53 protein-coding genes and 1 pseudogene (3 of these 54 running past the window's edge) are annotated in these 57,291 nt (G+C 55.9%); 39 read left to right on the plus strand and 15 right to left on the minus strand.

The genetic code is table 11. The annotated features are described in order from the left end of the window. From ydcS to P349_RS15590, 7 genes are all read left to right on the plus strand, one after another. Positions 1 to 14, plus strand: partial view of a putative ABC transporter substrate-binding protein YdcS gene (gene ydcS / locus P349_RS15615; RefSeq protein ID WP_024907240.1) — the 3' end only. The gene continues 1,132 nt to the left of window position 1, outside the view; the window shows 14 of its 1,146 coding nt (coding positions 1,133-1,146); its start codon lies beyond the left edge, outside the window; its stop codon occupies positions 12 to 14. Positions 15 to 31: 17 nt separating this feature from the next. After that, positions 32 to 1,045, plus strand: a complete 1,014-nt coding sequence (locus P349_RS15610; protein WP_032647484.1) for an ABC transporter ATP-binding protein — start codon at positions 32 to 34, stop codon at positions 1,043 to 1,045. A gap of 7 nt (positions 1,046 to 1,052) precedes the next feature. Further along, positions 1,053 to 1,991, plus strand: a complete 939-nt coding sequence (locus P349_RS15605; RefSeq protein ID WP_443112195.1) for an ABC transporter permease — start codon at positions 1,053 to 1,055, stop codon at positions 1,989 to 1,991. After that, complete coding sequence (locus P349_RS15600) at positions 1,981 to 2,787, plus strand: ABC transporter permease (protein ID WP_024907243.1); 807 nt, start codon at positions 1,981 to 1,983, stop codon at positions 2,785 to 2,787. The genes P349_RS15605 and P349_RS15600 overlap by 11 nt, the downstream gene beginning before the upstream one ends. 24 nt (positions 2,788 to 2,811) lie before the next feature. Beyond that, positions 2,812 to 4,236 (plus strand): aminobutyraldehyde dehydrogenase, encoded by a 1,425-nt coding sequence (gene patD / locus P349_RS15595; protein WP_032647482.1) that lies wholly within the window; start codon positions 2,812 to 2,814, stop codon positions 4,234 to 4,236. Between the two features lie 182 nt (positions 4,237 to 4,418). Continuing rightward, entirely contained in the window at positions 4,419 to 4,592 is a 174-nt protein-coding gene (locus tag P349_RS0124300; RefSeq protein WP_013096478.1) for a GhoT/OrtT family toxin, read from the plus strand. 86 nt (positions 4,593 to 4,678) lie between these two features. Further along, complete coding sequence (locus P349_RS15590; RefSeq protein ID WP_032647480.1) at positions 4,679 to 5,434, plus strand: alpha/beta fold hydrolase; 756 nt, start codon at positions 4,679 to 4,681, stop codon at positions 5,432 to 5,434. Positions 5,435 to 5,505: 71 nt separating this feature from the next. Here the strand turns inward: P349_RS15590 and P349_RS15585 are convergent, their stop codons facing one another. Genes P349_RS15585 through P349_RS15575 form a run of 3 tightly spaced genes read right to left on the minus strand, consistent with a single transcriptional unit; the run spans position 5,506 to position 12,012 of the window. After that, a complete protein-coding gene (locus P349_RS15585) occupies positions 5,506 to 7,683 on the minus strand; it encodes a virulence factor SrfC family protein (protein WP_032647479.1) in 2,178 nt (725 codons plus the stop codon). Beyond that, entirely contained in the window at positions 7,680 to 10,661 is a 2,982-nt protein-coding gene (locus P349_RS15580; RefSeq protein WP_032647478.1) for a virulence factor SrfB, read from the minus strand. The genes P349_RS15585 and P349_RS15580 overlap by 4 nt, the downstream gene beginning before the upstream one ends. Before the next feature lie 4 nt (positions 10,662 to 10,665). Next, on the minus strand, positions 10,666 to 12,012 hold the full coding sequence (locus P349_RS15575; RefSeq protein WP_032647476.1) for an SrfA family protein: 1,347 nt from the start codon (positions 12,010 to 12,012) through the stop codon (positions 10,666 to 10,668). Between the two features lie 283 nt (positions 12,013 to 12,295). On the opposite strand from P349_RS15575, the gene P349_RS15570 reads away from it, so the two are divergent. Both P349_RS15570 and P349_RS15565 read left to right on the plus strand, forming a co-directional pair. Continuing rightward, positions 12,296 to 13,894: an ABC transporter substrate-binding protein gene (locus P349_RS15570; RefSeq protein ID WP_032647474.1), complete on the plus strand. Its 1,599-nt coding sequence runs from the start codon at positions 12,296 to 12,298 to the stop codon at positions 13,892 to 13,894. Between the two features lie 96 nt (positions 13,895 to 13,990). Then, positions 13,991 to 14,224, plus strand: coding sequence for a YdcY family protein (locus P349_RS15565; RefSeq protein ID WP_032647472.1), 234 nt, complete (start codon positions 13,991 to 13,993; stop codon positions 14,222 to 14,224). A gap of 3 nt (positions 14,225 to 14,227) precedes the next feature. On the opposite strand, the gene P349_RS15560 is transcribed toward P349_RS15565, so the two are convergent. Beyond that, entirely contained in the window at positions 14,228 to 14,677 is a 450-nt protein-coding gene (locus P349_RS15560) for a DMT family transporter (RefSeq protein WP_008501299.1), read from the minus strand. Continuing rightward, complete coding sequence (locus P349_RS15555; protein WP_032647470.1) at positions 14,674 to 15,192, minus strand: GNAT family N-acetyltransferase; 519 nt, start codon at positions 15,190 to 15,192, stop codon at positions 14,674 to 14,676. The genes P349_RS15560 and P349_RS15555 overlap by 4 nt, the downstream gene beginning before the upstream one ends. 148 nt (positions 15,193 to 15,340) lie before the next feature. Between P349_RS15555 and P349_RS15550 the strand changes: the two genes are divergently transcribed. The 3 genes from P349_RS15550 (at position 15,341) to P349_RS15540 (ending at position 17,946) form a co-directional block, all read left to right on the plus strand. Further along, positions 15,341 to 15,916, plus strand: a complete 576-nt coding sequence (locus P349_RS15550) for a helix-turn-helix domain-containing protein (protein ID WP_008501301.1) — start codon at positions 15,341 to 15,343, stop codon at positions 15,914 to 15,916. Positions 15,917 to 15,981: 65 nt separating this feature from the next. Further along, positions 15,982 to 17,022: an NADP-dependent oxidoreductase gene (locus P349_RS15545; RefSeq protein WP_032647469.1), complete on the plus strand. Its 1,041-nt coding sequence runs from the start codon at positions 15,982 to 15,984 to the stop codon at positions 17,020 to 17,022. A 255-nt stretch (positions 17,023 to 17,277) separates the two neighbouring features. Beyond that, positions 17,278 to 17,946 carry a GntR family transcriptional regulator gene (locus P349_RS15540; protein ID WP_032647467.1) on the plus strand — a complete coding sequence of 223 codons (669 nt, stop codon included), beginning with the start codon at positions 17,278 to 17,280 and terminating at the stop codon, positions 17,944 to 17,946. 118 nt (positions 17,947 to 18,064) lie between these two features. Here P349_RS15540 and pqqU read toward each other — a convergent pair whose 3' ends face one another. Next, positions 18,065 to 20,179, minus strand: a complete 2,115-nt coding sequence (pqqU, locus tag P349_RS15535) for a TonB-dependent receptor PqqU (RefSeq protein WP_032647465.1) — start codon at positions 20,177 to 20,179, stop codon at positions 18,065 to 18,067. Between the two features lie 242 nt (positions 20,180 to 20,421). Between pqqU and yncE the strand changes: the two genes are divergently transcribed. Beyond that, the gene (yncE, locus tag P349_RS15530; protein WP_032647464.1) at positions 20,422 to 21,483 is read left to right on the plus strand and encodes a 7-bladed beta-propeller protein YncE; all 1,062 of its coding nucleotides are present in this window, start codon (positions 20,422 to 20,424) and stop codon (positions 21,481 to 21,483) included. A 92-nt stretch (positions 21,484 to 21,575) separates the two neighbouring features. On the opposite strand, the gene ansP is transcribed toward yncE, so the two are convergent. Next, positions 21,576 to 23,072, minus strand: a complete 1,497-nt coding sequence (ansP, locus tag P349_RS15525; protein ID WP_032647462.1) for an L-asparagine permease — start codon at positions 23,070 to 23,072, stop codon at positions 21,576 to 21,578. 304 nt (positions 23,073 to 23,376) lie between these two features. Next, positions 23,377 to 24,291, minus strand: a complete 915-nt coding sequence (locus tag P349_RS15520) for a LysR family transcriptional regulator (RefSeq protein WP_032647460.1) — start codon at positions 24,289 to 24,291, stop codon at positions 23,377 to 23,379. Positions 24,292 to 24,399: 108 nt separating this feature from the next. Between P349_RS15520 and P349_RS15515 the strand changes: the two genes are divergently transcribed. Further along, positions 24,400 to 24,798, plus strand: a complete 399-nt coding sequence (locus P349_RS15515) for a (R)-mandelonitrile lyase (RefSeq protein ID WP_024909649.1) — start codon at positions 24,400 to 24,402, stop codon at positions 24,796 to 24,798. On the opposite strand, the gene P349_RS15510 is transcribed toward P349_RS15515, so the two are convergent. Then, a complete protein-coding gene (locus tag P349_RS15510) occupies positions 24,795 to 26,330 on the minus strand; it encodes a methyl-accepting chemotaxis protein (RefSeq protein WP_032647458.1) in 1,536 nt (511 codons plus the stop codon). The two genes, P349_RS15515 and P349_RS15510, sit on opposite strands and share 4 nt — an antisense overlap. A gap of 345 nt (positions 26,331 to 26,675) precedes the next feature. On the opposite strand from P349_RS15510, the gene P349_RS15505 reads away from it, so the two are divergent. From P349_RS15505 to P349_RS15450, 11 genes and pseudogenes are all read left to right on the plus strand, one after another. Next, positions 26,676 to 27,215 carry an AAA family ATPase gene (locus P349_RS15505; RefSeq protein ID WP_032647846.1) on the plus strand — a complete coding sequence of 180 codons (540 nt, stop codon included), beginning with the start codon at positions 26,676 to 26,678 and terminating at the stop codon, positions 27,213 to 27,215. A gap of 110 nt (positions 27,216 to 27,325) precedes the next feature. Continuing rightward, on the plus strand, positions 27,326 to 28,327 hold the full coding sequence (locus P349_RS15500; RefSeq protein WP_032647456.1) for an LLM class flavin-dependent oxidoreductase: 1,002 nt from the start codon (positions 27,326 to 27,328) through the stop codon (positions 28,325 to 28,327). Then, entirely contained in the window at positions 28,324 to 29,445 is a 1,122-nt protein-coding gene (locus P349_RS15495; protein ID WP_032647454.1) for a M20 peptidase aminoacylase family protein, read from the plus strand. Before P349_RS15500 ends, P349_RS15495 begins: the two co-directional genes overlap by 4 nt. A 16-nt stretch (positions 29,446 to 29,461) precedes the next feature. Further along, a pseudogene (locus P349_RS26790) lies at positions 29,462 to 31,725 on the plus strand (NtaA/DmoA family FMN-dependent monooxygenase). Positions 31,726 to 31,734: 9 nt separating this feature from the next. Then, a complete protein-coding gene (locus tag P349_RS15480; protein ID WP_024909604.1) occupies positions 31,735 to 32,244 on the plus strand; it encodes a GNAT family N-acetyltransferase in 510 nt (169 codons plus the stop codon). Between the two features lie 9 nt (positions 32,245 to 32,253). Further along, the gene (locus tag P349_RS15475) at positions 32,254 to 33,180 is read left to right on the plus strand and encodes an amino acid ABC transporter permease (RefSeq protein ID WP_024909603.1); all 927 of its coding nucleotides are present in this window, start codon (positions 32,254 to 32,256) and stop codon (positions 33,178 to 33,180) included. Continuing rightward, a complete protein-coding gene (locus P349_RS15470; protein WP_024909602.1) occupies positions 33,164 to 33,937 on the plus strand; it encodes an amino acid ABC transporter ATP-binding protein in 774 nt (257 codons plus the stop codon). The genes P349_RS15475 and P349_RS15470 overlap by 17 nt, the downstream gene beginning before the upstream one ends. 9 nt (positions 33,938 to 33,946) lie before the next feature. After that, positions 33,947 to 34,834 carry an ABC transporter substrate-binding protein gene (locus P349_RS15465; RefSeq protein WP_032647448.1) on the plus strand — a complete coding sequence of 296 codons (888 nt, stop codon included), beginning with the start codon at positions 33,947 to 33,949 and terminating at the stop codon, positions 34,832 to 34,834. 41 nt (positions 34,835 to 34,875) lie between these two features. After that, positions 34,876 to 35,493, plus strand: coding sequence for a glutathione S-transferase family protein (locus P349_RS15460; RefSeq protein ID WP_032647446.1), 618 nt, complete (start codon positions 34,876 to 34,878; stop codon positions 35,491 to 35,493). A 37-nt stretch (positions 35,494 to 35,530) separates the two neighbouring features. Then, on the plus strand, positions 35,531 to 35,761 hold the full coding sequence (gene pptA, locus P349_RS15455) for a tautomerase PptA (RefSeq protein WP_024909599.1): 231 nt from the start codon (positions 35,531 to 35,533) through the stop codon (positions 35,759 to 35,761). 182 nt (positions 35,762 to 35,943) lie between these two features. Next, positions 35,944 to 36,945: a Kdo(2)-lipid IV(A) acyltransferase gene (locus P349_RS15450; protein WP_032647444.1), complete on the plus strand. Its 1,002-nt coding sequence runs from the start codon at positions 35,944 to 35,946 to the stop codon at positions 36,943 to 36,945. Between the two features lie 44 nt (positions 36,946 to 36,989). Here the strand turns inward: P349_RS15450 and P349_RS15445 are convergent, their stop codons facing one another. Next, complete coding sequence (locus tag P349_RS15445; RefSeq protein WP_032647442.1) at positions 36,990 to 38,675, minus strand: NAD-dependent malic enzyme; 1,686 nt, start codon at positions 38,673 to 38,675, stop codon at positions 36,990 to 36,992. Between the two features lie 32 nt (positions 38,676 to 38,707). Beyond that, positions 38,708 to 39,655: an AEC family transporter gene (locus tag P349_RS15440; protein WP_032647440.1), complete on the minus strand. Its 948-nt coding sequence runs from the start codon at positions 39,653 to 39,655 to the stop codon at positions 38,708 to 38,710. Positions 39,656 to 40,060: 405 nt separating this feature from the next. Here P349_RS15440 and P349_RS15435 point away from each other — a divergent pair, with 405 nt between their 5' ends. Together P349_RS15435 and P349_RS15430 are read left to right on the plus strand one after the other, a co-directional pair. Beyond that, positions 40,061 to 41,392, plus strand: a complete 1,332-nt coding sequence (locus P349_RS15435; RefSeq protein ID WP_032647438.1) for a 2-hydroxycarboxylate transporter family protein — start codon at positions 40,061 to 40,063, stop codon at positions 41,390 to 41,392. 121 nt (positions 41,393 to 41,513) lie between these two features. Beyond that, positions 41,514 to 42,149 (plus strand): helix-turn-helix domain-containing protein, encoded by a 636-nt coding sequence (locus P349_RS15430; protein ID WP_032647437.1) that lies wholly within the window; start codon positions 41,514 to 41,516, stop codon positions 42,147 to 42,149. A 26-nt stretch (positions 42,150 to 42,175) separates the two neighbouring features. On the opposite strand, the gene pdxR is transcribed toward P349_RS15430, so the two are convergent. Continuing rightward, positions 42,176 to 43,654: a MocR-like pyridoxine biosynthesis transcription factor PdxR gene (gene pdxR / locus P349_RS15425; protein WP_032647435.1), complete on the minus strand. Its 1,479-nt coding sequence runs from the start codon at positions 43,652 to 43,654 to the stop codon at positions 42,176 to 42,178. Between the two features lie 165 nt (positions 43,655 to 43,819). Here pdxR and P349_RS15420 point away from each other — a divergent pair, with 165 nt between their 5' ends. Then, the gene (locus tag P349_RS15420) at positions 43,820 to 44,275 is read left to right on the plus strand and encodes a GNAT family N-acetyltransferase (protein ID WP_032647433.1); all 456 of its coding nucleotides are present in this window, start codon (positions 43,820 to 43,822) and stop codon (positions 44,273 to 44,275) included. A gap of 58 nt (positions 44,276 to 44,333) precedes the next feature. Here P349_RS15420 and P349_RS15415 read toward each other — a convergent pair whose 3' ends face one another. After that, positions 44,334 to 44,636: an ArsR/SmtB family transcription factor gene (locus P349_RS15415; protein WP_024909591.1), complete on the minus strand. Its 303-nt coding sequence runs from the start codon at positions 44,634 to 44,636 to the stop codon at positions 44,334 to 44,336. A gap of 160 nt (positions 44,637 to 44,796) precedes the next feature. Here P349_RS15415 and fusA point away from each other — a divergent pair, with 160 nt between their 5' ends. Beyond that, positions 44,797 to 46,896, plus strand: a complete 2,100-nt coding sequence (gene fusA, locus P349_RS15410; protein ID WP_032647431.1) for an elongation factor G — start codon at positions 44,797 to 44,799, stop codon at positions 46,894 to 46,896. 45 nt (positions 46,897 to 46,941) lie between these two features. On the opposite strand, the gene P349_RS15405 is transcribed toward fusA, so the two are convergent. After that, positions 46,942 to 47,514, minus strand: a complete 573-nt coding sequence (locus P349_RS15405) for a flavin reductase family protein (RefSeq protein WP_032647430.1) — start codon at positions 47,512 to 47,514, stop codon at positions 46,942 to 46,944. A 108-nt stretch (positions 47,515 to 47,622) separates the two neighbouring features. On the opposite strand from P349_RS15405, the gene nhoA reads away from it, so the two are divergent. Then, the gene (gene nhoA, locus P349_RS15400) at positions 47,623 to 48,468 is read left to right on the plus strand and encodes an N-hydroxyarylamine O-acetyltransferase (RefSeq protein ID WP_032647428.1); all 846 of its coding nucleotides are present in this window, start codon (positions 47,623 to 47,625) and stop codon (positions 48,466 to 48,468) included. Between the two features lie 38 nt (positions 48,469 to 48,506). Here nhoA and P349_RS15395 read toward each other — a convergent pair whose 3' ends face one another. Continuing rightward, a complete protein-coding gene (locus P349_RS15395; RefSeq protein WP_050597486.1) occupies positions 48,507 to 49,436 on the minus strand; it encodes a LysR family transcriptional regulator in 930 nt (309 codons plus the stop codon). Positions 49,437 to 49,590: 154 nt separating this feature from the next. On the opposite strand from P349_RS15395, the gene P349_RS15390 reads away from it, so the two are divergent. After that, complete coding sequence (locus P349_RS15390; RefSeq protein WP_032647426.1) at positions 49,591 to 50,679, plus strand: 4-oxalomesaconate tautomerase; 1,089 nt, start codon at positions 49,591 to 49,593, stop codon at positions 50,677 to 50,679. Between the two features lie 73 nt (positions 50,680 to 50,752). After that, entirely contained in the window at positions 50,753 to 51,997 is a 1,245-nt protein-coding gene (locus tag P349_RS15385) for an MFS transporter (protein WP_032647424.1), read from the plus strand. A gap of 71 nt (positions 51,998 to 52,068) precedes the next feature. Further along, positions 52,069 to 52,932, plus strand: coding sequence for a fumarylacetoacetate hydrolase family protein (locus P349_RS15380; RefSeq protein WP_032647422.1), 864 nt, complete (start codon positions 52,069 to 52,071; stop codon positions 52,930 to 52,932). Positions 52,933 to 52,950: 18 nt separating this feature from the next. Next, positions 52,951 to 54,018: a [citrate (pro-3S)-lyase] ligase gene (citC, locus tag P349_RS15375; protein ID WP_032647421.1), complete on the plus strand. Its 1,068-nt coding sequence runs from the start codon at positions 52,951 to 52,953 to the stop codon at positions 54,016 to 54,018. Between the two features lie 24 nt (positions 54,019 to 54,042). Further along, complete coding sequence (gene citD, locus P349_RS15370; RefSeq protein ID WP_032647419.1) at positions 54,043 to 54,333, plus strand: citrate lyase acyl carrier protein; 291 nt, start codon at positions 54,043 to 54,045, stop codon at positions 54,331 to 54,333. Next, complete coding sequence (citE, locus tag P349_RS15365) at positions 54,333 to 55,208, plus strand: citrate (pro-3S)-lyase subunit beta (protein WP_032647417.1); 876 nt, start codon at positions 54,333 to 54,335, stop codon at positions 55,206 to 55,208. The genes citD and citE overlap by 1 nt, the downstream gene beginning before the upstream one ends. 28 nt (positions 55,209 to 55,236) lie before the next feature. Next, positions 55,237 to 56,757, plus strand: a complete 1,521-nt coding sequence (gene citF, locus P349_RS15360) for a citrate lyase subunit alpha (protein ID WP_032647415.1) — start codon at positions 55,237 to 55,239, stop codon at positions 56,755 to 56,757. A gap of 5 nt (positions 56,758 to 56,762) precedes the next feature. Continuing rightward, positions 56,763 to 57,291: the 5' portion of a citrate lyase holo-[acyl-carrier protein] synthase gene (citX, locus tag P349_RS15355; protein ID WP_032647413.1), read on the plus strand. 11 nt of this gene lie beyond the right edge of the window; 529 of the gene's 540 nt are visible here — the first part of the coding sequence; it begins with the start codon at positions 56,763 to 56,765; the stop codon falls past the right edge of the window. Continuing rightward, positions 57,277 to 57,291, plus strand: partial view of a triphosphoribosyl-dephospho-CoA synthase CitG gene (gene citG, locus P349_RS15350; RefSeq protein WP_032647411.1) — the 5' portion only. 861 nt of this gene lie beyond the right edge of the window; the window shows 15 of its 876 coding nt (coding positions 1-15); the start codon lies at positions 57,277 to 57,279; the stop codon falls past the right edge of the window. Before citX ends, citG begins: the two co-directional genes overlap by 26 nt.

Genomic DNA, 57,291 nt, shown 5'->3' on the forward strand with positions numbered 1-57,291 from the left:
TGGGCGGTCGTTAATTGCCCGGGAGCAGAACATGACGTACGCGGTCGAGTTTAATAATGTTTCCCGCCTGTACGGCGACATACGGGCGGTGGATGGGGTCACCATTGCGATTCGTGACGGAGAGTTTTTCTCCATGCTGGGGCCTTCGGGCTCCGGCAAAACCACCTGCCTGCGCCTGATAGCCGGTTTTGAACAGCTGTCAGGCGGCACGATCTCTATCTTCGGCAAAGAGGCGAGCGAGCTGCCCCCCTGGGAGCGGGATGTGAACACCGTGTTTCAGGACTACGCGCTGTTCCCGCATATGTCGATCCTCGACAATGTCGCCTACGGGCTAATGGTCAAAGGCGTCGACAAGAAAAAACGCCATGCACAGGCCCGCGATGCCCTGGAAAAAGTGGGCCTGAGCTTTGCCGTTGCCCGCAAACCTTCGCAACTTTCCGGCGGCCAGCGTCAGCGTGTCGCCATTGCCCGCGCGCTGGTGAATGAACCGCGCGTCCTGCTGCTGGACGAGCCTTTAGGGGCGCTCGATCTCAAGCTGCGGGAACAGATGCAGTTTGAGCTGAAGAAGCTTCAGCAGGAACTTGGTATCACCTTTATTTTTGTTACCCACGATCAGGGCGAAGCCCTTTCCATGTCAGATCGGGTGGCGGTGTTCAATAACGGGCGCATCGAGCAGGTGGATACCCCGCGCGATCTCTACATGCGTCCGCGCACGCCGTTTGTTGCCGGTTTTGTCGGCACCTCTAACGTCTTCGATGCGGGCCTTGCGCAGAAAATATGCGGCATGGAAGGCAGCTATTCCCTGCGCCCGGAACATATTCGCCTTAATGAGGGCGGAGACGTTCAGGTTCAGGGCGTCGTGCAGGCCGTTCAGTATCAGGGGGCGGCCACGCGTCTGGAGCTAAAGCTCGCCGATGGTGCCAAACTGCTGGTGAGCCAGGCTAATCTTAGTGAAACCTCGCCGCTGAGCGGCATTGCGCCGGGGCAGGCGGTCATGGCGTCATGGTCACGCGACGCGATGATCCGCCTGCATGAGGAGAGGTGAAATAGATATGAGTGTCGCGCATCCTCCCGCCCCGCGCGGCCGCTTAAGCCGCATGACCGCACTGTTCTGGCGCAAGCCGTCGCTCGGCCTGTTCCTGCTTCTGCTCGCGCCGCTGATGTGGTTTGGCATCGTCTATTTAGGATCGCTGCTGACGCTGCTGTGGCAGGGGTTTTACACCTTTGACGATTTCACCATGGCCGTCACGCCGGACCTGACCCTGGCGAACATTCTGGCGCTCTTCAACCCGGCAAACTACGACATCATCCTGCGCACGTTAACGATGGCGATTGCGGTGACCATTGCCAGCGCCATCCTGGCATTCCCGATGGCGTGGTACATGGCGCGATACACCCGCGGCAAGTGGAAAGCGTTTTTCTATATCGCCGTGATGCTGCCAATGTGGGCGAGCTACATCGTCAAGGCTTACGCCTGGACGCTGCTGCTGGCGAAGGACGGGGTGGCGCAGTGGTTTCTTAGTCATATGGGGCTGGAGTCGATCCTGACTTCACTCCTTACGCTCCCGGCGATTGGCGGCAACACCTTGTCCACCTCCGGGCTGGGACGGTTTCTGGTGTTCGTCTATATCTGGCTGCCGTTTATGATCCTGCCCGTCCAGGCGGCGCTGGAGCGCCTGCCGGCCTCGCTGCTGCAGGCCTCAGCCGACCTCGGCGCGCGTCCCCGTCAGACGTTCCGCTATGTCGTTCTGCCGCTGGCCATACCGGGCATTGCGGCGGGGTCCATTTTCACGTTTTCCCTGACATTGGGGGACTTCATCGTTCCTCAGCTGGTCGGCCCGCCGGGCTATTTCATCGGTAACATGGTCTACTCGCAGCAGGGCGCTATCGGCAATATGCCAATGGCCGCCGCGTTTACGCTGGTTCCCATCGTGCTGATTTCTCTTTATCTGGCGTTCGTGAAACGTCTGGGAGCATTCGATGCACTCTGAACGCGCACCGCTGTTCCTGAAAGTGGCAGCGTGGGGAGGCGTCATCTTCCTGCACTTCCCGCTGCTGATTATCGCGACCTATGCCTTCAACACCGAAGACGCCGCCTTCAGCTTTCCGCCACAGGGGCTGACGCTGAAGTGGTTTAGCGTGGCGGCGGGGCGCGGCGATATCATCGAATCCGTGACGTTGTCACTTCAAATTGCCGCGCTATCTACCGCAATTGCCCTTGTGCTTGGCACGCTTGCTGCAGCGGCGCTGTGGCGAAGCGAGTTTTTTGGCAAGAATGCGATCTCTCTGCTGCTGCTGTTACCGATTGCGTTACCGGGGATCATCACCGGCCTGGCGCTGCTGACGGCTTTCAAAACGATCAATCTTGAGCCGGGTTTTTTCACTATCGTCGTCGGACACGCCACCTTCTGCGTGGTGGTGGTGTTTAACAACGTGATTGCCCGGTTCAGACGCACCTCCTGGAGCCTGGTGGAAGCGTCGATGGATCTCGGGGCTGATGGGTGGCAAACCTTTCGCTACGTGGTGCTGCCCAATCTGGGTTCCGCGCTGCTGGCCGGGGGAATGCTGGCGTTTGCCCTGTCGTTTGACGAGATCATCGTCACGACGTTTACCGCGGGACACGAGCGCACGTTACCGCTGTGGTTGCTCAATCAGCTCGGGCGTCCACGCGACGTGCCGGTCACCAACGTCGTTGCTCTGCTGGTGATGCTGGTGACAACTCTCCCCATTCTGGGAGCCTGGTGGCTCACCCGCGACGGCGAGAACATCGCTGGTGGCGGGAAATAACTTCGATTTAAACAGGACAACGCTATGCAAAACCAACTGCTGATTAATGGTGAACTGATTACTGGCGAAGGGGAAAAGCAGCCGGTTTACAATCCCGCCACCGGAGAGGTGCTGCTGGACATCGCTGAAGCCTCTGCCGCGCAGGTTGATGCTGCCGTTCGGGCTGCCGATCGTGCCTTTATCGAGTGGGGGCAAACCACCCCGAAAGCCCGTGCAGAGTGCTTACTGAAACTGGCCGACGCCATCGAAGAACATGCCGACACTTTCGCGAAGCTGGAATCCCTCAACTGCGGCAAGCCGCTGCATTGCGCTCTGGGTGATGAAATTCCGGCGGTGGTGGACGTTTTCCGCTTCTTTGCCGGGGCGGCCCGCTGCCTGAACGGCCTGGCTGCGGGGGAATACCTCGAAGGACACACCTCGATGATTCGCCGTGACCCGGTGGGCGTGGTTGCCTCTATTGCACCATGGAACTATCCGCTGATGATGGCGGCGTGGAAGCTCGCGCCCGCGCTGGCGGCAGGAAACTGCGTGGTGATTAAGCCCTCAGAGATCACCCCGCTGACCGCTCTGAAGCTTGGAGAACTGGCAAAAGATATCTTCCCGGCAGGCGTTCTGAACGTGCTGTTTGGGCGGGGGAAAACGGTCGGCGATCCGCTGACCGGGCATGAAAAAGTCCGCATGGTTTCGCTGACCGGTTCGATTGCGACCGGGGAACATATCATCGGCCATACGGCGTCCTCCATTAAACGCACCCACATGGAGCTGGGCGGTAAAGCGCCGGTTATTGTCTTTGATGATGCCGACCTGGATGCGGTTGTCGAAGGGGTGCGGACGTTTGGTTTCTACAATGCCGGACAGGACTGTACGGCGGCCTGTCGTATTTATGCCCAGAAAGGCATTTATGCCGCGCTGGTGGAAAAGCTGGGCGCAGCGGTCGCCAGCCTTAAAATGGGTGCACCGGAGGATGCCTCTACCGAACTGGGACCGCTCAGCTCGGCCGCCCATCTTTCTCGCGTCTGTCAGGCTGTCGATGATGCGAAAGCGCTCGGCCATATCCGGGTTGTCACCGGTGGGAGCAAAAAAGAGGGGGCGGGCTACTACTTCCAGCCAACCCTGCTGGCGGGGGCAAAACAGGACGACGCCATCGTTCAGCGCGAGGTGTTTGGCCCGGTGGTGAGCGTCACCGAGTTTGACGACGAGGCGCAGGTGCTAGCCTGGGCGAACGATTCGCAATACGGCCTGGCGTCATCGGTCTGGACGAAAGACGTGGGCCGCGCTCATCGCCTGAGCGCGCGCCTGCAGTACGGCTGCACCTGGGTGAATACCCATTTTATGCTGGTGAGCGAAATGCCGCACGGCGGCATGAAATTATCCGGCTACGGCAAAGATATGTCGGTCTACGGGCTTGAGGATTATACGGTCGTGCGGCATGTGATGATCAAACACTAATCCGCTCAGCCTGGTCGCATTTGCGGCCAGGCGCTCTCCTTGCCCGCCACCCGTGTTACGTAAGATACTCAATTGTTATTAGCCATAGTTTTTAAGTGGTTATTCTGTAACGAAAAAACTTGATCTGTGTCAACATATGACGCATATTGCGTGCGGTTATTTTTTCGGCTCCGGTATACAGAATGACGTTGTATCAAAAGATGTTGGTTTTTTACGCAATCATGGCTTCCATCTGCGCATTAATTACCTGGTTCCTCTCCAAAGACCGCAAACGTATCCGCCTGCTCAGCGCTTTCCTGGTGGGGTCAACCTGGCCAATGAGCTTTCCCGTTGCGCTGCTGGTCTCGCTTTTCTGAAGCACGCTTCCAGTTTTAAAAGATGAACATAGCATTCCTGATGTAATGACTGTATAAATACACAGTGCGTCATAAAAGGAGTGCTTATGAACAGTTTTTACTCGCAGCAGGCCGGTTGCACCGTGCGCTGGCACGACTTGCCCGGTACCGGCGATCCCGTGGTGTTCATTCACGGGCTGGGCTGCGCCTCTTCCTATGAATATCCTCGCGTCGTTTGTGACCCGCTGTTTGGCTCGCGCAGAGCGATTCTCATCGACTTGCCCGGCAGCGGCTACAGCGATAAGCCTCTGCACTACAGCTATAAAACCACTGACCAGGCCCACGTCGTCGCGGAGCTGATTAATCATCTTGAGCTGGATGCCTTCTGGTTATACGGCCACAGCATGGGCGGCAGTATTGCTATCGAAACGGCAGGGCTGCTGGCAATGCGCGTGAAGGGACTGATGGTGTCAGAGCCCAATTTTCACGCGGGTGGGGGCATGTTCAGCCGGTCTATAGCAGCGCAAACCGAGCAACAGTTTCTGGAGCAAGGTTATGACGCCGTGCTCAGCGCAGAAAAAACAGCGTGGGCAGGGTGCCTGCAGAGCAATGCCGCTTATGCCGTCTGGCGCGGTGCATCCAGCCTGGTGGCGGGCGTTGAACCGGAATGGGAAGCGCAGTTCCTGTCACTCCCTTGCCCGGTAACGTTGATTTTCGGCGAGCTCTCTCTGCCGGATGACGATGTGGAAAATCTAGAGCAGAAGGGCGTTGAGGTGAAAATTATCCCTGCGGCGGGGCATTCACTGTCGTGGGAAAACCCGTCTGCGCTGGCACAGACGTTAGCTGAGTGTATGACGGTGTGATCGTTGTGCAATTTATTATCGTTGCAAAATGTAGGCCGGGTAAGCGCAGCGCCACCCGGCAAGAAGGGCGGCTACTTTATTAAATCCTGTAGTGCCTGACGTGCGTCAGGCTGAACATCATGCGGATGCTGGTAATCAATGTTCTCTATCGCGCGGCTATAGAGGGCGACCAGCCAGTCGTAAACGTACGCGGTGGCCGCATGCACAGGCTGTTCTCCCAGGCGCGTCAGACGAGGCTCGGCGCTACTGACCACTGGCGTGACGAAGATGGCCTGGCCCTTGCGGATGCGGCTTGCCGGACGTACCGCCACGGGCGTCTGGTCGTAACCCAGCCAGCCAATGAAATTGCCCATCACGGCATGCAGTTGCGCAGCGCTACTTTTATCCGCTTCGACGATACGCTGAAGCTGTTGAGGCAGATCAAGCCGGTAGCTGGTGGTCACCAGCACATCCGCGATTTGCTGTAACACCGCAGGTTCCAGCCCCAGACGGACGGCCGCGGCCTCATTGCGGCTCCACTGGCGCAGATGATTTATCCACACTCTGTGCGCCAGTCGCGCTTTGTCTTTTGTCTGGAACAGGCCGTTGCTTTCCTGTGCATTCTCGGCAAACAGGTCAATGGTGTCCGTAAAGAGCCCGTTCACCTGCTCCTCGCGAGGCTGCTGAACGGCGAGCAGCGTTTCAAAGGCTTTCAGCGGCGGCAGCAGGCCTTCAAGCAGTTCGCCGTGGCGGGCAGCGCTACTTTGCAGCGTGCGCACCATGTTTTCGGCCTGAGCACGTCTTGTCCCCGGCTCCTCAACCAGCGGCGTCAGATAGCTTTGCATCAGCGATGAGAGCTCCTGTCGCAGCAGGCCTTTCAGCGTGCTGAGGCGCTTCTGTCGCTGCGCGGGCAGCGTGGCCTGAGACAGCCACTCGATGACGCGCTGCATGCTGTGGCTGTCCAGGGCCTGCAGCGTGCCCCAGCGTAAGCCCGGCTTTCCGAGCAGATGCTGTACGGCTTCGTCGAGGTTCTGCCGGGTAGTAAAGCGGGCGTCATGCGGGGTGATCGCCCACACCAGACCTGGAAGGGCTGACTCTTCAGCAGGCTGCGTCTCCTTCACCCAGTTCATTAACACTTTTGCTTTTTTAGCCGTCTGTTCGTGCTGCGCCGTCGCGTTACAAATCACCAGCACATCAGGCTGAAGCTGTTGACGGTAATGCTCGAGCAGCCACTGGGATTTCGCCTGGCGTAGCGGGTCGGCACGGTTATCTTCAAAAACCGGAATATCAATAATATCGACGTTATCCAGCGCGCCGTTCTCAACCGGCAACACCAGCTCGCGGGTCAGGAAGGCCAGCACATCGACGGGGATACTGATGGCGTTAAGCATTTCACCGCTATTCAGCGGATGAAGCAGCGTCTCCTGCGCGTCCTGAAGGTCTAACGTGCCGTCGTGCGTCAGGAATCCTTCACCCGGCAACCCAAAGCTGTCCACCAGCAGGCTAAGCGGGGCAGCAAGATCGCTGACATGGCTGGTCTGGTGCAGCACGTGGGCCAGTTTTAACCACTGCTGGGTCAACTCCTGCTGCTCGCCCCACAGCAGGGACCAGACGCTGGCCCGCGTGCTGAGATCGAGCGATGGCACCAGCTGGGCAAACTCATACCAAAGGGCATCATCAATTTGCTGTTTCGCGGCGGGTACGGTGCTTTGCCAGAAGCGGGCAATCGCTCCCACCTCCTGAGCAGTGATACCGGGCACGCCCTGCGGCTGGCGCAGCCCGCGCCATTTCTCCAGACGTGTCTCAATGACCGCCTTATCCACCGCGCGCATCTGCGGGTGCAGGGTCGTGCGGGCAATAAACAGCTGTACCAGCTCGGCCTCGGTGACCAGACGCAGACGCAGCGGGAACGCCTCATCAGCCACCTCCGGGGTTTCCCGGGTGAAGCGGACGGCCATGTTGGTCAGGGCATGTCCCGGATTGATATGCGAAAAATAGTCAAAGGTGCGCTGGCCTGGCGTCACGTTAAGGCGTCCATTGCCGCTGCCGCACAGAGACAGCAGCAGGTGTGCTTTCGCGCTCTGCGAATGACCGTAAAGCCCAATGCTGCTCTGGCGAGTCATGGCGCGCGCAATGGCCTGCTCCCGCGCCTGCGCCGCGTTGATGCGAGCAAGCAGGGCGTCAGCATCGTTATCCAGCACTGGGGCGTTCAGGCGCGTCTCATTAATCCACCCGATTAAGGCCTGAGTGGTGGTCGTGGTCGCTGTCATTTCAGGTATACGCTCCCGCTGTCGATCCAGTAGTGGCTGCCGCTGTGTCGGCGGTCGGCCAAAGTATTCAGTTTGAAGGTTAACGCGTCAGGCGCAACCGGCGTGCCGTCCTGCAGCCAGGCATCGCTCAGCTCGAAGGCCTCCGGGCCTTCCTGCTTGCTGCCGCCGCAGAGTTTCAGCCGCACGTTCAGCACGCCGTCACCGGCAATGGCTTTGGCCAGTTCAGCCGAGTTAATGCTTAGCGTGTAGAGCGGAGTGGCAGGCCAGCGCGCGTTCGCCAGCTGGCGGAAGCCGAGGGTGACGTTACCGCGCAGCGGGAAGTGCAGACGCGCGTCAAGCTTCGCGCCGGGCTTATCGAGATCGATATCCTGATACCAGACGTTTTCCTCGCGCAGGGTATTGACGGTGTTATCCAGCACGCCGAGATAGCGCACGGTGGAATACGCGCCAATGTCCGCGGCTTTAAAGTTGAAGCGCGGCAGACGCAGATCGAGCGCCAGGCTGCAGAGCATGGCACCCACCGCGGCGGTGGATTTCGGGTTGCCAATGCGCCCCTGCTGGCTGAACGGATACCACTCGTGCACCTGGTATTTATCCAGCCAGACGATGCGGTTGACCGGCACCGGCTGCAGGTGGCGAATGAGCGCCTGAACCCCAGGCAGGCAGCCGGGGCGTCCGGTGATCAGCAGAATATCGCAGCTGTAATGGGAAATCGCCTCACACACCGCGTGGAGCGGGGAGGCCAGCGTAAACTGCCCGGCCAGCATCGCATCCTGCATTTCGCGGAAGTTCACATGCAGCGGCACCGCGAACAGATCGAAAGCGTCTGAACCCGCAGGCAGGGCATGATCGATCGCCTGCTGGAGGTAATTCATCACGTTGCGGGTCGGCTTTTGCGGCAGGAGATCGCCAAAGGTGGCATGCAGACCGGCCAGCGGATCGTCAACGTCGCTGGATTCCCATCCGGCAAGAATGGCATGGCCAATTGGCATAAAGAGCTGCAGCGCCGTTTGCTGGCGCAGCACGGCCTGGGTATCAATGCGCCCGGAGTCACCGAACAGCGAGGCCATCAGCAGCGAGGCATCCGCGATACCGGATTTCTGCAGCTGCGTTTGCAGAGCGGGCAACACGTAGCGCTGAATCACGTCCAGAAGCGTATCGTCACCCGCGACCTTAAACCCTTCACGGAACAGCAGCTGCGGGGTGATTTTGACGTTATTGCCGGAACCGTCATCCAGCTGATAATGGGTGATCGCCATATCCGTTGTGCCACCGCCGATGTCGATGGACGCGACGCGCAGCGCGCGTCCCGGCTGGCTACCCGGCTCAGGCTCACTGTCCGGGCGGGCCAGGGAGGCGAAGAAGGCTTCGGTCTGACCGCCAAAGCGGGAGATGGCTTCGTTATACAGCCAGACCAGCTGACCGCAGCTGGCTTCATCCCACTCCATCTGGATTTCAGGTACCGGCACCACGCTTTTTTCCTGCTGTTTGCGGGTGACAAAATCCTCATCCTGCGGGTGCCAGCCCATCGCTTTCCAGACAATGGCGATGGCTTCAAACATGCGGCGACGGAAAATCTCGCGCTCCTGCTTTGGCATGGCCGAGGGCAGAGTCAGGATCAGGGTGCGCAGCTGGCGCGGCGACGCCGGGAAGCCCAGACGCAGGCGCGTGGCGACGCTGTTGATCTGTCCCAGCGCCTGCGCCAGCAGCTCGCACAGCATGTGCGTCATCAGGGTGCTGCGGCTGTACTGCGGTGAGAAGACCGGCAGGCGCTCGTCCTGCGGCAGCGTGAAGAGCGGCTCGCCGTCATCGTTCATCAGGTTCATCAGCGGGAATGCGGTGGCAAGCGGTTCACGCTGGGTTTTGCTGTTCATCTGGCTAAAGCGCCAGTCCTGCACGACCGGCGTTTCATCCCACAGGTAGCGACGCGGGCTGGAGATACCGCTGTTGCCTTCGGTTCCCAGACGCTGCATCGCCAGCTTGCGGGCTTCATCACCGACGCGCACAATCGACGGCCAGACAAAGGCATCTTCGCGACCGCTTTCAACCGAGAAGTGCTGCTTGCCAAAACGCGCTTCCGAAAACTCGAGACGGCTGGTGAACAGCGGCTCGTTCAGGAATTGCGGCTCGCTGAGCGAGCGAACCTGCAGCTCGGCGGTCTGGCGCAGCCCATCGTTCGCATCGCCGTGGTCTTCAATAATGACGCCGCAGGTGTGGGTATTACCCACGTCGAGGATCAGGTCAACCGGAATGGCTGGCGTGCTGAGCGTATGGGTAACAAATTTCACTTCCGGCACGGTGAGCTGTTCACCGAGCATGGTCAGCACGTTGAGCCAGTGGGCCTGATACTCAAATCCGCGCATCGCCTGCTGGAGATCGCGTTCTGAGCGGTTTTCAACGCCGTCGGCATACTGGGTAAAGGCCTCGCGCAGCCAGCCGTCAATCCAGGTCTGATCGAGGAAACTTTCTACCTCGTTATCGCGCCAGGCCAGCGCGAAACGGGTCCCGTTGAGAATATCGTTTTCAACCGGGGACAGGGCAGACGTGGCGTGTTCAGCAATCTGGCTGTCAAGGGCGAGAGTGACGCGGTGCGTATTGCCTGCCGTATCGGGCGTATCAAGCCTGCGCACCTGAACGCGTGCCCAGTTATCCGGCCCCTCAACAAAGGTTCGCGGTGGGTTAAAGCGCAGGAACGGAACCGGAAGCCAGACGCCGTCCAGCACCGTCAGAGACTGATGCAGCGTGATGGTGGTTTCCGGTTTGACCACTTCAGGCTGTCCGCCGTTCGTTCCCGGCAGGGTATAGCGACCGTTGACCAGATCGAAATCGAGGCGCAACAGCGGGCCGTTCGCGGTTTTACGTACGAAGCGCCCGTTGCTGGCGGTGTCCTGCGGTGTCAGACCGAAATCAAGGAACTGCACGCCGCTGTTGGCAATAAGCGTGACGCTTTGTTTATAGTCGCAAAGATTAACCAGCATAGGATCAGGCACCTGCTTTCTTGAACGTCAGTGGGACGACGGTGTTGGCATCATAACGGGCGCGACATTCCGCGATATCGCTGGTGCCGGCTTTACAGGCAACCTCCGGCATCGGGTAGCGGGAACCGTCGGTGCAGCGGGCGGTACCGCGACTTTTAATCATCAGCTCGCCATTGCTGTGCAGCCCGGAGAAGACCTCCGCACGGCAGACCACGTTATCGCCATGAACAACCCGGGCGAAGCCTTTATTGTTCTGGATTTGATAGCGCATTGATGGCGGCTTGCCGGTGACCGGATCTTTCACGTCGAGAACCGCACGCCAGGTGCCGTTCAGGAAACGCGTCGATCCCGCTTTTACCTGATTCGCTTCCATCACCATGGCATCTTTCGGGATGGCGACAATCACCACCGGAGCGGCTGTTTGTGCAGGCGCCGGAACTGCTTCTTTTTCTTTGCTGGCCACGACCTCTGCCTGATGCAGCGGTAATTTCATCGCCAGTGGCTCAACCGCTTTAATCGGTTTTGGCGCAATCTCGACGGGCTCTGGTGCAGGCGCTGGAGCGGGCTCAGCGGAAGGCGACTGTTTTGGCCACAGCAGTGGAGCGGCAATGGCGGCGACGATCACGGCGGCAACCGGCAGCGTCCACAGGGGGACGCGGCGCTTTTTCGCGACAATCGCCGGGGGCGTTTCCTGAACGGCTTGCGTCACGACCGGGGCCGGTTCTGGCTCATACAGATCTTCCGGCGTAATGCGCACCACCGTGGAAGGGGCGATCAGCGGCTCGTCAGCCTGTTCAAAGGTCACCAGCGGTTCTGGCTCAGGTTCCGGTTCAGGATCTTCAATGACAACGGGAGCAGGCTCAGGGACCAGCGATTCACGCAGGCAGTCGAGGACGTCGTCGCGCGCACTCTCGTTCAGGTTTACAAACCCCCAGAAGCTGATGACCGGCTTCCCGTCTACCAGGAAGAGGAAGTTTTCACCCGGGAACTGAAACGCCTTAGACAGCAGAGAACCAAAAAGCTGCTGCGCGGTTTTGGGTGACAGCAGGCATTTCTTGCTTAACGACTCGACGCTGGCGAGCGTGTTTTCCAGATAGCGCAGGGCGCGATAGCGGTCATCTTCATCGGCCGCTTTCCAGCTGGTTACGCTCCCTTCAACCGGGGAATACCAGTCCACACGGTCACCGCTGTCGTTGACCTGAGGAATTGCCAGACAGTCGACGATGGCCTGTTGTTTGCGCAACCGGAGCGCTTCCCGGATTTGTAACGCTGATTCGAAAACGGCTTGTCCGCCGCCGCCAACGGCCTGAAAGTCATCCAGATTACCGCTGCGTAAAAGAGTTTTTGCCACGATTTGATCCCATATACTTCTTCACACCGTTACTTTAACGAAACGAGGAAGCAAACAAACGGAGGAAGAGACGCTAAAAGCGCCGATTTCTTGCGGCATAGAAAGTGACGGTTGTGCTTGACGAATAATGGCCCTTAAGGCAAATCACCTTTTTGGACGCTGGCGGTTAAAACAGCAAAAAACGCGGCTTTAGAATAACCTGATAGTGTTTCGTTATTTGCCAGGTCAAAACGCCTGTGCTGTTATTACTGTCCTATATAATAAAACTGTCAGGGTTATAACCATGTCTACAGGGAAAACACTGCTCGCCCTTGCGCTGAGCGCGCTGTTACCAGCCGGTGCCGCATGGTCGGCAAACAACGACACGCTTATTTACTGTTCTGAAGCGTCTCCCGAGTCCTTCAACCCGCAAATCGCCAGCTCTGGCCCATCTTTTGTGGCCAGCTCCCAGGTGCTGTATAACCGTCTGATCAATTTTGACCCGGTGAAAAACACTCCGGTGCCGTCGCTGGCGGAGTCCTGGACGATTTCACCGGACGGCAAGACCTATACCTTTACCCTACGTAAAGGGGTGAAGTTCAACAGCAACAAGTTCTTCAAACCGACGCGCGACTTTAATGCCGATGACGTTATTTTCTCGGTCATGCGTCAGAAAGACCCTAAACACCCGTACCACAACGTGTCGCAGGGCAACTACGAATACTTTAACGATGTGGGTCTCGATAAGCTTATCCAGGACGTTAAAAAGGTCGATGATTACCACGTTCAGTTCACCCTGAGCGAGCCCAACGCCGCGTTCCTGGCCGACTGGGGGATGGATTTCGCCTCGATTCTCTCCGCTGAATACGCCGACGCAATGCTGAAAAAAGGCACGCCTGAGAACGTGGACACCTGGCCGATTGGTACCGGGCCTTACGTGCTGCAGCAGTACAAAGTGGATTCGCTGATCCGCTACGTCGCGAACCCGAACTACTGGGAAGGTGAAGTGCCGACGAAGCATCTCATCTTCTCCATTACGCCAAACGTGGAAACCCGCCTGGCGAAGCTGCAGACCAACGAATGCCAGATTATTCCTGCGCCGTCCCCGGTTCAGTTTGACGCCATCAAGAACAACAAAGACCTGACGCTGCACTCGGTCGATGCGCTGAACGTCGGTTATCTGGCGTTTAACACCGAGAAAAAGCCGTTTGATAACGTGCTGGTGCGTCAGGCGCTTAACTATGCGACCGACAAGAAGGCCATCGTTAATGCGGTCTTTATGGGATCGGGCACGGTGGCAAAATCGCCGATCCCGCCAAATATGCTGGGCTTCAATAAAGACCTGAAGGACTACAGCTACGATCCTGAAAAAGCGAAAGCCCTGCTGAAGCAGGCGGGTCTGGAGAAGGGAGCGGAAGTCACGCTGTGGTCAATGCCGGTTCAGCGTCCGTATAACCCGAACTCGCGTCGTATTGCGGAGATGATCCAGAGCGACTGGGCCAAAGTTGGCGTGAAGGCCAAAATTGTCTCCTACGAGTGGGGCGAATATCTCTCCGGAATGCGTAAAGGCGAACATGACTCCGCGCTGTTTGGCTGGATGTCCGACAACGGCGACCCGGACAACTTTGCCGACGTGCTGCTCGGCTGCAACAGCATTAAAACCGGCTCAAACGCCGCGCGCTGGTGCGATAAGGGGTATGATGCCCTGGTGCAAAAAGCGAAGCTGACCAGCAGCCCGGCTGAGCGCGCGAAGCTCTATAGCCAGGCGCAGGAGATCTTCTACCAGCAGGCACCGTGGATCGCGCTGGCCAACGGGAAAACGTTCTACGCGACCCGCAGCAACGTGACCGGATACAGCGTAAGCCTGATGGGCAGCGATTTCTCGAAAGCGAAGCTGAACTGATCGTGTGCCCGGTGGCGCTGCGCTTACCGGGCCTACGGTTCCCCCTGTAGGCCGGGTAAGGCGTAGCCGCCACCCGGCAATTCACAAGGAGTGACAATGTCACATTTAAACGAAGTTACTGCCCGCGTCGATGCCGCCATCGAAGAGAGCGTCATCACCCACATGAACGAACTGCTGATTGAATTAAGCGATGATGCAGAGCTGAGCCGTGAAGATCGCTACACCCAGCAGCAGCGTCTGCGCACCGCGATTTCGCATCACGGTAAGCAGCATAAAGAAGAGATGGACGCGCGTGAGGAACAGCTGACGAAAGGCGGCACCATACTGTAACGATCAAAACTGGCGTCGCGCCACCAGCCAGGCCCCCACGACTAGCATCACCGCGCCGCACACCGGGCCAATCAGGGCGCGAAGCGGAATGCCATGGCTCCTCAGCACGTCCAGCACCAGCCCGCCAATCAGCTGGCTTGCGACCAGCACGGCGATGGTCGTCGCCGCGCCAACGTTCTGATACCCGCTAATGCTGGCAAACACGAAAAACGACCCCAGCAGCCCCGGGATAAGCGTCCACCAGCGCACCGTCGCGGCCAGCTCGCTGAATCCCGCGACGCCCTGTTTCAGCAGCAGAATGCTGACAAACAGCACAATGCCGACCAGCGAATTCAGCAGCATCGCGATGAGAATGGTGGAAGAGGACTGGGTAATACGCACCATCAGGGTGTTTTGCACCACCAGACCGATGCCCGCCGCCACCAGAAACGCCAGCGTCAGTGACTGATTCATGGGATAGCGTCCGGATCGCTGCGCTCGTCCAGCTGCAGCTGCATAAAGGTTAAGTCCAGCCAGCGGCCAAACTTGGTTCCCACCTGCGGCATTTGTCCGGTCGTCACAAAGCCGAGCGTCTCATGGAGATGAATCGAGGCATGGTTTTGCGCTTCAATGCCGGCCACCATCACGTGTTTACCGATGGCGCGGGCCTCGTTAATCAGCGCCTTCATCAGCGTGCGGCCAATCCCTTTACCCTGATGGGCCGGATGGACGTAGACCGAATGCTCAACCGTATGACGAAAACCGTCGAAGGCGCGCCAGTCGCCGAAAGAGGCGTAACCGGTGATGACACCGTCTTCCTCGCTCACCAGAACCGGATAACCCGCCAGCGTGCGCGCCTCAAACCACGCGATTCGGTTATCGGTATCGACGGTTTTATCGTTCCAGATCGCGGCAGTATGCAGCACCGCGTGGTTGTAAATCTCGCCTATCGCAGCGCAGTCTTCTTTGCAGGCATGACGAACGATCATGATGAAGCCTCTGTGTGTTGTTCACTATAGTATTACGTTATCGCTACGATATTACACAACTGTATCCCCCGATCGCTACGGCATAAGCCATATTTTTTTGTTATCAAAAGCCCATTGAAATGCCGTTCATACACTATAGTATGACGTCATGAACACCATAACAGACACGATGAATCAACGGATTAGCGCAAGAATTCGCCTTGAACGCGAGTCTCGCGGGTGGTCCCTGAGCGAGCTGGCGGACCGGGCAGGGGTCTCACGCGCGATGATCCACAAGATAGAGCGCGGGGACAGTAGCCCGACGGCCACCTTGCTTGCCCGCCTGTCTGGCGCGTTTGGCATCAGCATGTCAACGCTGATTGCCCGGGCCGAAATGCAGGAAGGCAAGCTGCTGCGCCTGGCAAACCAGCCCGTCTGGCGCGATCCGCAGACGCACTACCTCCGCCGCCATGTTTCTCCCCGTACCGATCTGCCCATCGACCTGGTTCAGGTTGAACTGCCTGCGGGCAGCGATGTTCCTATGCCTGCCTCTTCTTACGCGCTGGCACGTCAGCTTATCTGGCTGCAGTCCGGTGAGCTGGTGTTCCAGGAGGGCGATACGCGCCACGAGATGCACGCCGGAGACTGTCTCGAGCTGGGGCCGCCGAATGACTGCCGGTTCATCAACGAGACGAATGAAACCTGCATCTATCTGGTTGTACGCCTCAATCAGTCTGGCTCGTAATGCTAATGCGATAACGCCGATCGTGAGCCAGGCTGTAATGACATTTTTACCAGAAGGAGATCCTGATGAACCAACCTGTTTCGCAAAATCGCCGCTGGGTACTGGCCTCTCGTCCACAGGGTGCGCCGGTCGCGGACAATTTTCGTCTGGAAACGCAGCCTGTTCCGGAACCGGGTGCGGGGCAGCTTTTGCTGCGTACCGTCTGGCTGTCGCTGGACCCTTATATGCGGGGGCGCATGAGCGATGCGCCATCCTATTCACCGCCGGTTGAGATCGGTGCTGTGATGGTGGGGGGAACGGTCAGCCGCGTTGAGCAGTCAAACCATCCCGACTTCAAAGCTGGCGAATGGGTGCTGGGCTACAGCGGCTGGCAGGAGTATGAACTCTCGGACGGCAGCGGCCTGGTGAAGCTGGGCGAAAATCCGTCTCATCCTTCCTGGGCGTTGGGCGTACTGGGTATGCCGGGCTTTACCGCCTATATGGGGCTGCTGGATATCGGGCAACCGAAAGCGGGTGAAACGCTGGTGGTGGCTGCGGCGACCGGCCCGGTTGGCGCGACAGTCGGGCAGATCGGCAAAATCAAAGGTTGCCGGGTGGTCGGCGTGGCCGGTGGCGCAGAGAAATGCCGCCATGCCGTTGAGGTTCTCGGCTTTGACCTGTGTCTGGATCACCATGCGGCGGATTTTGCCGACCAGCTCAAAGACGCCTGTCCGAAAGGCATTGATGTCTATTATGAAAACGTCGGCGGGAAAGTGTTTGATGCCGTGCTGCCCCTGCTGAACACCTCCGCCCGCGTGCCTGTGTGTGGCCTGGTGAGCGGCTACAATGCGACGGGCTTGCCCGAAGGGCCAGATCGCCTCCCGCTCCTGATGGCGACCATCCTGAAGAAACGCATTCGTATGCAGGGCTTTATCATCGGCCAGGACTACGGGCACCGCATTCATGAGTTCCAGGAGGCGATGGGGCGCTGGGTGCAGGAGGGGAAAATCCACTATCGCGAACAGGTGACGGACGGGCTGGAAAACGCCCCCGAGGCGCTGATTGGCCTGCTGGAAGGACGAAACTTCGGCAAAGTCGTGATTCGCGTCGCGAGTGACAATAAATAAAGAGCACAATGGCGGGGTTTCCCGCCATATTTATTTGTGAAGATACGATATATTGTCTTTAATTACTGGACAGGGTTTTTCGCGCCATCATCCCGGATGAGCCCGAAAACGATAAAAAAAATGATGTTTGCTTTTTTTGTTGTTTTACGTACTTCCCACCACCAGGCATGACGATACAGGATATATCGTACCGGCGCCGTTTTATTAAAACTGGCGTTTAAAAATAGCATTAAGTTTTAGCTACAGGAATTCCACATGCTTGATTTGGATCACTTAGAAAAAGCCCAAAGGGTTAGCCTTACCATGCAGGTTGAACACAGTTTGAAAGGGGCGTTAATTACAGGCTCCCTCAAACCAGGAGCACGACTGATTACGAAAGAGATTGCTGATAAATTAGGCACCAGTATTACGCCGGTCCGCGAAGCGCTGCTGCGTCTGGTCTCCTCAGGCGCACTTCACGCCACGCCAGCGCAGGCTTTTCTGGTCCCTGAGGTGACGCTGGAGCGTTATAACGAGATTAACGCCATCCGAAAACAGCTTGAGCCAATGGCGGTTGCCGCAGCATGCCAGAATATGTCAGACGGCAAGCTGGAGGCGTTGCGCAAAATGTCAGAGGCCTTCCATGAGGCCATGCGCAATGGAAACGTTCAGCAGGCATTGCATGCAAATCGCATCTTCCGGTTTACGCTTTATCAATATGCGGAAATGCCTACGCTTAATGCCTTAATTGAACAGTTATGGGTGCGCATCGGACCCTGCATGAACTACCTGCATCAGGAACTTAACGACATCAAAACGTCAACGTATCACTATGATGAGCTTCTTTCAGCTCTTGAGCGGAGAGACGTGGAGGCCAGCCAGAAGGCAATTGATAAGTTGATTGATGAAGCGGATTTTCTTTTACAGCGACAATATTTTAACTGAGAGATTATTTAACAGAGCGACTATATACTGCACCTAATTATTTATCTGGTGAATAACTCCTGATGGCTTATTGCCATCAGGAGGGTTATTTCATATATAAAATAAACTTTTCTTTTTCTTACTCGAAGCGATAAGAGACCGACAACCCGACGCCATAGTTACGGCCTGGCGCAGGTTCGTAATAACGGCCGTTGGACTCGTTGACAATAACCGAGCCCGCGTACTCTTTATCGAACAGGTTATCGACGCGGCCAAAGACGTCCATTCCCCAGTTGCCGTAGTTAAACTTATACCCGGTATTCAACCCGACTACCGTGTACGATGGCGCTTTCGCGGTGTTTTCGTCGTCGGCCATGATGTCGCTCATGTAACGCACGTCCGTGCCCGCGTACCAGCCTTCCTCCGGCTGCCAGCCAAACGAGGCGAAGCCCATGTTGCGCGCAATCCCCGGCATGCGGTTACCGTTACAGTCTGCGTCGCTGCAGACGTTAGTCCGGTAGGTGGCATCCAGGTACGTCCACGCCATCTTCAGCTTCCAGTTCTCAGCGAACTGCTGATCCAGGGAAACTTCCACACCCTGACGACGGGTTTTCCCGGCGTTTTTATAGGTTGTGCGGCCGCCGGAACTGGAGTCCACCACGATCTCATCATCCGTATCGGTGCGGAACAACGCCGCCGTCAGCAGGCCGTTGCCGATGCGGGTTTTGCTGCCCACTTCATAGGTGTTGTTCGTGGATGGCTTCAGGCCAATATTCAGACCACCCTGATTATCCGCACGATAGGAGAGTTCGTTGATGGTTGGCGTTTCAAATCCACGCCCTGCGGCAGCGTAGAGGTTCCACCCGTCAGTCACCGCATACTTAACGGCGCCCGCCGGGAGCCACTTGTGATAGCTCGCGTCACCGCTGTCGTCGCCGTTGCCCGGCGTAACGTAATGGTCGTTGGAATCAAACCAGACCGAACTGTAGCGGACACCCGCATCGACAGAGAGTTTCTGCGTCAGCTGCCAGCTGCTCTGCAGATAAGGATCGACGTTCCACATCAGGTTACGTTCGTCACGACGTTTATCGCCTTTGACGCCGTAGTCCGGCACGCCGTTACTCATCACAAAGTTCTCGTAGCCGCGACGATCTTCACTCAGGTTTTCGTAGTTCAGGCCGGTGGTAAACGTCACCGGCACCAGCAGCTCGCCACGGTGCGTCCAGCGGGTATCCACGCCCTGATAGTGGCGCTGCATATCGATCACCCCACCGGAGTGGGAAGGTTTCAGCTGCGGCTGCCAGGGAATCGACTGGTACTGCGTCATTTCACGCTCACCGGCGTACATCATCACGCTGAGGTCGTCCTGAGCGCTGAGCTGGCGATCGTAGCGCAGGCCGGCCTGGGTCTGTTTGATGGTCTTACGGGTATTGTACTGATCGCCACGCGGAGACTGACGCGGATTATTCTGCCACTCCTGATAGCTCAGACCGCCCGGATCGTTGGCCTTCATGTCTACGCTGTTGAAGATTAGCGTCAGCTTGCTGACGTCATCAATACGCACGCCCAGCTTGGCGTTAGCCAGATTCTTCCGCGCGCCGCTGTGGTCGCGATAGCCCTGGGTGGTGAAACGGGTGGTAGAAACGGTGTAATTCACATCGCCCGCGTGGGTGCCATCACCCATCGCACCGGTGGCCTTCATGCCGTAGCGCCAGGTACCGTAACTGCCGTAATAGCTGCTGGCTTCAATGGTTGGCGGCTGCTGCCCGGTCTGGGTGTTGATGTTAATCACGCCGCCAGAGGCGTTGCCGTACAGGGCAGAGAAGGGGCCGCGCAGCACTTCAATGCTCTCCACGCTGGAGAGATCGATGTTGGAGGTCTGGCCCTGTCCGTCCGGCATGGTGGCAGGGATACCGTCGACGTACATACGGATACCGCGCACGCCAAACGTTGAGCGGGCGCCAAACCCACGCATCGAAAGCTGGAGATCCTGAGCATAGTTCTGGCGGTTCTGAATTTGCAGTCCCGGAACGCTGCCGAGGGATTCAGACAGGTTGATGCGAGGCGCGGCGTGGCGCATGTCATCGCCATTGACGACGCTGACCGCGGCCGGGGTATCCAGCTCCGATACGGTTTGCGGCGTGGCGCTGACGATCATGGTCTGTTCTTCTGCGCTCATAGCGGTGAGCGGCGCGAAAGTAACGGGAACCAGCAGCAGCGGGAGAGAGGCCTTACGGGCAGAAATGATTTTCATGAATAAAACCGGTTGTGGTGTGTAAACGAACCAAATGGAACATGTCCATACATGTTAAAGGTTTTGTAAATGTTTTGAAAACTATAACCGCACATTGCGTTAATGAAAGGTGGTATGGGAAAGAAAAACTCCACATTCAGTTGATTAATGATTACTATTCTCATTATCAAAAGGCGATGCCATGACGTTGCCTGCCGGAAGTGATGTCAGCCCAAACCCCTCTTTTCAGAAAAGGAATTGTTATGTCTTTACGTCATCTGTGCTCGCCGCGTCTTAGCCTGTCACTGCTGTCTGCCACTTTACTGCTTGCCGGGACGTTCCAGGCGCATGCCGCCGAAGAGGTGCTGCGTAAAGCGGTGGGCAAAGGGGCGTATGAAATGGCCGTGAGCCAGCAGGAGAATGCGCTGTGGGTGGCGACCTCGCAAAGCCGCAAAACCGATAAGGGCGGGGTTGTTTACCGTCTTGATCCGGTCACGCTGGACGTGACGCAGGCGATTCACAGCGATCTGAAACCCTTTGGTGCCACTCTCGACAGCGCGACGCAAACCCTGTGGTTTGGCAACACCATCAACGGCGCGGTAACCGCGATTGATGCAAAAACGGGCGACGTAAAAGGGCGTCTGGTGCTGGACGGGCGTCAACGCAGCGAAACCGTCAAACCGCTGCAGCCGCGCCAGCTGGTGGCGGATGACGCGAACAACACGATTTACATCACCGGTGTCGGCAAAGAGAGCGTGATTTGGGTCGTGGATGGCGCAACGCTGAAGCTGAAAGAGACCATTGCCAATACTGGCACCTACAGTACCGGTCTGGCGCTGGATGCGCAGGCGAAACGTCTCTATACCACGAATGCGGACGGTGAACTGGTGACGATTGATACGGCCAGCAACAAGATTATCAGCCGTAAAAAAGTGCAGGACGACGGGAAAGAGCACTTCTATCTGAACCTGAGCCTCGACGCTGCCGGTAAGCGTGCGTTCCTGACTGATTCAAAACAGCCGGAAGTGCTGGTAGTGAGCCTGAAAGACGGCAGCGTGATCGAGAATATCGCCGCGCCGGAATCCCTGGCGGTCCTGTTTAACCCGGCCCGCAACGAAGCCTACGTGACCCACCGTGAAGCCGGCAAGGTGAGCGTGATTGATGCGAAAACGTATAAGGTGACTAAAACGTTCGACACGCCGGTTTACCCGAACAGCCTGGCGCTTTCCGCCGATGGTAAAACGCTGTATGTGACGGTGAAACAGAAGTCGACTCGCCAGCAGGAAGCCACTCAGCCTGACGACGTGATTCGTATTGCGCTGTAAGATGGGAATTGCCCGGTGGCGCTGCGCTTACCGGGCCTACAAAACCATGAAATGTAGGCCGGGTAAGGCGAAGCCGCCACCCGGCTTTTTTATTAACGCGAGGTTTCTTCCACCAGCGGTGCGTCGTGTTTTTCATCGTCGCGATGAACCGGCGCGGTGCTGTGGATCTCGTGAACGCGCTTACGCACGCCGAACCAGCCGGCAATCAGCAGTACCGCCAGCAGCGGAATCGTCGCGATGGTGTAGGTACCGTTCGGATAGTCGAACGCCATCAGTACCAGCACGCTGAACAGGAAGAGCAGGGTGAGCCAGGAGGTCACCGGTGCGCCCGGCATCTTGAAGCTCACATCAGCCGCTTTGCCTTCTTTAATCGCCTTGCGCAGACGCATCTGACAGACCACGATAAAGCCCCAGGAAGCGATAATCCCCAGTGCAGCCACGTTCAGAACGATCTCAAATACGCGGGACGGCACCAGATAGTTCAGGAACACGCCAAAGACGTAAACCACCAGCGTTGCCAGAATCCCTGCATAGGGAACCTGCTGCTTGCTCATCTTCGACATGAACTTCGGCGCGGAACCGCCCATCGACATGGAGCGCAGGATACGACCGGTAGAGTAAAGGCCGGAGTTCAGGCTGGAGAGCGCTGCCGTCAGGACCACGATGTTCATGATGCTGCCCACGTAAGGCACGCCCAGCTTAGAGAAGAAGGTCACGAACGGACTCTGGCCCGCCTGATAGGCAGTCCATGGCAGCAGCAGAACCAGCAGCACCACGGAACCGACGTAGAACAGACCGATACGCCAGATCACGCTGTTGATGGCTTTTGGCACCATCGTCTGCGGATCTTTACATTCACCTGCCGCGGTGCCCACCAGTTCGATAGAGGCGAAGGCGAACACGACGCCCTGAACCAGAACCAGCGCAGGCAGCAGACCGTGCGGGAAGAATCCGCCGTTATCGGTTATCAGGTGGAAGCCGGTGGCATTGCCATCCAGCGGCTTACCGCTGCCGAGGAAGACGGTACCCACGACCAGGAACACCACGATGGCCAGCACTTTTACCAGCGCAAACCAGAACTCCATCTCCGCGAACCACTTCACGCCGATCATGTTCATGGTGCCGACAATCGCCAGTGCGCCAAGCGCAAACACCCACTGCGGCACATCACCAAACGCGCCCCAGTAGTGCATATACAGCGCAACGGCGGTGATATCGACAATACCTGTCATCGCCCAGTTGACGAAGTACATCCAGCCCGCAACGTAAGCCGCTTTTTCACCGAGGAATTCACGGGCGTAAGAGACGAAGCTTCCGCTGGAAGGGCGATGCAGTACCAGTTCGCCCAGTGCACGAAGAATAAAGAAAGAGAAGATCCCGCACACCAGATAGACCAGGGCGAGAGCCGGGCCAGCCATCTGCAGGCGTGCACCAGCACCTAAAAACAGACCCGTTCCGATAGCGCCGCCGATGGCGATCATTTGAACCTGACGGTTGCCCATCGCTTTGTGGTAGCCCTCTTCGTGAGAGTTCAACCAGCGACGTTTAGCAGCATGATGATCGGCTGCGCTTTTATTGCTTGTTTTCATTGAGTTACCTGTTTGCCTGTCTGAACCATTATCGTGATAGTCCTGCCTGGCAGAAAGCAATACAAACGATTGCTTCTGCGCAAACACATGTCGCCTTCCCAGTCATTCTGCGTATGGATAAGGCGAAACATGGCGAGGCATCCTACCTGCAATTCATAAGCGACGCAAAATATAACCGTGCCGAAAGTGATGCACGTCGAAGGAAATCGTGTGGTCAGAGCAGACGGGGATCACAACACGCTGAATCGTGATGAGTTTTTAGTCAAAACAATGGCGAGGTTGATTATTTAATCATCAGATTCTCTTAATTATTACCAGATGGTATAAATTTTTGCTGCAGCAGGGCATCGAGAAGTAACCTGAACGCGGTTGTGTGCTGCCGGCGGCTCGGATAATAGAGGTGGTATCCTTCAAACGTGGGGCACCACGATTCAAGGACCCTGACCAGCCGTCCCTGATTCAGAGCGTCCAGAACCGAGGACTCGGGCACGTAGGCTAATCCGAGACCATTCTCCGCGGCGTCGATGCGCTGCGACAGGTTATTCAGCGTAAGCTGTCCGTCAACCCGCACGCGAAGCTCGCGCCCGTCGCGCTCAAATTCCCAGTTATACAATCCCCCTCGGGTGGGCAGGCGGAGATTGATACAGCGGTGTTCACCCAGCTGCTCCGGCACGAGCGGCACGCCAAAACGAGCCAGGTAATCCGGGGAGCCGACGACCGCCATGCGCATGTCCGGCGCAATCCGCACCGCAATCATGTCTTTTGCCACCTGTTCACCCAGGCGAACCCCTGCGTCGAAGCGGCCATCTACGATATCTGTCAGGCCATTGTCGACCATCACTTCGACGTTAATGTCAGGATATTGCAGCATAAAAGCCTTCAGGACCGGCCAGAGCACGGCATCCATCGCGTGCTCGCCGGCGACGATGCGGATAGCGCCTGCGGGTTTGTCGCGGGTGCTGCGAAGCGCCGTGAGTTCCTGTTCGATCTCCAGCAGATGCGGGCTGAGGCGCGAAAAAAGCTGCTCACCCGCGGGTGTCGGAACCACGCTGCGGGTTGTGCGGGTTAACAGGCGAACGTCTAATCGCGCCTCAAGCTTGCGCATCGCATGGCTCAGTGCCGATTGCGAGACGCCCAGCTGCGCCGCTGCGCGCGTAAAGCTACGCTCGCGGGCCACCACCATAAAGGAGAGCAGATCGTTGAAATTATCTTTTAGCATCGCGGTTCTATTTATGAGTTTCAGTCATGTGTCCTATCTGATTATGCACCCTAATGCTGCCGAGTGCTTTGCGCTACTGTTAACGCAACAGTCAACGAGGAGCAAAAGATGAAAATTATCCGCAGCGGTTCAATACCTTCAGTACGAGGACCGGAAGCCTGGTTTACCGGGACTGTTCGGATTGACGCACCCTTTCAGGCGACCGAACCTGCCAGCGTCGGCGGGGCAACCGTAACCTTTGAGCCGGGCGCGCGCACGGCCTGGCATACGCATCCCCTGGGACAAACGCTGATTGTGACGCAGGGGCGCGGCTGGTTACAGGAGTGGGGCAAAGAGGCGGAAATCCTGAATCAGGGCGATATCGCCTGGATCCCACCCGGCGTGAAGCACTGGCACGGCGCAAATGCGCAAACGGCGATGACGCATCTTGCCATCGCCGAAGCGGTAAACGGCAGCCCGGTAACATGGCTGGAAAAAGTGACTGACGAGCAGTACCCGAACGGCTAACCGCCAAAAACGGAAATTGCCTGCTGCAGGCGCGTCGTCCGCTGCGTCAGGTGATTCGCGGCGTGAGTGACGTTATCCACCATCCCCGTATTGCTCTGGGTCATTGCGCCGATACGGGAGAGGGAGGCATTGATCAGCGTCAGCGCCTGGGTTTGTTCCTGGGTGGCGTGGCCGATCTCCTTAATCAAGGTGGAAACCTGCAGAACATGGTCGATCATGACCGTCAGTTGTGATTCGGTTTGTACCACCTTCTCCACGCCAGCGTTGACGCTGGCAACGTTTTTCTCGATCAGCGCTTTGATCTCTTTCGCCGCCGTCGCGGAGTGCTGCGCAAGATTGCGCACCTCAGCCGCCACCACGGCAAAACCGCGCCCGGCTTCACCCGCGCGCGCCGCTTCCACGGCGGCATTCAGCGCAAGAATATTGGTCTGGAAGGCAATGCGATCGATAACGCTGATAATATCGACGATCTGGCCGTTATCCTGCGACACGGACTGCATCATACCGATGGTCTCTTTCATCATCGCTTCACCGCAGTGGGCGCTGTCGCTGGTGCGATCCGCCATCTGGATCGCTTCATTCGCGGTTTCTGCCGTCTGCTTCACCGCGCTGGCGATCTCTTCCACCGCAGATGCGGTTTGCTGCAGAAAGTCTGCGGTTTCTTCAGAGCGCGTTTGCAGCGCCGCACCTTCTTTCGCGACCTGCTGGCTGATGGTGCCAATCCCGCTGATTTGCGCCCCGACATCGTCAACCAGCGAATTCAGGTTCAAACCTGATTGATTCACCAGGCGCATCATCAGCCCGATGTCATCGATCCTGTCAAAATGGTAATAGTCCGTTTTACGTCCTGAAACCACGCGCTGCATCTGTTGAACAATAGATTTTACCGGCCGTGCGATCTGCGCGTGAAGATAACAGGCAAGGGCAGAAAAGAGCAGCGCCAGACTCCCCGACTGCACAAGTTTATCAGGGAAGAAATACACCGCCAGGCAGGAGAGTAACGCTGTCGTTGCAATACCAAGATGGATTCGTTTACAGGTGCTGAGACATTTAAAAAGCGACATAAAGGAAAATAAACCGCGTCGAACCAACAGTCCTTTATAAAAACGATAATGTTTTAATTCGTTATTACGCACTTTTGCATACAGTTTTTCACTGGCTGCGATCTCTTCCCGTGCGGGGATATTTCGCACCGAAATATAGCCCGTCAGGGATCCACCCTGCCAGACCGGCGTCACGTTGGCCCGCACCCAGTAGTGATCGCCATTATGACGACGGTTCTTCACCAGCCCTGTCCAGGTCTCGCCCTGCTGCAGGGTAAACCACATGTCGCCAAACGCTTCGGCAGGCATATCGGGATGGCGGATGAGGTTATGCGGCTCACCCAGTAGATGTTCTTCTTTATATCCGCTGGCTTCAATAAAAGCGGAATTAGCATAGGTTATATGACTTTTTGTATCGGTGGTCGACATTAACGTCGAACCAGCGTTAAGCAAATACTCGTTTTGTGTAACGGGAGTGTTACGCCTCATGAGTAACTCCATGATGTTGTGCAAGAATAAAAAAACGTCCGGAAAGCACTCCGGCAAGATTAATGAAATTATTTTTATAACTATCTGCTGCTTATTCTCTCTGAAATTTTGGCTGTCTGAAATACTCGCTACATATTATTTTTAAACGGTTAACGCTATCGAATGTAATAAAAATGAAAACATTTTCAGGGGCGTTTTGGGGAGGCGCTGTAAATAAATGACATAAGCCAAACTGTAAGAGGGAGATCGCTTCCCGGGAAAAATTGTCATGCTGAAATAGCGTTTCGTTAACAGGATGAAAACGCTATGATTTGGTCTCATTTTCGTAAATACAGGGAGGCTGAGGTGAAAATTAACGTCATAGGAACCAGCGGAAGTGGAAAAAGCACGCTGGCGAAGCGGATTGCGACCGAACTGGCTATTCCCTGTATCGAGATGGACAGACTCTACTGGCAGGCTGACTGGCAGGGCACGCCGGACGACGAGTTTCAGGCAAAGCTGGAGCAGGCGCAACAGGCGTCGCCAGACTGGGTGCTGGACGGTAACTACAACCGCACGCGGCCTGTGAAATGGCGCAATGTAGACGTTGTGGTGTGGGTGGATTATGGGTTTATCCGCACCCTCTGGCAGGCCGTCACGCGAGCAATAAAGCGGGCCTGGCATAAGCACGAGCTCTGGCCGGGAACGGGGAATAAAGAGAGTTTCCGGCGCGCGTTCTTCAGCAGAGAATCGATTATCATCTGGACGATTAAAACCTGGCGTAACAACCGCACGCGCTATGAAGCCGATCTGCAAAACCCGCAATATAGCCATATTCGCTTCGTCCGCATTACCCGTCGAGAGCAGGTGGAAACGCTGATTGCCTCCTTAAAGTCTTATTCTTAGCATGGTTTTATATATCTGTTTTCCGGCAAACTAAATGTAAATTAATTGTTTCTCAGTGGTGAAATGCGCCTTTAATAATGACGACATGTTAAGTCAAACGAGAACGCAACATGTCATGGCGAATCAGCATTCTGGATAAAAGCCCCATCGCTGAAAACGAAACGGCTGCCGATGCACTGGCGCGTACTCTGGCGCTGGCGCAGCAGGCAGAAAATCTGGGCTATCACCGCTTCTGGATTGCCGAACACCACAACACCCCACAGCTTGCCAGCCCTTCCCCGGAGCTGCTGATTGCCTGGATCCTCGGGCAAACCACGCGCATTCGCGTCGGGTCCGGCGGCGTAATGCTTCAGCACTACAGCCCCTATAAAGTCGCCGAGAACTTCAACGTGCTGGCCGCGCTGGCGCCTGGCCGCGTGGATCTCGGCGTCGGGAAGGCCCCCGGCGGATTACCGCTCTCAACCCGCGCGCTGCAGCAGGGTCTGAATCAACAGGAAAAGGGCAGTTTTGCCGAACAGCTGGCCCAGCTCGACCGCTGGATCCGTCCTGAGCATCACGCTATTGAAGAAGCTGTCCGCGCCACGCCGCTGCCGCCGCTGCCTGCTGAAGGTTTCCTGCTGGGCGCGAGTACCGAAAGCGCGCTGCTGGCCGCCAGGCTCGACTGGCACTTTGTATTTGCCGCACACCTGAACGGTGACCCGGATCTGCTGCGCGAGGTGGTATCGACCTGGCGTGAGAACAGCGCGCGGGACGTGATAGTGGCAGTACAGGCGATTGTCGCGCCGACGCAGGCCGAGGCAGACGCGCTGGCGCAGAAGGTCGAGGTGTGGAGCGTTGAGCTGGCAAACGGGCAGCGCGTCACCGTGGCCAGCGAAGAGCAGGCCTACGCCTTTGCACGCCAGGCGGGCAGCGAGCCGGTGCGCATTGCACGTCGGGCGCAGTCGCTGCTGGCGGGCACCGCGGAGTCGGTAGTGGAACAGCTCAACGCGCTGCACCAGCAGTGGGGTATTGACGAATTTATCATCGACACGCCGGTAGCGGAGGAAGCAACGCGCGTCGCGTCGCTGCGTCTGCTTGCCGAGGCGCGTCTTAACAGGGAGGTCACCGTATGAGCTTTGGCGAACAGCTGATTGCCTGGCGTCGCGAACTGCACCAGAACCCGGAGCTCTCCGGCCAGGAAGTGGAGACCACGACGCGCCTGCGCCAGTGGCTGACGAATGCCGGGATTACCCCGCAGCCTTACGACCTGTCTACCGGGCTGGTGGCGGAAATCGGCTCGGGCAGCAAACTGATTGCGCTGCGGGCGGATATTGATGCCCTGCCGATTGAAGAGCGCAGCGGCGTACCGTTTAGCTCGCAGCGTGCAGGCGTAATGCATGCCTGCGGACACGATATCCACACCAGCGTCATCCTCGGCGCCGCGTTAAAGCTGAAAGAGCGAGAGGCCTCGCTTAATGGCCGGGTGCGGATCCTGTTTCAGCCTGCCGAAGAGAACTTTGGCGGTGCGAAGAGCATGGTGCGGGCCGGTGCCCTGCGTGACGTCAGCGCCATCTTCGGCATGCACAACGAGCCCGGCCTGCCGGTCGGTGAGTTCGCTACCCGAGGCGGTCCGTTCTATGCCAACGTCGACCGCTTTGTGATCCGCATTACCGGCAAGGGCGCGCACGCCGCGCGTCCGCACGAAGGCAACGACGCCATTGTACTGGCGAGCCAGCTGGTGACGGCGTTGCAAAGCGTCGCCAGCCGCAACGTCAATACGCTGGATTCGGTGGTGCTGAGCGTGACGCGCATTGCGGGCGGTAACACCTGGAACGTGCTGCCGGAAAGCGTCGAGCTGGAAGGCACGCTGCGTACCCATCGCACGGAAGTGCAGCAGAATGTGAAAGCCCGCGTGGGCGAAATCGCTGCCGGGTTTGCCAGCGCCTTTAGCGCGCAGATTGATATCACCTGGTATGCCGGGCCCACCGCGCTGGTGAATGACGAACGCTGGGCAGATTTCGCCACCTCGGTCGCACGGGACGCCGGATACGAAACCCGGCACGCCGAGCTGCATATGGGCGGGGAAGATTTTGCGGTCTATCTGCAGCAGATCCCGGGGGCGTTTGTCAGCATCGGCAGCAACAGCCCGTATGGTTTACATCATCCGGCATTTAATCCGGATGAAGCCTTAATTGAGCCCGCTGCCCGCTATTTTGCACAGCTTGCGGAAAAAGCCCTGCAACACGTTTAATTCTTAAGAGGTGAATATGTCTGCACATCGTCAACTGCGGCTGGGGACCATTTTGCATGGTGCATCCGGAAATATGTCCGCCTGGCGTCACCCTGAGGCCGTCGCCGATGCCAGTATCAATTTTGATTTCGTCAAATCGACGGCGTTAAAGGCGGAGGAGGGCAAACTCGATTTTTTATTCGTTACCGACGGTCTCTATATAAACGAGAAATCGATCCCGCATTTTTTAAACCGCTTTGAACCGCTGACGGTGTTATCCGCTCTCGCCAGCATCACCTCGCGCCTGGGGCTGGTGGGAACCTTATCCACCTCCTACAGCGAACCCTTCACCACGGCGCGCCAGTTCGCCAGCCTCGACCATCTGAGCAACGGACGCGCGGGCTGGAACGTGGTGACCTCGCCGCTGGAAGGGTCGGCGAAGAACTTTTCCCGCGAAAAACACCCCGAGCATGCGCTGCGCTACCGGATCGCCGATGAGTATCTCGACGTGGTGAAAGGGCTGTGGGATTCCTGGGAAGGTGATGCGTTCGTACGTAATAAAGAGAGCGGGCAATTCTTTGACGCGTCAAAGCTTCACACCCTGGATCATCACGGTGATTTCTTCCAGGTCGCCGGGCCGCTGAATATTGGCCGCACCCCGCAGGGGCGTCCGATTGTCTTTCAGGCCGGGGCGTCGGACGACGGGAAAAAGCTGGCGGCGAAACATGCCGACGCCATTTTTACCCATCACGAGACGCTCGACGAGGCAAAAGCCTTTTACCGCGACGTGAAGCAGCAGCTGGAAACAAACGGTCGCCGCGCGTCTGACTTGCATATATTCCAGGGCGTCAGCGTGATTGTGGGAAAAGACGCCGAAGACGTGGAAAACCAGTACCAGACCACGGCGGCGCTGGTGTCGATTAATGACGCCCTCAATTACCTCGGGCGTTATTTTGAACATCACGATTTCAGCCAGTATCCGCTCGACGAGCCGTTCCCGGATATCGGCGATTTAGGCAAAAACAGCTTCCACAGTACCACCGATGAAATTAAGCGTAACGCCCGCGAGCGCAGCTTAACCCTGCGTCAGGTAGCCCTTGAAGCTGCATCACCGCGCCCGCGCTTTTCCGGTACGCCGGAAGAGGTGGCTGACGGTCTGCAGGCCTGGTTTGAAGGCTTTGCCGCTGACGGCTTCATCATTCAGGGCGGTACGCCGGATACCTTCCCGCGCTTTGTTGACCAGGTGGTGCCCATTCTTCAGGCCCGCGGCCTGTTCCGTACCGACTATCCGGGCACCACGCTGCGCGAAAGCCTGGGTTTAGACCAACCGAAAAACCAGTTCACACAACAATAAAAGAGAACCCCGCTATGCAGAAATCATCGCTTATTCTGGCGCTCGCGCTGGCCTTTACCCCTGCCGTCTGGGCAGAGAATGTGAATATTAACGGCACCGGCGTGAGCATCGAGGCCAATAAAACGCCGGTTAACACTGCCAAAAACAACGATGCGGTGGCACAGCTGCCGAAAGACTATCGCTTTGCCGTGCCGGGGAAATTTACCGTGGCGGTTGCGGGGCTCAATCAACCGCCGCTGACGGTCTTCTCCGACGACAACAAAACGCTGCTGGGAAGCGAGGTTGACGTCGCCCGTCTGGTCGCCGACAGCCTCGGGCTGGAGCTGAACGTGGTGCCGACCTCCTGGGAAGACTGGCCGCTGGGCGTGGCCTCCGGGAAATATGATGCTGCCATTAGCAATATTACCGTCACCAAAGAGCGTAAAGAGAAGTTTGACTTTGCCACCTACCGAAAAGATTCCCTCGGGTTCTACGTGAAATCAACCAGCCCGATCAAGTCGCTTGAGAAGGCTGAGGACATCGCCGGGCTGCGGATTATCGTCGGCTCCGGCACCAACCAGGAGGCCATCCTGCTGGCATGGAATGCCGAAAACCTGAAGAAGGGGCTGAAACCCTTTACCCCGATCTACACCAAAGACGATGCGGCACAAACGCTGGCGCTGCAGTCCGGGCGCGCGGATGCCTACTTTGGTCCGAACGTGATTGGCGCCTGGAAAGCGGCGCTGAACGGGAAAACCAAACTGGTGGGCAGCGTCGACGGCGGCTGGCCGAAGGCGGCGCACATCGCGGTGACGCTGAAAAAAGGCAGCGGACTGGTTGAGCCGGTGCAAACCGCGCTGAACGGCGTCATCAAAAACGGCGATTACGACAAAGTGCTGAACCGCTGGGGAGAAGGGGTTGAGCGCATTCCTCAGTCCGAAGTGAACCCGGCTGGCCTGGGTGATTAAGGAGGCGTGATGAGCGAACGATTTCGTGATGTTTCACCGGAAGACGCCGAACTTCAGCCCATTATTGAGGGGCTGTTCGGTGAATATGCGGCCCGCTATGGGGACTACTTCTCTAAAGACGCGGAAGTGGAGCTCACCGAGTGGTATTTAGCGCCGCAGGGGCTGTTTCTCGTCCTGGAGCGCGACGGGAAGATTATCGCCACCGGCGCGTACAAACCGTTTGACGAACGCACCGCGGAAATCAAACGCATCTGGACGGACAAAACCCTGCGTCAGCAGGGGCTTGCCGGGCGCGTGGTGCAGGAGCTGGAGCGCAGGGCGGTGCTGGCAGGGTACAGTCAGATCTACCTGACAACCGGCTTTCGTCAGCCGGAGGCGGTCAGGCTCTATCTTAGCCAGGGCTATCAGCCGCAGTTCGATCTGAACCGCGATACGGAAGAGTACAGCCAGCCGCCGTTTGACGGTCGGCTGCGATTCACCAAAACGCTGGTACGTGAAGCGTTCAGTAAAACCGCATGAGGAACGACGATGAGCAACGTTGAAACCATTAAGGTGGTCCCGGCGCGTTATCCGCTGCGGGCCGTCGGCGCCGCGGTGGCGCTGTTTGTCCTGGCGGTCGTGATTCAGTCCGTGGCGTTTAACCCGCGCTGGGAGTGGTCGGTGTTCGCCCGCTGGTTCTTCGACCCGGTGATCCTCGAAGGTGTCGGACAGACCCTGCTGCTGACGCTGATCGGCACCGCGCTGAGCGTGGTGTTTGGCGGCATGCTGGCCCTGGCGAGACTCTCTTCATCCTGGCTGCTCAGCAGCCTGGCGTGGGCGTACATCTGGCTGTTTCGGTCGCTGCCGCTGATTGTGGTGCTGATCATCCTTTACAACTTTTCCTATCTCTACGACACGCTCTCGCTCGGCGTGCCGTTCACCGGCATCACCTGGGGCAGCTTTGAAACCATCAACGTGCTGGGGCAATTTTCTACCGCCGTGGTGGGGCTAACCCTGGTGCAGAGCGCCTATACCGCTGAGATCATTCGCGGGGGCTTCCTCGGGGTCGATCACGGCCAGTATGAGGCCGCCGCCGCGCTCGGCCTGCCGGCCTGGCGCCGCACGGTGCGCATTATTTTGCCTCAGGCGCTGCGCACCATTCTGCCGTCGGGGTTCAATGAAATCATCAGCCTCGCGAAGGGCACGGCGATGGTGTACGTCCTGGCGATGCCGGAGCTGTTCTATACCATCCAGATGATCTACAACCGCACGCAGGAGGTGATCCCGCTGCTGATGGTTGGTGCCGCCTGGTACCTGGCGATCACCACCGTCCTGTCCGCTATCCAGTACGGTGTTGAACGCGCACTTGCCCGCAGCGAACGCCGCTCTGCGGTAAATCAGAACCGTGCCGCCCGTCGTACCCGTTCAGTCACCACCACGCCAGCACAGGAGCCTATCCATGCAAGCCTCTCCTGAAGGACATATTTCGATTACCGGCGTCAGCAAATTTTTTGGCCGCCATAAGGCGCTCGACAACGTTTCGCTTGAGATCCCGCCCGGGTCCGTGACGGTCATTCTCGGGCCGTCCGGGTCAGGCAAATCAACCTTGCTGCGCACCATTAATCACCTGGAGCGCGTCGATGAAGGCTTTATTCAGATCGACGGGGATTACATTGGCTACCGTCGTCAGGGAGACAGGCTCTACGAGCTGAAGGAGAAGGAGATCCTCAAACAGCGCGTCAACGTGGGCTATGTGTTCCAGAACTTCAATCTCTTTCCGCATCTCACGGTGCTGGAAAACCTGATTGAGGCGCCCATCGCGCATAAAAAGCTCAGCAAAAAAGAGGCGGTGGAAAGAGCGTACAGCCTGCTGGACGTGGTCGGGCTGCGGGATAAAGCCGATGCCTGGTCGCGGCATCTCTCCGGCGGGCAACAGCAGCGTATTGCCATTGCCCGCGCGCTGGCGCTGCGCCCCCGCGTGATGCTGTTTGATGAACCCACCTCGGCGCTGGATCCGGAGCTGGTGGGGGAAGTGCTGGACGTGATCAAAAAACTGGCCCGGTCCGGCACTACGCTGGTGGTGGTCACTCATGAGATCGGCTTTGCCCGGGAAGTGGCGGACCAGGTGGTGTTTATGGTCGACGGAAAAATTGTCGAGCAGGGAAGCAGTGACGAGGTGTTGAACCGTCCGTCGCACGCGCGAACGCGCCAGTTTCTCTCCAAAGTCTTATAAGGAGTGCCAATGAAATACGGACTTCTGGCGGGGCTGGTCTTCACGACGGCGAGCCACGCCAGCATTGATTTGAAAGCCAACGAGCAGCCGCTGCCGGTGACGGTGGATCGGCAGGCCGTGGCGAAGATCCCCGCCAGTTACAAATTCGTGGAGCCGGGTACGCTGACGGTCGCCGTCTCAATGCTGAACTCCCCGCCGCTGGCGCTGCTGGCCAGCGATAACCGTACGCGCATTGGCAGCGACCCGGATATCGCCCGCCTGCTGGCGGGCAGCCTGGGGCTGAAGCTGAAGCTGGTGCCGACGGCGTGGGAAGACTGGCCGCTGGGGATCGCCTCCGGGCGCTACGACGTGGCGCTGGTGAACATTGCGGTGACCGAACAGCGTAAAGAGAAGTTTGATTTTGCGACCTACCGCGTCGACTCGCTGGCGTTTTCGGTGAAATCCACCAGCGAGATCCAGTCAATCAAAAGCGCGGAAGATCTGGCCGGGAAAAGGGTGATTGTCGGCTCCGGTACGAATCAGGAACGCATTCTGCTGGGCTGGAACGAAGAGAATAAAAAGGCGGGGCGTGAGCCTGCGCTGCCGGTTTATCTCCACGATGATGCCTCGGGCAATCTCTATATCCAGTCCGGCAGGGCGGATGTGTTCTTCGGACCGCAGTCGGTTTCAGCCTATAAAGCGGCGCTCACAGGTAAAACCCGCGTGGTCGGTTTAGGGCCGAAAAAAGCCTATGTCGCGACCACGACCAAAAAAGGCAATGAGCTGGTGTACGCGTTACAGGCGGCGCTGGACGGCGCGATCAAGCGGGGAGATTACCAGAAGGTGCTGGCGCGCTGGGGCGAACAGGGCGAAGCGGTGGCACAGTCGGAGGTCAACCCGCCTGGGATAACCTACTAATGGTGCTCTACACTTAGGATTTTCACTCCTGAGGGGGCAACATGATTAAACTCTATGGCGTACCCGGCTGGGGCTCGGCGATCGGTGAAGTGATGCTAACCCTGGCTGATATCCCTTACCAATTTATCAACGTGGACGGGTTTGACCAGCCCGGCCCGCAGCGTGAGCTGCTGCAAAAGCTCAACCCGCTGTGTCAGGTGCCGACGCTGGCGCTGGAAAATGGTGCCATCATGACAGAAACGGCGGCGATTGCCCTGATGGTGCTCGACAGATGTCCCGACCTTGCTCCGCCCGTGGGGCAGGTCGAACGCCAGCAGTTTCAGCGTCTGCTGATCTGGTTTGTGGCCAACGTCTATCCCACATTTACGTATGCAGACTATCCCGAACGCTGGGTGCCGGATGCGCCGGAACAGCTGCAAAAAAACTGCATCGCATACCGGAAATCCCTCTATTTGTGGTTCGAAAGCCAGCTTAAGGCCGCCCCGTTTGCGCTGGGGGAACGGCTGACGCTGCTGGATGTGTATATTGCGGTGGCGCGCACCTGGGGGCCCCGTCATGCCTGGTTTGCCGAAAACACCCCTAAATTCACGGCAATTGCGGACACCGTATGTCAGCTACCGGAACTGCACAAGGTGTTAAAGGCAAACAATATTATCTGATAACGTGTAACCCACATTCACAACCGGAAGCCTGCACATGCCACACGTAGATATCAAATGTTTTCCCCGTGATTTGAACGACGAACAAAAAACGGCCCTGGCGGCGGATATTGCCGACGTGATTATTCGCCATTTCAACAGCAAAGACAGTTCCGTGTCGGTGGCGTTGAACCAGATCGCGCCTGAAGACTGGAAGGCGCAGGTCTGGGATACCGAAATTGGACCGAAGCTGGAGGAGCTTATTAAGAAGCCCGGGTATTCGATGTAGGATCTTTGCCGGGGAGCGAATAAGTCCTTCCCGGCTTGTTTTCCCGTTTTCGCAAAAATCGATAAAAATACGTTTTGTCTTATCCGCTACACTTAACGTTTCTGGCTGACATATTATTAATCCTTAGGAAAGATCTTCAACAGAATCAATTAAGGACAGACACGTTAAAGGATAATTTTCTGATGACAAAATTACCCCGTTTTTCATTCGCCTTTCTTCATCCCCGTTACTGGCTAAGCTGGGCCGGCATTGCCGCGCTGTGGCTCATCATGCTGCTCCCTTATCCGCTTCTGTTCAGAATCGGTCATGGCCTTGGTCGACTGGCGATGCGCTTGCTTCCCCGCCGCGTCGAAATTGCCCGCCGCAACCTGGAGCTTTGTTTCCCGGATATGAAAAAGGCGGAGCGAGAGTCATTGCTGCAGCGTAATTTTGAATCGGTAGGAATGGGGGTGGTCGAGACCGGGATGGCATGGTTCTGGCCCGAGTGGCGGGTGAAGAAATACTTTACCGTGTGGGGTTATGAGCACATGGAAAAGGCCAGGGCGCAAGGAAAGGGCGTGGTGCTGGTGGGGATGCATTTTCTGACGCTTGAGCTGGGCGCGCGGATATTTGGCATGCTTAACCCCGGTATTGGGGTGTATCGTCCTAATAATAATGCCCTGCTGGACTGGCTTCAGACGCGCGGGCGCCTGCGTTCCAATAAAACCATGCTCGATCGTCATGATTTAAAGGGCATGATCCGCTCGCTGAAGCAAAATGAAATTTTGTGGTACGCCCCGGACCATGACTATGGCAAAACCAATAGCGTATTTGTGCCGTTCTTTGCGGTGCCGGATGCCGCGACGACCGCTGGAAGCTATATGCTGGTCAAAAGCGCTAAGCCTGCCGTCATTCCCTTTGTGCCGCGCCGTAAGGCGGATGGCACCGGTTACGAGCTGATCATTCTGGAAGATATCAGCGAGGCGTTGCAGGGCGGCGATAAAGAAGCCGTGGCGACGCAGATGAACAGGGCGATTGAACACGCTGTACGGATGGCGCCAGAACAGTATATGTGGCTGCACCGGCGCTTCAAAACGCGTCCTGAAGGTGTACCTGACCGGTATGACCGCCGCAAGAGCGTGGCACCACGGGGTGATATTCTCTCCGCCAGCGATTTTTCTGACCGATCAGGCATACAGCACTAAAGCCTCAGCGATGCCCTCACCCTGCGGTGAGGGCATGACCGTCGCTACAGCGCGGATCGGCGGTACGGCGCATAGTCCGCCTGCCACCACGTCTTCTCGATACGCGCCATCAACGTCTCATCATCTATCGCCGGTGCCACGCCCTGTTCAATCGCAGCCCGGGCGACGGCGACGGCAATCTGGCGTGAGACCGTTTCAATCTGATCTACCGGCGGCAGCAATCCACCTTTTTCCGTGGTGACCAGAGGAGACTGCGCGGCCAGGCTGCGGCTAGCTGCCATCAGCATCTCTTCCGTGACCCGGCGCGCGTTACAGGCCAGAACGCCCAGCCCCAGACCAGGGAAGATATAGGCGTTGTTACACTGGGCAATCTCGTAGTGTGCATTCTCCCAGAATACCGGCGCGAACGGGCTGCCGGTGGCCACCAGCGCGGCTCCCTGGGTCCAGGCGATAAGATCCTGAGGCTGGGCCTCCGCCCGCGACGTCGGGTTTGAGAGCGGCATAATAATCGGACGCGGGCAGTGGCGATGCATCTCTTTGACAATCTCTTCGCTGAACAGCCCCGGCTGGCCTGAAACGCCGATCATCACCGTAGGATGCGCGTTCTTCACCACGTCCAGCAGGGAAATATTCTTCGCCTCTACCTGCCAGCGGCTAACGGCGTCGCGCGCGGTAAGCAGTTTTTTCTGGAAATCGAGCAGGTTGGTCATGTCGTCGGTCAGCAGGCCGAAGCGATCGACCATGAAGATCCGGCTGCGCGCTTCGGACTCGCTCAGGCCGTCATCCACCATCAGCGCCACAATTTTTTCAGCGATCCCGCATCCGGCAGAACCACTGCCCAGGAAGACAACTCGCTGATCGCGAATGCGGGTGCCTGCCGCATGGGCCGCCGCCATCAGCGTACCTGCGGTGACCGCTGCCGTGCCCTGGATATCATCATTGAAGCAGCACAGCTGGTCGCGGTAGCGCTGGAGCAGGCGAGTGGCGTTTTTCTGCGCAAAGTCTTCAAACTGCAGGAGAACATTGGGCCAGCGTGCTTTCACGGTGCTGACAAACATATCCATAAACTCAGCGTATTGGTCGTCGCTGATGCGCGGATGACGCCAGCCCATGTACATCGGGTCGTCGAGGTGTTGCTGATTATTGGTGCCGACATCCAGCATAATCGGGAGGGTAGAGGCCGGATGGATCCCCCCGCAGGCGGTATACAGCGACAGCTTACCAATCGGGATGCCCATACCGCCGATACCCTGATCGCCAAGCCCTAAAATACGTTCCCCGTCCGTCACCACAATCACGCGAACGTCGTTGCGTGAGAAACTTTGCAGCATCTCATCAATACGATGACGGTTAGGCCATGAAATAAACAAGCCGCGCGCGCGGCGATAAATCGTAGAGAAATGCTCGCAGGCTTCACCGACCGTCGGGGTATAGATAATCGGTAACGTCTCTTTCAGATGCGAACGCAAGAGATTGTAAAAGAGAGTTTCATTAGTGTCCTGAATATTTCGCAGGTAAACATGACGCGAGATATCGCTTTTAAAATGACAGAACTGCACCCAGGCGCGCTCGGTTTGTTCTTCAATGGTTTCAACGTTGTGCGGCAATAACCCATGCAGATTAAAATTATCACGCTCTTCTTTAATAAAAGCGAGTCCTTTATTTAATAGCGGATTCTCCAGCAATACGGCCCCATTGTAAGGGGTGTACAGAACTTCTTTCCGGGACATGGTTAACTCCTGAATTTTGTATATAAAACAGATTAAGAGATGAAATAGATCATAATGCCTTCGGTCACGACCCCGACGGCAGTACCAATTAATATGGAAGAGGATGCGGTATCAATATAGGTGTCGCTGCGTAAAGCAAACATCCCCGCGGCAATAGCGGAAGGCGTTGCGTCAATAATTACGACCTGCTGCAGTAAGGTATGACTCAGGCCAAAGGCGATCCCTGCGGCGGCCATCATTGCCGGCTGAATCAGGTTTTTAATACTGATATTGGTAAATGTCTGCACGTTCAGTTTTGGACGTTCACCGTAAAACAGCAGGCCGAGGGCAAACAGGGAGAGTCCGCCTGAAACCTTGCCAACCATCTCAATAGGCATGCTGAGAATGGAAGGGATTTGCACACCGGCGAGACTGAGCAAGACGCCGGAGACCGGGATCCAGACGATAGGGTTGCGAGCCGCTTTGATGAGGTTTTGCACGATCATCGCCCCCGGGTGCAGTGCCTCCAGGCCATCATGACCGTTTTTATCACCCATACGAATCAGGACGATAGTCAGAGGGATCATGATAACGCTGGTGATAATGTTACCTATCAGCACACCGATAAATCCTTCCGGCCCAATCAATACCGCCAGGACCGGCGCGCCAAAGTAGGCCATATCAGGAAAGGCGCAAACCAGAGACTGAATGGCGCTGGTTTTGATATCGTGGCGAAAAACATAGCGTGAAATAAACAGCGTCAGTAAATACGACCCCATTAAACCGACAACCAGGACGGCCATAAAGGTCAGGTTTTTAATTTTATTGGGATCGGTATGCAATGCACCAATGAAAAGATGAAAAGGAAGGGCGAAACGAATCACCACGGTTGCCATGACGTTTGCATCTTCTCGCCGGGAATATCCCAGCTTTCCACTTAGCCATCCAAGTAACATAATAAAGACGAGCGGAAACAGTGACTGTAATAATAATGAAGGCATAGTATTTCCTGTAGGGTATTTTATGTGTTTTATTGCAGCGCTAATCTAGCGCTTAGATAGCAGGGCAGGAGTGACAAGTGTCACACTCTCTCTGGTTTTATTAATTTCAAAAAGATTGCATTAGTTGGATAAGTAAGACTTGCGTTAAAAATTGATAAGACGCAAGAATGCGACATGAGTTGCCACAAATAACTTTAGTTACTTAATGCTGAATTAAGTTATTTAAAGGCAAAGAGCCGAATTGTTCACATTTCTCCCTGCAGGCCCGTGATAATTTCACTCTGAGCCTGTTTTTAGAAAAGGCCATCTAAATCATTATTTATATTTAAGAACATTTTTTCGTATCAGGAATAGTTTCTATTATTCCTTTCTCTGTATATCCGAACACAATTTTCAGGTGATTATATGAAAGATAATCCTGTACCGACTTCTGAGCTGTCTACCTCGCGTTTTGCCTTTGGGCTTAACAATACCGAGGTGGGCACGGTCCCGTTGATGCTGTTCGTCGGGATTGCCGCGATTGTGGCGACATCCGCCTGGGCAGGGCTGCTGCCAAAAAATATGATAGGTGGCCTCGCGGTGATCATGACCCTCGGTTTCGCATTTGCGAAAGTAGGGCGTCAAATCCCGGTGCTGAAAGATATCGGCGGCCCGGCGATCCTGTGCCTGATGGTGCCCTCCGTGCTGGTCTATTTTGGTGTATTCGGGAAACATACCCTTGATACCGTGCATCTGCTGATGAAAGAGGCGAACCTGCTCTATTTCGTGATTGCCTGCCTGGTTGTCGGCAGCATTCTGGGGATGAACCGGGTGCTGCTGATCCAGGGGATGATGCGCATGTTTGTTCCGCTGGTGGCGGGAACATGCATGGCCGTGCTGAGCGGCCTCATTGTGGGCTCACTGTTTGGTTATACGCCTTACCACACCTTCTTCTTTATCATTGTGCCCATCATTGGCGGTGGAATTGGCGAGGGCATTTTGCCGCTGTCTCTGGCCTATTCGGCAATACTGGGGCAGACGCCGGACGTGTACGTTGCGCAGCTGGCACCCGCTGCGGTCGTTGGGAATATCTTCGCCATTATTTGTGCGGGCTCGCTGGCGCGTCTCGGCGCGAAACGTCCTGCGCTTTCGGGAAATGGCATGCTTACGCGGAGTAAAGACGACGCCAGCCTGTTTGCCGGGACGCAAAGCACGCAGCAGACGGATTTTCATCTGATGGGCGGCGGGTTACTGATGGTGTGCGCGTTTTTCATCGTCGGCGGATTGTTTGAAAAACTGGTCCACATTCCCGGCCCGGTGCTGATGATCCTGATTGCTGTTCTGTGTAAATACTTCAGGGTGATCCCGGCCTCAATGGAGCAGGGCGCGCACAGTTGCTATAAATTCGTCTCGGCTGCTCTGGTCTGGCCGCTGATGATCGGCCTCGGGATGTTATACGTGCCGCTTGAGAGCGTGGTGTCGGTGTTCTCGGTAGGATACGTGGTGGTATGCGGTTCGGTTGTGATTGCGATGGCGCTGAGCGGCTACTTTATCGCGTCGCGTCTGAATATGTATCCTGTGGAAGCGGCCATTGTAACCTGCTGCCACAGCGGGCTGGGCGGAACGGGGGACGTGGCCATTTTGTCCGCGTCTAACCGGATGTCGCTCATGCCGTTCGCGCAGATCGCCACCCGCATCGGCGGCGCGTCGACGGTGATTTTCGCCACGCTGCTGATGGGCTGGATTATGGCGCACTGATTCGAAACGTCAGGATACTGAATCGCAACGACATTTTCAGGATGTCGCTGCGGTTCAGTCCTTTATAAATATCACCGTACTGTATAGAATTACCGCATCCACAGCGACGGGATACCACACGATGACCGGAAGAGTTGATTATCAGATTGAAAAATATCTCCTTACCGAAGCCGCCGAGCCGGACCGCCTGACGCGCCAGTGGGCGGAGGTGATGGAAGAGTGTCGTGAGCAAAAGTCCGGGGCAGAGGAGCGGTTGCGTCTCGCATTGCTTAATGTGGATTACGTCACCAGCTTCGAGCTGCCCTTCAGGCTACTTCTCACCCGTGCGCCCCAGTTAATAGACGTTGTCAGAAAAGAACTTCAGCTCAGTCAGAAAAATGTTCTGTTTAACGGCAAGCGCTTTGGCTGCGTCTATAGCCTGAAAAGGGATCTCGATGGAATACCTGACGAGTTTACCTATCAGCTGAAAACGCGGATCCAGCGCAGTGACGCGACAGGATGTAATGAAGTGCCTTACAGGCAAATTGCCCAGCAGGTCAAAGCCCCAAAGGAACGTCTCAAGCTGGCGCTGGAAAACGGCCTGTCTGTGACGGCACTCGACGGGCTTTTCTGGTTTGGCATTCAGCGCATCGCGGCTGATGTACAGAGGTTAAGGAAAATGGGCGTGAGAATTGTGACGTCGGAGACCGAAGTCTTTGATACGCTGACAAAGACCAGCCGACGGATCCCCGTATATAGCCTTGCTCGCCCGGAATGAGTATTCGCCGCTGAGCAGTCGACGCATCAAACATGACGGAAAATGGCGGCCAGTTTTTTTACAGCGTCTTCTATTTCCCTTTCCGTGTAAGCAGCAAATCCCATCAAAAAACCGGTGGACGCGGGGGGACCTGCATATAAATCGGTAAGCCCAAGTATATCAACACCCGCGCGGCGGGAGGCGGTGGCTATCTCTTTCTCGGATATTCCGTGTTTCAGATGACAAGGCATTTGCATTCCCCCCGCTGGTGTTTCACAGGCAACATACTCAGAAAGATACGCATCCATCAGGCTTGCCAGCGTGTCGCGACGAGCAACATAAATTCCCCGCATCTTACGAACATAGGCACCAAAATGGCCTCCCTCCAGAAATTTAGCCAGCGTCAGCTGGGTTATTGAGGCGGTGTGACCATCCATCAATGTCCTCGCCATGGTAAAGGGCTCTGTCAATTCTGAGGGAACGATCATGTAGGCAATACGCAGCCCGGGGAACAGAGACTTGGTGAACGTGCCGATATAAATTGTCCGGTTGTACGTATCAAGCCCCTGAAGACTGGCCATAGGCTTACCTTCGTAGTGAAACTCACTGTCATAGTCATCCTCAATGATCCAGGCCCCGTAATGGTTTGCCCATTTGACAACTGCCAGTCGTCGGTCAAGAGAGAGTGTCACCCCGGTAGGGTACTGATGAGAAGGTGTAAGGTATATTGCCCTGGCTGGCTCGGTCAGAGCATTCAGGGCGTCAACCGAGATGCCTTTTTCATCAAGAGGAACCGGAATGCAGCGAAGTCCTGCGGCGTTGAACGCTTTGTGTGCCCCTTGATAGGAGGGATCTTCAATGACAATCCCGTCTCCGGCATCCATCAGCACGTGGGAACAGAGCGCAAGCGCCTGTTGAGAACTTGTCAGAACGATGATCTGTTCTGCCCTCGCACGCGTTCCGCGCTCCAGGTTGACATATTCCGCAATGGCCCGTCGCAGGTGCTCTATACCCTGTGGTGGACTTTGCTCTAATGCCTGATGCTGAAACTCCTTCAGGACCTGTCGCTGAAGACGCTCCCAGGTAGAAATGGGAAACATGCGGGTTTCTGGAATGCCGGGCGCAAGGGGACGAGGGGAGGAAAACTCGCGGATCCCGCCGCTTTCATAAACGATCTTACCTCGGACGCTGAGTTTTGCTTTTCGTATCTCAGCGGTTGGCTGATGCTGTCGAGGACTGGGTTTTAAAAAGCGCGCGCTGGAAGAGACGAAGCTCCCTCTGCCTGTTTGTCTCTCAATAAAACCTTCGGCATGCAGGCTGGAGTAGGCCACTTCTATGGTATCCCGGGAAACGCTGAGAGAAGCCGCCAGCGCGCGTGAAGCAGGAAGGGCCTTACCGTGAGATAATACCCCTTCCAGTATCAGCGTCCGTATTGCTCTCTGGATCCTTTCATGAAGCGGTAGCGATCCGTTAGCGGGGTCGATAATCCATGCCTTAACCGTTTCAAGCTGCGCGTGCTTAAACATGACGTTGTCCACTTTTCCACTGTGTCTCTTGATTCTAAAGCAATACTGCACGCAGCAGGATGAAAAATTGGTCTGCTTTGATGGCGAGAATTGGCGGGGCAAAACGTGCCATTCAGCGAATACACTCTTCCTGAAACGAATTAAACGGGTGAGAGAAGAGGCAATATGAACAATACGATCGTGACAATTGAGGCAGTGAAAGAACGTGATTTTGACAGCTGGATGCCACTATGGGGAAAATATCAGGCGTTTTACAACGTCGATCTGTCCGGGGCGATTACAGAACGAACCTGGCAACGATTTTTCAGCCCCGTTGAGCCGCTATTCTGCGTGGTGGCACGATGTAATGGAGAAATAGTGGGTTTTGCGCATTATCTCTTTCACCGTTCGACCTGGGCTGAGAGCGATTACTGCTACCTCGAAGATTTATATGTCTGCGAAGCTGTCAGGGGCAAACATATTGGCAAACAGTTAATAGAATATGTTCAGAGAGAAGCCAGAAAACATCATGCCAGTCATCTTTACTGGCATACGCATGAAGCCAACTATCGCGGGCAACGATTGTACGACTGGATTGCGAAAAAAAGCGGGATGATTGAATATCGTATGCAGGTCAGATAAATCTCTTCGCTGACGATATGCCCCTTACATCATTAAGGGGCATTAACCCGATATGCTCTTACGATTTAGCCTGTAAAAGTATCGCCATCAGCCCAGGAAAGCGGGCATCCAGATCCTCTCTGCGCAACGAAATCATGTTTTCTCGTCCCTGCGGACGCTGCCAGATCACGCCGCTGTCGCGCAATACGCGCCAGTGATGGGTCATCGTAGACTTCACCACATCTTCCGGGCGCAGCGCGTTACAGCTGAGTTCGCTGCCATCGGCCAGCCGGCGAATTATCGACAGCCGGAGGGGGTTGCCGAGGGCAAACAGCACATTTTCCAGCAGTATTTGTTCAGTTTCAGGGTGGTTTGGGATCATCGTTTTCCTGCGTATGGCGTCAGATTGAGCTATATCAACAATAGGTCAACCGTTAAAAAATAGTTCGATAATACTCGTACAATAGGACTATTATAGCAAACGAACGAATGCACGACCATCCTGGTCGTCACAGACAAGTCATAAGACTTAAGGAAATATCATGCCCCGACCCATCCCTCTCGAACGTTATCGCAACATCGGTATCTCCGCGCATATCGATGCCGGTAAAACCACCACCACTGAGCGCATCCTGTTTTATACCGGGATGAGCCACAAGCTGGGTGAAGTACACGATGGCGCGGCAACCACTGACTGGATGGCGCAGGAGCAAGAGCGCGGGATCACGATTACCTCCGCGGCGGTCAGCTGCTTCTGGCCGGGTATGGACAGAGGATATGAGCCGCACCGGATTAACATCATCGACACCCCGGGGCACGTGGATTTCACCATTGAAGTGGAACGTTCCATGCGCGTGCTCGACGGTGCCGTGATGGTGTATGACTCCGTGGGCGGCGTGCAGCCGCAGTCAGAAACCGTCTGGCGTCAGGCCAATAAATATCACGTTCCGCGACTGGCCTTCGTCAACAAAATGGACCGTCCGGGTGCTGATTTCTTCCGCGTCGTGCGGATGATGCAGGAACGCCTGAAGGCCAATCCGGTGCCGATTGTCATCCCGGTGGGGGCAGAAGATCACTTCACCGGCGTGGTGGATCTCATCAAGATGCGCACCATTCTGTGGGACGATGCGACGCAGGGCATGGTGTTTACCTATGCGCCTGTGCCGGATGATTTAGTCAGCACCGCCCGAGAATGGCGGGAAAAAATGGTCTCTGCGGCGGCGGAAGCCAGCGATGAACTGATGGATAAGTACCTGGAGACGGGCGACCTGACGGAAGCGGAAATCATCAAAGGGTTGCGTATTCGCACCATCTCGGGCGAAATCCAGCCGATGCTGTGCGGCAGCGCGTTCAAGAATAAAGGCGTACAGCGCATGCTCGATGCGGTTATTGAGCTTATGCCGTCGCCGCTGGACGTGCCGGCCATTGATGGCGTGGATGAAAAAGGGCAGCACGCCGAGCGTCATCCGAGCGATGATGAGCCGTTCTCGGCCCTGGCGTTCAAGCTGATGAGCGACCCGTATGTCGGGCAGCTGACCTTTATCCGCGTGTACTCTGGCGTGCTGCGCAAAGGTGACGCGGTGTACAACCCGGTGAAAGGGAAGAAAGAGCGTATCGGACGTATTGTGCTGATGCATGCCAACGATCGCCACGAGGTGGACGAACTGCGCGCCGGGGATATCGCGGCCTGTGTCGGGCTGAAAGACGTGACCACCGGCGACACGCTCACCGATCCGAACGCCGTCATTACGCTTGAGCGCATGGAGTTCCCGGATCCGGTGATCTCGCTGGCGATTGAGCCGAAAACCAAAGGCGATCAGGAGAAAATGGGGATCGCGCTGCAGCGTCTGGCAGCGGAAGACCCGTCTTTCCGCCTGCATACTGACGAAGAGTCCGGCCAGACCATTATCTCCGGGATGGGTGAGCTACACCTCGAGATTATCGTCGACCGCATGAAACGTGAGTTTGGCGTCGAGGCAAATATCGGTCGTCCGCAGGTGACCTATCGTGAAACCCTGCGTAAAACGGTGAAGGATATCGAAGGCAAATTTGTCCGTCAGTCCGGCGGTAAAGGCCAGTACGGTCATGTGGTGCTGAGCCTGGAGCCGCTGGAGCCCGGAAGTGGTTTTAAATTTGAAGATGCCACTAAGGGCGGCGTGGTGCCGCGCGAGTATATCCCGTCCGTTGAGAAAGGGCTGCGGGAAGCGATGAACAGCGGCGTGCTGGCGGGCTATCCGGTCGTCGATGTCAAAGCGACGCTGACGTTTGGCTCGTATCACGATGTCGACTCCTCGGAGATGGCCTTCCGCATGGCGGCGATCCTCGGTTTCAAAGAGGGCGCCCGCAGGGCGGATCCGGTAATCCTTGAGCCGATCATGCACGTGGAGGTGGAAACGCCGGAAGAGTACGCGGGTAACATTATGGGCGATCTCTCTTCCCGACGCGGCATGGTGCAGGGGATGGCGGAGCAGTACGGCAGCCAGATTATTCGTGCTGACGTGCCGCTGGCAGAGATGTTTGGCTATGCCACGACATTGCGCTCGATGTCCCAGGGACGCGCGACGTATACGATGGAGTTCCATCATTTTGCGGAAGCCCCGCGGAATGTTGCGGATGAGATTATTTCACGGCGTGCGAAGTAATACGTTCACCCTCTCCCTTGAGGGAGAGGGCTGGGAAGGGTTTTCTCAATCCAGCGCCTTCACCATCTTCCCACTCGCCACAAACGTCCCGGCTCCAAGATGATGCAGGGTGTTCAGCTTATCCCCGTCAAACTGCCAGCGTCCGGCGACAAACGCGCGTTCATCGGCTGCCGCTGAAACCACTTCTCCAAACAGCGTATCGTATTTTTCTGCCGCGGAGGTGACGGGTAATAACCGACACTCCATCCACGCCAGACATTTTTCTTCAATCACCGGCAGGCCAAGTTCAGGACCGTTCACGACCGGGATCCCGTAGCAGTTGAATTTGTCTTCATCGCGCCCGCTGACGCTGCCGACCGCGTAAGTCCAGTTGGCCGCCGCCACGCCGGGGATGACGATGCCAAATTTCCCGCTGCGTTCAATCAGCTCGCGCGACCAGGTACTTTTGTCCACCACGATTGCGATGCGCGGCGGCTCAAACTCAACGGGCATTGACCATGCGGCGGCCATCACATTGCGTCTGTCGATGCTTTCATCCCTGCTGGTGATAAGCACAGTAGGGCCGTGGTTCAGCAGACGGCTGGCATGACGTAATTCAACAGGGCGAAAGTGGCTCATAGGATCTCCTCATCTACATCGATGAGTATGACGAAAAAGCACGTAAATCAAAGTGAGTGCGTAAAATTAGTTTATAAACAGAACATCACAATCAAAGGAAACTGATTAATGTCCCCATTCCTGACCGCCTATTTCGCCCGCATCGGCTGGACGCAACCGACCGCTGTTGATATCGATACCCTGCGCGCGCTGCATTTACATCACAACTGTGCGATTCCTTTTGAAAATATTGATGTCGTTCTGCCGCGAGAGATCCATCTTGAGGATCAGAATCTGGTCGACAAACTGGTCTCCGCGCGCCGCGGAGGCTATTGCTTTGAGCAAAACGGCCTGTTCGAACGCGTATTGCGCGAAGTTGGTTTTACGGTGCGCAGCGTGCTGGGACGCGTGATATTAGCGAATCCACCGCAAATGCCGCCCCGCACGCACCGCCTGCTGCTGGTTGAGCTTAACGGCGAGCGATGGATTGCGGACGTGGGGTTTGGCGGCCAGACGCTGACGGCGCCGATTCGTCTGCTCGCGAGTGAAGAACAGGAAACGCCGCACGGTCTGTATCGTCTGCTGAGCGAGGGTAACGACTGGGTGCTGCAGTTCCGTCACCACGAGCACTGGCAGTCGATGTACCACTTTGACCTGACGACGCAGTATTTCAGTGATTACGTGATGGGGAATTTCTGGTCAGCACATTGGCCGCAGTCGCACTTCCGTCATCATCTGTTGATGTGCCGCCATCTGCCTGATGGCGGCAAGCTGACGTTAACTAACTTCAACTTTACCCACTGGCAGAATGGCCATGTGGAGGAGCAGATCCACTTGCCGGATGCTGAGGCGCTTTACCAACTGATGCGGGAACGCTTTGGGCTGGGCGTTGACGATCCTAAGCACGGTTTTTCACTTGCAGAGTTGACGGCGGTGATGGCCGGTTTCGATACACATCCTCAGGCGGGAAAATAATGTGAAAAGGGGCCTCAGCCCCTTTGTCGTATCATGGCTTACAGTTGAGTAAACTTGCCAATCCACGGACTGTTGTTTTCCGCTGACCACAGCTGAACAAGCAGCTCTCTGAATTTTTCCGCCGCCGGGCTGAGAGGGGTTTCCCGGCGTTGTACCAGCCCCAGCGTTCGCCGGATAACCGGTTCTATCAGCGGGCGGCTGACAAGGACATGATGTTCATCGGTTGGCATCGCCAGACTCGGCACAACTGACACCCCGAGACCCGCCTCTACCATCCCCAGCGACGTTGACAGATGACGCACCTCGTAAAACCAGTTCGGTTTCCAGTCCATCTTTTCGAAAGCCTGATCGATAAGCGAACGGTTTCCGCTGGAGCGCCTGACGCCAATCAGCTTCATACCTGCCAGATCGTCCCAGGTGACCAGCGGTTTTTTTGCCAGCGAATTATCCCGTCGGCATGCCAGGACAAAGGGTTCGTTCACCAGCGGCGCAAAATCGATATTGGGATGTGTGATGTTTATCATATTTATGCCGAAATCTGCGTCGCCATTTAATACCGCTTCGAGACAATCGCTGGCGCTGTGCTCAAGTATGCGAATACGGATGTTTGGGTAGTCATTGTTATAATCTCGTATCACGGAAGGCAGAAAATAGAACGCAGCAGTTGGAATACAGGAAACGGTAATAACCCCTGCCTGATGCGTCGCCATCTCTTTAATACTCAGGATCGAGCTTTCATAAAAATCGATTAAATTCTTTGCCTTAGGTAAAAATTCCCGTCCCACAGTTGTGAGCTTAACGCTGCGCGTGGAACGTTCAAACAGCGTGGTCCCCAGGCTCTCTTCCAGCTTCTGAATTCTGCGTGTTAAAGCTGGTTGTGAAATGTGAAGAAATTGAGACGCTTTTGTAAAACATCCGATTTCTGCAATTTTTACAAACGCTTGTATTCCCTGTAATTCATGCTGCATATCCGCACCTGATTATTGTTTTCCTAAATCCACGATAACGTAAGGGCTATTAATACGCAAAGCGTATTAATCCTGCTTTTTTCGACATTAGAGTTATCAACAGGAGTGTGAAAACCTAATTGCGTTCCTGATAAACGCGAAATGAGAAAAAGACATGTTAAAGATCCCTTGCGTATTAATGCGTGGCGGTACCTCAAAAGGCCCGGTCATTCTGGCCAGCGACCTGCCAGCGGAAACCGAAGCGCGTGATGCAGTTTTACTCAGCCTGATGGGCGCTGGGCATGAACTCGAAATTGACGGTATTGGCGGGGGAAGTCCGCAAACCAGTAAGGTGGCGATCGTCAGTCCGTCCGACAGTCCGGACGCGGATGTGGATTATCTGTTCGCACAAGTGATGGTGAACGAACGTAGCGTTGATACCACGCCGAACTGCGGCAATATGCTCTGTGCCGTGGGCCCCTTTGCCATTGAAAAGGGGCTGGTCAAGGCACAAAGCCCGGTGACGACGGTGCGTATCCGCAATCTGAACACCGGAACGCTGGTCGATGCCGAAGTACAAACGCCTGAGTATCGCGTCGTTTATGAAGGCGAAACTCAAATCGACGGTGTCCCAGGTACAGCGGCACCGATAGGCTTAACCTTCCTGAATTCTGCGGGTTCCAAAACGGGAAAACTGCTGCCGACCGGTAGCGTGACAAACGTGTTCGACGGTATTGAAGTCACCTGTATTGATATGGCGATGCCGATGGTTTTGATTGACGCGTCGGCGCTGGGCAAAACAGGTGGGGAGTCACCTGCAGAATTAGATGGCGATAGGGCGTTTAAGGAAAGGCTGGAGAACCTGCGCCGTCAGGCTGGCGAGGCGATGGGCTTAGGGGATGTATCCAACAAAGTGATCCCTAAACCGGTTCTTCTTAGCCGGGCGCGTAACGGCGGAACGCTTCAGGTGCGTTATTTCATGCCGCATACCTGCCATAAATCACTGGCGATTACCGGCTCGATTGGTATTTCGACCGCGACGCTTATTGAAGGCTCCGTCGCCGCGAAAATTGTTGCCGATCGTCCAAAGGAACGTTTTACCAACATTATCGATATTGAACACCCAAGTGGAAAAATATCGGTGTCATTGCTAAGAGAGGATGACAATATCGAAAATACCCGTGCAGCGGTTATTAGAACTTCACGAAAGTTATTTGAAGGTGTTGTTTGTGTACCTGAAAAAATGCTTTCTGAAGTTGATTGAATAAAGTCTCAAATAAAAAATTAACCATCTTAAATAATACATTCTGTACCTTAACTATAATACTGAGGTTATTATGGCGTTAACGCATGCTAACAATACCCTGAAAGCACCCGATCCGGCAAAAGCAAGCGCAAATATTCGCGTGATTCTGGCCCTGGCTTTATCCGGGCTTGCGGAACTGGCTTCGTTGTTTTTTATCCAACCACTGCTGCCGATGCTTGCTGTGGAATATAATGTCCCGGTCAGCCAGGTGAGTATTATCTTATCCGCAGAAACGGCATTGCTGGCAATTGGACTGCTGTTTACCGGAACATTATCCGATCACTATGGCAGGAAGCGGTTAATTATTGTCTCTCTCCTGTTGGGCGGCATTCTGACGCTGCTCTGCCCGCTGGTTCAATCCTGGGCAATGCTGGTGGCGCTGCGTGCGGTGATTGGTCTGGCACTGAGCGGCATCGCTGCGGCAGCAACGGCCTATATCAGCGAAGAGGTCGCACCGGTGGCGGCAGGCATCGTGACGGGATACTTTGTTTTCGGTAACTCAATGGGCGGCATGTCCGGGCGTATTGTGGCTAGCCAGCTGATCGACCACGTTTCAATCAATGTGATCTTTTACGGGTTTGCGGTCAGTTTGATTGCAGTTGCCATTCTGGTGAAGTTCCTGCTGCCGGAATCGAAAAACTTTACGCCTACGCAGAACCTTAACGTTATGCGTATGGTGAAAGGGGCGGCATCGCATTTCAAAAACAAAAATCTGGCGCTGGCGTTTGTCATCAGCTTCATTATTTTCGGCGCATTCACATCACTGTATAACTATCTGGCCTTCTTCCTGAAAGGCGAGCCGTTCCATATTTCACCGGCAAACGCGGGTCTTCTTTCCTTTAGCTTCGCCCTGAGTTTCTTTACGGCGCCGCAGGCTGGTCGTTTATCGGCGAAATATGGCGCAATGAAAGTCTTGCGCGTGCTGTTCCTGGTAATGGCCTTAGGGATGCTGCTGACGCTGACGTCGAATGTCGTCACCTTTATTGTTGGTGCTGTGATTTTTACCGGCTGTTTCTTCGGCTGCCATTCTATCGGTTTAAGCTGGGTCAGTAAAAATGCCACGCACGCAAGAGGCCAGGCCGTCGCGCTCTATTTATTCTTCTACTACATGGGCGGTTCGGTGATTGGTTTTATCAACGGTTTTGTCTTCCATTCAATGGGCTGGCAGGGAATGACCGGATTTATTCTGGCATTACTCGGCGTTGGCGTAGTCGTGGCTACGTATCTGGCATCCGGTAATAAGCAGGTACTGGTTCCAGCGCAGTCAGCAGAATAAATAGCATGACCATGTGTTCACGCCCTGGGGTGTGAACACAAAATGAGTACGAATATCAATCAGGTATCATTATGAAATTAGCAAGTTATATTCATCAGGGCCGCAAAAGCTACGGGATTTATACGCAACACGGCATTATCGATTTGGGTAATAAAATCGGCCATCAATATGCGACATTGAAAGATCTCCTTCAATGGGATGCGGTCGAGGTTGCCAGACAATATCACGATTACCCTGTGGATATTATGCCTGAAGACATTACCTTCCTGCCCGTTATAGAAGAGCCTGGAAAAATTTTCTGCGTGGGAATGAATTACGCTGAAAAACGAAAAGAGTTTGCTGAGACGAATAATGCGCCGACGCTCTTTATTCGTTTTCCAGACTCGCAAACGGGCCACGCGCGGCCAGTCATGAAACCGGTTCTCTCAAGTGAATTTGATTACGAAGGTGAGCTGGCTGTCATCATCGGCAAGTCTGGCAGCGGCATTGACGTTAAAGAAGCACTCAGCCATGTCGCGGGATACAGCTGCTATATGGATGGCTCCGTCCGCGACTGGCAGCACGCCTGGTTCACCGCCGGTAAAAACTGGAAGCAGACCGGCGCCTTCGGCCCCTATATGACCACGGCGGATGAGATCCCCGATCCTCACGCGTTGACCATCCACACCTGGCTGAACGGCATGCTGGTTCAGAATGATTCCACCGGCAGCATGATCCACAAAGTCGCGGATCTCATCGCCTATATCAGCACGTTCACCTCCCTCAGCGCCGGGGACGTCATTATCACCGGCTCGCCCGGTGGCGTCGGGAAAAAACGTAATCCGCCTCTGTTTATGCGCGATGGCGATCGCGTGGAAGTTGAAATCGAAAACATTGGCCGCCTGATGAACACCATCGTGGAAGCGCAACCCCAGCAGCAAGAATTGACCGTCTAAACGCTCAGGAGAGAGACGATGTACACCGCCACCACGCCAGAATTTGAGGTCATTAACGCCGGTAACGCGAAGGCCAGAGAGGAGGTAGCCCGTTTCCTGGCCCGCAACGGTTTAGGCATTGATAACGATATCGAGCAATTTATCGTTGCGCGCGATCGGCGTCAGCTTGTCGCCTGCACCGGTATTGCGGGTAACACGCTAAAGTGCATTGCCGTGGATGCCGGGTGGCGGGGTACGTCGTTAAGCCTGACGTTAATTCATGAGGCCGAGCTTCTGGCGGCACAAAACGGCGAACATCAGCTCTTTCTTTTTACCTGCCCGGATAACGTAAAGTCGTTTCGCGGATGCGGGTTTTACCCGCTGGTGACAGTCGAGAATTGTGCGGCATTAATGGAGAATACGCCGGTCGGTATTCATCGTTACTGCAGCCAGCTGCGTCGCCATCATTTCGTGCCGGGGAAAAACAATGGCGCGATCGTGATGAACGCCAATCCATTCACCCTGGGCCATCAATATCTGATCGAGCATGCGGCACGCCAGTGCGACTGGCTGCATGTTTTCGTTGTTCAGGAAGATGTCTCCGCTTTTTCGTTTAAAGAACGGTTTGCGATGGTCAGGAACGGATCGCAGCATCTCCCTAATGTCACGATTCATCCGGGGTCTGCGTATATTATTTCCCGCGGCACATTCCCGGGCTATTTCCTGAAGGATAAGCAGGTTATTGATAAAGCCTACGCTGCCATTGATCTCATGCTTTTCAGAAATTACATCGCCCCCGCGCTGAATATTAACCATCGTTTTGTCGGTACCGAACCGTTTTGCCCGTTAACCGCAGAGTATAACCGGGCGATGCATCGCTGGCTGGAAGATGAAACGAGTACGGCGGCCCGTATTAGTGTGCACGAAATAGAAAGAAAAACGGATGGCAATAATGTTCCGGTGTCGGCTTCAGCCGTTCGTCGTTTATTGAATGAAAACAAAATCTCTGCCGCCAGCCGTATGGTGCCGGCCACCACGCGCGCGTTTCTGAATAAAGAGGTACAGCATCAGCCTTGTTTATCCGAACCGATGTCGGCAGCGGTTTAACCGCATGATCACAGGAAAATTGATATGAAAATTGTGCAAGCCGCAATGGCGGGGACGCTGGAGTCCAGCGACCTGATGGTGAAGGTGAGTCCCGTCGAGAGCGGGCTGGATGTGGTCATCCAGAGCGAAGTGTATAAGCAATTTGGCGAACGTATTACAGAGGTTGTCAATGAAACCCTGGCTTCGTTCAACATCGAGCAGGGGCTGATCGTCGTTGATGATAAAGGCGCGCTGGATTGCGTGATCCGCGCCCGCGTGCAGGCTGCTCTGCTCAGAGGAATGGCCCGGGAAGACATCACATGGGAAACGTTATAATGAAAAAGTTACGCCGCAGTATGTTATTTATTCCCGGTTCAAGTGCCGCCATGCTTTCGACGGCATTTATCTATAAACCCGACTCCATTATGTTTGATCTGGAAGATGCCGTCGCGTTAAAAGAAAAAGACAGCGCCCGCCTTCTGGTATTTCATGCCCTGCAACATCCTATGTACAACGATATTGAAACCGTTGTCAGAATTAATCCTTTAAATACGCCTTTTGGATTAAAAGATCTCGAAGCCGCCGTCAGGGCGGGTGTCGATGTCATTCGTTTACCCAAGACCGACTCCCCGGAAGATATTCATCAGCTCGAACGTGAAATCGTCCGCATCGAAGAAACCTGTGGACGTCCCGTTGGCTCAACCAAATTAATGGCGGCGATAGAATCTGCCGTGGGCGTGATTAACGCTGTCGCCATTGCGAAATCCTCCGACCGCTTAATTGGTATTGCGCTGGCCGCCTTTGACTACGTGATGGATATGCAAACCGAGCGGGGCGACGGGACAGAGCTCTTCTATGCCCGGTGTGCCGTATTACATGCCGCGCGCGGGGCCGGTATTGACGCCTTCGACGTGGTATACGCCGATGTGAATGATGAGGCCGGTTTCCTGAAAGAAGTGGATCTCATCCGCCGGATGGGCTTCAACGGAAAATCGCTGATTAATCCGCGCCAAATTGAAATTCTTCATAACGCCTACGCGCCAACGCAGGAAGAAGTGGACTACGCCGAGCGCGTGATTGCCGCCGCCGAGGAGGGGGAACGCAACGGACTGGGGGTGATTTCGCTGAACGGCAAAATGATCGATGCGCCAATCATCAACCATGCCCGCGTGGTGATCGAACGCAAAAATGCCTCCGGCATTCGTCAGTAATCCCCTATTGCAAGCGACAGGATGAACAATGAAAAATCTAACTGAAACCCTGCATCACATTCCTGGCTCTCGCCGTGAATACGTCGCCTTCAGCGGCGCTAACGCGACGACGCCTTATCTTGCTGACAGCCAGCAAAAGTCACAGCGCAAACTGTTTGCCAGCGTGGACGAGGTGCTGGCCCGCTGCGATCTGCATGACGGCATGACCGTGTCTTTCCATCACGCCTTCCGCGAAGGGGATAAGGTCATCAATTACGTAATGGACAAACTGGCTCAGCGCGGCCTGAAAGGCATCACGCTCGCGTCCAGCTCATTAATGTCCTGCAATACGCCGCTTATAGATCACATACGCAATGGCGTGATCGGCAAAATCTACACCTCCGGGATGCGTGGCGAACTGGCAGATGCGATTTCGCACGGGCTGATGGACGAGCCGGTACAAATCCACTCCCACGGCGGGCGGGTAAATTTGATTCAGAAGGGCGAAATCGCCATTGATGCCGCGTTTCTGGCGGTCTCGTGCAGCGACGAATATGGCAATGCCAGCGGCAACGGCGGCACATCGCAGTGCGGCTCTCTCGGCTATGCGATGGTCGACGCAAAATATGCCAGAAAGGTGGTTTTGCTTACCGAAACCCTGAAGCCGTTCCCCAACCTGCCGGCCAGTATTATTCAGGATCAGGTTGACTATGTGGTGCAGATTGAGAGCGTCGGTGACCCGGCAAAAATCAGCGTAGGTGCCGCCAGGGTCACCAGCAATCCGCGCGAGCTGATGATTGCCCGCTCTGCTGCCGACGTTATCGAACACTCCGGCTATTTCCGCAACGGCTTTTCGATTCAGACCGGTTCAGGGGCGGCGTCAACCGCCTGTACACGGTTTATGGAAACCCGGATGCGCAAACACAATATCGTTGCCCGCTTTGCGCTCGGTGGGATCACCGGCAGTATTGTCGATCTGCATCAGAAAGGGTTAATCGAGAAGATCCTCGATACGCAAAGCTTTGACGGCGCGGCGGCAGCCTCTATGGTGGTCAATCCCGAACACGTGGAAATTTCCACCAACGTCTATGCGAACCCGGCTGCAAAAGCTGCCTGCTGCGACAGGGTGGACGTGGTCATCCTCAGCGCGCTGGAGGTGGATACCCAGTTCAACGTCAATGTCCTGACCGGCTCCGACGGCGTGATGCGCGGTGCGTCGGGCGGACACTGCGACGTCGCCGCGGCGGCAAATCTCACCATTGTGGTTGCCCCGCTGATCCGCAGCCGCATTCCTACCGTTGTCAGACAGGTCACGACTCTGGTGACGCCGGGCGAAAGTATTGACGTTTTGGTTACCGATCACGGTATTGCCGTGAACCCGGCGCGCCCGGAAATTCGCGAACGCCTGATTAACGCCGGGCTGACCGTCGTAGACATCGACGCTCTGTATCAAAAGGCGCTGCTCATCTCGGGTGAACCCAAGCCTGTCGAGTTCACTGACCGGATCGTCGGCGTGGTGCGTTACCGCGACGGGAGCGTGATAGACGTGGTTCGCCAGGTGAAGGAGTAATCCTCATGACGGATAAAGCCTCGAACGTGAAAGTCACTCTGGAACAGGTGTTGAGTGCCAGAGAACAGCGAGCCCGTCGCCAGCAGGCGTGGCTGTTTCAGTCCGAACATACGGTTGTATCCGTCACGCTGGTCTGGCCTGGGGAGGTGAAGGATACCGACCTGACCAGACGGGTGATGGCCGTCGCGAATCAAGCCCTCGGCGAGGTATTCCGTACACATCAGTGGACGGTCTGTCGGCATCAGATCCTGCAGCCGGTCACGGGGCCAGAAGCGCTCTGGTCGGTGTCGGCACCGGCGTGGATGATCAAGCACGTCACGGCGCATCTGGAAGATAACCATCCTCTGGGGCGCCTGTGGGACATCGACGTGTTTTGTCCGAAGACGGGACTGCTGAAAAGAAACGCCATCCAGCAGCCGATGCGCCGATGCTTTATCTGTCATGAACCCGCTCATGTCTGCTCTCGTGCCCGCCGTCATTCGCAGGCCGAACTCACGCGCGTAATCGAGGCGTTAACCGATGACTACTTCGCTT

Origin of the sequence: Enterobacter sp. DC4 (assembly GCF_000568095.1) — a bacterium.
Classification (GTDB): Bacteria; Pseudomonadota; Gammaproteobacteria; order Enterobacterales; family Enterobacteriaceae; genus Enterobacter; species Enterobacter pseudoroggenkampii.

Excerpts from the sequence above, each read along its gene's own strand:
- P349_RS15610 (WP_032647484.1), top strand. The coding sequence starts at position 32 with ATGACGTACGCGGTCGAGTTTAATAATGTTTCCCGCCTGTACGGCGAC.
- P349_RS15605 (WP_443112195.1), top strand. The coding sequence starts at position 1,053 with ATGAGTGTCGCGCATCCTCCCGCCCCGCGCGGCCGCTTAAGCCGCATG.
- P349_RS15600 (WP_024907243.1), top strand. The coding sequence starts at position 1,981 with ATGCACTCTGAACGCGCACCGCTGTTCCTGAAAGTGGCAGCGTGGGGA.
- patD (WP_032647482.1), top strand. The coding sequence starts at position 2,812 with ATGCAAAACCAACTGCTGATTAATGGTGAACTGATTACTGGCGAAGGG.
- P349_RS0124300 (WP_013096478.1), top strand. The coding sequence starts at position 4,419 with ATGACGTTGTATCAAAAGATGTTGGTTTTTTACGCAATCATGGCTTCC.
- P349_RS15590 (WP_032647480.1), top strand. The coding sequence starts at position 4,679 with ATGAACAGTTTTTACTCGCAGCAGGCCGGTTGCACCGTGCGCTGGCAC.
- P349_RS15585 (WP_032647479.1), bottom strand. The coding sequence starts at position 7,683 with ATGACAGCGACCACGACCACCACTCAGGCCTTAATCGGGTGGATTAAT.
- P349_RS15580 (WP_032647478.1), bottom strand. The coding sequence starts at position 10,661 with ATGCTGGTTAATCTTTGCGACTATAAACAAAGCGTCACGCTTATTGCC.
- P349_RS15570 (WP_032647474.1), top strand. The coding sequence starts at position 12,296 with ATGTCTACAGGGAAAACACTGCTCGCCCTTGCGCTGAGCGCGCTGTTA.
- P349_RS15565 (WP_032647472.1), top strand. The coding sequence starts at position 13,991 with ATGTCACATTTAAACGAAGTTACTGCCCGCGTCGATGCCGCCATCGAA.
- P349_RS15560 (WP_008501299.1), bottom strand. The coding sequence starts at position 14,677 with ATGAATCAGTCACTGACGCTGGCGTTTCTGGTGGCGGCGGGCATCGGT.
- P349_RS15555 (WP_032647470.1), bottom strand. The coding sequence starts at position 15,192 with ATGATCGTTCGTCATGCCTGCAAAGAAGACTGCGCTGCGATAGGCGAG.
- P349_RS15550 (WP_008501301.1), top strand. The coding sequence starts at position 15,341 with ATGAACACCATAACAGACACGATGAATCAACGGATTAGCGCAAGAATT.
- P349_RS15545 (WP_032647469.1), top strand. The coding sequence starts at position 15,982 with ATGAACCAACCTGTTTCGCAAAATCGCCGCTGGGTACTGGCCTCTCGT.
- P349_RS15540 (WP_032647467.1), top strand. The coding sequence starts at position 17,278 with ATGCTTGATTTGGATCACTTAGAAAAAGCCCAAAGGGTTAGCCTTACC.
- pqqU (WP_032647465.1), bottom strand. The coding sequence starts at position 20,179 with ATGAAAATCATTTCTGCCCGTAAGGCCTCTCTCCCGCTGCTGCTGGTT.
- yncE (WP_032647464.1), top strand. The coding sequence starts at position 20,422 with ATGTCTTTACGTCATCTGTGCTCGCCGCGTCTTAGCCTGTCACTGCTG.
- ansP (WP_032647462.1), bottom strand. The coding sequence starts at position 23,072 with ATGAAAACAAGCAATAAAAGCGCAGCCGATCATCATGCTGCTAAACGT.
- P349_RS15520 (WP_032647460.1), bottom strand. The coding sequence starts at position 24,291 with ATGCTAAAAGATAATTTCAACGATCTGCTCTCCTTTATGGTGGTGGCC.
- P349_RS15515 (WP_024909649.1), top strand. The coding sequence starts at position 24,400 with ATGAAAATTATCCGCAGCGGTTCAATACCTTCAGTACGAGGACCGGAA.
- P349_RS15510 (WP_032647458.1), bottom strand. The coding sequence starts at position 26,330 with ATGAGGCGTAACACTCCCGTTACACAAAACGAGTATTTGCTTAACGCT.
- P349_RS15500 (WP_032647456.1), top strand. The coding sequence starts at position 27,326 with ATGTCATGGCGAATCAGCATTCTGGATAAAAGCCCCATCGCTGAAAAC.
- P349_RS15495 (WP_032647454.1), top strand. The coding sequence starts at position 28,324 with ATGAGCTTTGGCGAACAGCTGATTGCCTGGCGTCGCGAACTGCACCAG.
- P349_RS15480 (WP_024909604.1), top strand. The coding sequence starts at position 31,735 with ATGAGCGAACGATTTCGTGATGTTTCACCGGAAGACGCCGAACTTCAG.
- P349_RS15475 (WP_024909603.1), top strand. The coding sequence starts at position 32,254 with ATGAGCAACGTTGAAACCATTAAGGTGGTCCCGGCGCGTTATCCGCTG.
- P349_RS15470 (WP_024909602.1), top strand. The coding sequence starts at position 33,164 with ATGCAAGCCTCTCCTGAAGGACATATTTCGATTACCGGCGTCAGCAAA.
- P349_RS15465 (WP_032647448.1), top strand. The coding sequence starts at position 33,947 with ATGAAATACGGACTTCTGGCGGGGCTGGTCTTCACGACGGCGAGCCAC.
- P349_RS15460 (WP_032647446.1), top strand. The coding sequence starts at position 34,876 with ATGATTAAACTCTATGGCGTACCCGGCTGGGGCTCGGCGATCGGTGAA.
- pptA (WP_024909599.1), top strand. The coding sequence starts at position 35,531 with ATGCCACACGTAGATATCAAATGTTTTCCCCGTGATTTGAACGACGAA.
- P349_RS15450 (WP_032647444.1), top strand. The coding sequence starts at position 35,944 with ATGACAAAATTACCCCGTTTTTCATTCGCCTTTCTTCATCCCCGTTAC.
- P349_RS15445 (WP_032647442.1), bottom strand. The coding sequence starts at position 38,675 with ATGTCCCGGAAAGAAGTTCTGTACACCCCTTACAATGGGGCCGTATTG.
- P349_RS15440 (WP_032647440.1), bottom strand. The coding sequence starts at position 39,655 with ATGCCTTCATTATTATTACAGTCACTGTTTCCGCTCGTCTTTATTATG.
- P349_RS15435 (WP_032647438.1), top strand. The coding sequence starts at position 40,061 with ATGAAAGATAATCCTGTACCGACTTCTGAGCTGTCTACCTCGCGTTTT.
- P349_RS15430 (WP_032647437.1), top strand. The coding sequence starts at position 41,514 with ATGACCGGAAGAGTTGATTATCAGATTGAAAAATATCTCCTTACCGAA.
- pdxR (WP_032647435.1), bottom strand. The coding sequence starts at position 43,654 with ATGTTTAAGCACGCGCAGCTTGAAACGGTTAAGGCATGGATTATCGAC.
- P349_RS15420 (WP_032647433.1), top strand. The coding sequence starts at position 43,820 with ATGAACAATACGATCGTGACAATTGAGGCAGTGAAAGAACGTGATTTT.
- P349_RS15415 (WP_024909591.1), bottom strand. The coding sequence starts at position 44,636 with ATGATCCCAAACCACCCTGAAACTGAACAAATACTGCTGGAAAATGTG.
- fusA (WP_032647431.1), top strand. The coding sequence starts at position 44,797 with ATGCCCCGACCCATCCCTCTCGAACGTTATCGCAACATCGGTATCTCC.
- P349_RS15405 (WP_032647430.1), bottom strand. The coding sequence starts at position 47,514 with ATGAGCCACTTTCGCCCTGTTGAATTACGTCATGCCAGCCGTCTGCTG.
- nhoA (WP_032647428.1), top strand. The coding sequence starts at position 47,623 with ATGTCCCCATTCCTGACCGCCTATTTCGCCCGCATCGGCTGGACGCAA.
- P349_RS15395 (WP_050597486.1), bottom strand. The coding sequence starts at position 49,436 with ATGCAGCATGAATTACAGGGAATACAAGCGTTTGTAAAAATTGCAGAA.
- P349_RS15390 (WP_032647426.1), top strand. The coding sequence starts at position 49,591 with ATGTTAAAGATCCCTTGCGTATTAATGCGTGGCGGTACCTCAAAAGGC.
- P349_RS15385 (WP_032647424.1), top strand. The coding sequence starts at position 50,753 with ATGGCGTTAACGCATGCTAACAATACCCTGAAAGCACCCGATCCGGCA.
- P349_RS15380 (WP_032647422.1), top strand. The coding sequence starts at position 52,069 with ATGAAATTAGCAAGTTATATTCATCAGGGCCGCAAAAGCTACGGGATT.
- citC (WP_032647421.1), top strand. The coding sequence starts at position 52,951 with ATGTACACCGCCACCACGCCAGAATTTGAGGTCATTAACGCCGGTAAC.
- citD (WP_032647419.1), top strand. The coding sequence starts at position 54,043 with ATGAAAATTGTGCAAGCCGCAATGGCGGGGACGCTGGAGTCCAGCGAC.
- citE (WP_032647417.1), top strand. The coding sequence starts at position 54,333 with ATGAAAAAGTTACGCCGCAGTATGTTATTTATTCCCGGTTCAAGTGCC.
- citF (WP_032647415.1), top strand. The coding sequence starts at position 55,237 with ATGAAAAATCTAACTGAAACCCTGCATCACATTCCTGGCTCTCGCCGT.